We start from the raw sequence: 56,039 nt of genomic DNA, 5'->3' as shown, positions 1-56,039 counted from the left end.
CACCCAGGCGCGCGCCCGCGCCACGCTGTCACCCGAGGTACTGCCGTTCGGAGGAGCCGCTTCATGAACGAGCGCAGCGAGTTCATCAAACGACACAGCGCGATTCGTACCTCATCCGCGCCCGGAGCGAAGCGAGGACGTGGATGAGTGCGCTGATCACCGTCGCCGACCTGCGCGCGCTGTCCGCCGTACCGGTGCTGGCCGACGTCACCTGGAACCTCGCGGGACCGCCCGGCAAGGACGCGTACGACGCCGGCCATCTGCCCGGCGCGCACTTCGTCGACCTCGAGACCGAACTCGCCGGCCCACCCGGCCCCGGCCGCCACCCGTTGCCCGACGCAACCACCGTCACCGCGACGTTCGCCCGCCTCGGCATCACCACCGCCGACACCCCGGTCGTCGTCTACGACGCCGCCAACTCGATGGCCGCCGCCCGCGCCTGGTGGATCTTCCGCTACTTCGGCCTAACCAATGTCCACGTCCTCAACGGCGGCCAAGCCGCCTGGACCACATCCGGCGGCCCCCTCACCGCAGACGCCCCCGCCGCCAACGCGTCCGGTGGGTTTGTGGCGACGCCTGGCCATCTGCCGGTGTTGGATGCTGAGGGTGCTGCCGCAGTGGCAGCGAAGGGTGTACTGCTCGACGCCCGCGCACCGGAGCGGTTCGCGGGTGAGGTCGAACCGATGGACCCGGTCGCCGGCCACATCCCCGGCGCCGTCAACGCCCCCACCACCGCAAACGTCGACGACACCGGCCACTTCCTCAAGCCCGCCGACCTCCGCACCCGCTTCACCAACCTCGGCGCCACCCCCGACACCGAGGTAGCGGTCTACTGCGGCTCCGGCGTCACCGCCGCCCACGAAGCCCTCGCGCTCGAGTCAGCCGGCGTACCAGCCACCGTCTACATCGGCTCCTGGTCCGAGTGGATCACCAACCCAACCCGCCCAGTAGCCACCGGCTCAGACTGATCCGGCACAAGTACGACGCGCTCGCAGGCAGCCGCTCGCCGAGTCGTGAAGATCGGCTGTGGTTTCGCGACCTGGACTCACGACTCGAGGCTGAGCGCGGCAGCCAATCGCCACGACTCGGCGGGTTTGGCCTGGTTGAGGTGGTACGTCGCCGTGCTTGCGCGCGAGGGGTTGCGGGCGGGGGAGTGCAGTTGGACCACCCTTGACTTTGTTGGCGTTGGTGCGGGAGTCTGTGGGAGAAATCGATTTCCCATCAGTCCGCCCCTTGATGCCGGGAGTCACAAGATGATGAAGCGATCCACGTTTTTGCGTGCTGCTGTTGGTGCCGGTGTGGTGGCTGCGGCGCCGAGCTCTCTGGCCGGTCGTGCGTTCGCGAGTAGCCAGGCTGTGTTGACCAACAAGGTGGCCGATCTGACCGGGCCGGGTTTGACCGACCGGTTCCGGATGGCCGCGACAGATCTCGGGATTCCTGCGCGTACGCCGGACGGCCGGCTGCTCTTCATGTTCGGCGACACCTTCGAGCAGCCGACCGTCGGTGGCGGCTGGTGGCGGTCGCCGGTCGCGTTGTGGTCGACGACCACCGACCTCAACAGCGGCGTGAAGTGGTCCGGAGCCGTCGGCGGCGATGCGGCCCAGCAGCTCTGGGACTACCCGCACGACAACCCGACGTTCTCCACCGTGCTGCCCTCGGACGTGATCACGATCGGCGGGTCGATGTACCTGCACGCGATGGTCAACAAGGGCCTCGGAAACGTCGTCTGGACAGAGATCTGGCGCTCCGACAACTCCGGCGCGAGCTGGTACCACACCGGCGCGAAGTTCGACCCGAACATCGACGGCGGCCTGTTCCAGCTCCTCACGTGGGGCCAGGGAAACGACGGCTACGTGTACGTCTACTCGACCGGCTTCCAGCGCAACAAACCGATCATCCTGAAGCGGGTCCGCCAGGAGCAGATCGCCAACCCGGGCGCGTACGAACCCTGGGGTTACCGCGACGGCGTGTGGGCGTGGGGCAACCCCGCGACCCCGATCCTCACGGGGAGCTTCGGCGAAATGAGCCTGCGTCCGCTCGGCGGCAAATGGGTGCTGACCTGGTTCAACGCCGGTGACTACCGCATCGACGGCATCATCATGGACACGCCGACGTCCAACCTCTACACGGCGTACCGCCAGACCCTCATCTACGGCGGCGCGTGGGGATCCGAGGACGGCAATCACGTCGCCCAGCTGTACGGCGGTTACGTCATCCCCGGCTCGACCTTGTCCGACATGCACCTGTCCGTCAGTCAATGGAACACCGACAACGGCTGGCCGTACCGCGTCATGCAGTTCCGCGTCCGCGGCTTCGGCTAGACCTCACGCACCATCGTGTCGGACGTCCCAACAACACCAACCTTCGTGAACCCCAGTGATTCGTAGAGCTTCCGAGCCGGGTTGTCCGGATCCACGCTGAGCGAGATCCGCGCGTACGGCGTCCGCTCGAGCAGCTCGCTCAGCACGGCGCGCGCCACTCCGCGCCGGCGAAACGCGGGGGAGACCCCGAGCGTCAACTCCGGTACGTCGTCCGCGATGTACCCGTACCCGGCGCGATCGGCCGTCAGGAGACGCGCCCAGGTCGCGCCGGCGGGGGAGCCGTCGAGTTCCGCGATCACGCCGTAGTCGGTGTCGCGCTGCCATCCGTCGAGGTAGCGCCACGCGTGGTCGTCGGCGCGGGCCTTCGCCTCGTCGTACCAGTGGGTGCCGTCCCAGTTGCAGGCCTCGAGCAGCATCGCGGTGAGGAACGGCAGGTCGGCGGCAACGGCCGGTCGGAGCAGCATGCGCCCATCCTTCCACGCCGCGAGACCCGTTGCGAAAGCGTTACCGCACAGGATCCCGACAAGGTCTTGAGTTAGTAACACGCTTGGTTTAACTTACTCGGGACCTGGCCGGTGTGTGGCTCAGAGCACATCGGCGGCATCCGGAAACCTGAGGAGTTCCGATGACGAGAGTGAGCAGGTGGGGCCGGTTCGGCACCGCCCTGGGTGTTGCCGGGCTGATGGTCGCGGCCGGCTGTGCGAAGGCGACCGACCCGGCGTCGTCGGCCGGTGGCGCCGGTGGCGACATCGACGAGAAGGCGCCGGTCACGATCACGATCGGCGACCGCCCGACGCCGGACAAGCCGGCTGACATCAAGGCCTTCGACCAGAAGATCAAGGACTTCATGGCGAAGAACCCGAACATCACGGTGAAGTCGACCGAGACCAACTGGCAGGCGCAGACCTTCCAGGCGCAGATCGCCGGCGGCACGCTGCCGACCGTGATGAGCATCAGCTTCACCGAGCCGGCCAACATGATCCCGAACAAGCAGCTGCCGGACATCACCGACGAGCTGAAGCGGGTCGACCTGACCAAGGACCTGAACCCGGACGTGCTGAAGATCGTCCAGGACGCGAACGGCCGGATCTACGGCGTACCGATCGACGTGTTCTCGGTCGGGCTGGCCTACAACCGGGCGCTGTTCAAGCAGGCCGGTCTGGACCCGGACAAGCCGCCGACGAGCTGGGACGAGGTCCGTCAGTACGCCAAGCAGATCGCGGAGAAGACCGGCAAGGCCGGCTACGCGCAGCTCACCACCAACAACACCGGTGGCTGGATGCTGACCACGATGACGTACAGCATGGGCGGCACCATCGAGAGCCAGGACGGCAAGAAGAGCACCTTCAACGACGCGCCGACCAAGAAGGCGCTGCAGCTGCTGAAGGACATGCGCTGGACCGACAACTCGATGGGCAGCAAGTTCCTCTACAACCAGGAGGAGATCCGGCAGGACTTCGCGGCCGGCAAGATCGGCATGGTCATGCAGGCGCCGGACGCCTACGACATGAGCGTGAAGAACTTCGGCATGAAGCCCGCCGACTTCGGTGAGGGCGCCCTGCCGCAGGACGGTGGCCCGCACGGCACGCTGACCGGTGGCGCGCTGAAGATGATCAGCCCGAAGGCGACCAAGAACGAGGTCGTCGCGGCGCTGAAGTGGATCAAGTTCGAGCAGTTCGACAAGTACACCACCGAGGCCTCCGCGGTGGCGGACGCGAAGACCACGATCGCGGACAAGGGCTTCGTCGGCCGGCCGGGGATCAGCCCGCTCAGCGAGCAGACCTACGACCAGTACAACAAGTGGCGTGAGCCGTACGTGAACGTCCCGGTCAAGCAGTTCCAGAGCTACATCGACTCCACCAAGACCCTGAAGCTGCTGCCGGAGCCGTCGAACAAGGGCCAGGAGGTCTACTCGCTGCTCGACCCGGTGGTCCAGCAGGTGCTGACCAAGAAGGACGCGGACGTCGACAAGCTGGTCAGCGACGCCGCCTCGAAGGTCGACGCGCGTCTGGGCCGGTAGCCGATGTTCCAGCTACGTACGTCGAGAACGTCGAGGCAGAGCCGGAGCAGTGCCAGGTCCGTCGTGACCTGGTACCGCTCCGGCGGGCTCAGCAGCGTGATCTTCGCCCTGCCGCTGCTGCTGACGTTCCTGTACTTCTCGTGGGGCCCGATCGTCCGCGGCCTGGTGCTGAGCTTCCAGAAGACGAACCTGGTGCAGGCGCCCGAGTGGGTCGGCTGGTCGAACTTCAGCTACGTGCTGACCGACTCGCAGCTCCCGCAGGCGACCCTCAACACCTTGTACTTCGCGTTCCTGGCACTGATCTTCGGATTCCCGGTACCGCTGTTCCTGGCCGTGTTCGTCAGCGAACTGCGGCGTACCGGCTGGCTGTACAACGTGCTGTCGTACCTGCCGGCCGTCGTACCGCCGGTGGCCGCGATCCTGTTGTGGAAGTTCTTCTACGACCCGGGCGGCTCGGGCGTATTCAACGCGATCCTCGGCTGGTTCGGGATCGGGCCGTTCGCCTGGCTGAACTCGCAGAGTCTTGCGATGCCGGCCATCGTCCTGGAGGCGACCTGGGCGGGTGCCGGTGCCACGTCGATCATCTACCTGGCGGCGCTGACCGGCGTACGCACGGAGTTGTACGAGGCGGCCGAGCTCGACGGGGCGGGGATCTGGAGCCGGGTCTGGCACGTCACGCTGCCGCAGATCCGCGGAATCATCCTGATCATGATGCTGCTGCAGCTGATCGGCACGTTCCAGGTGTTCACCGAGCCGTTCTTGTTCACCGGCGGCGGCCCGAACGACGCCACCCTGTCGATCCTGCTGCTGATCTACCGGTACGCGTTCATCAACGGCGACTTCGGCGCCGCGACCGCATTGAGCGTGCTGCTCGCCGGAGTCCTGTGCGCACTGTCCGTCCTCTACCACTTCGTCACCCGGCGCTGGAGTAACTGATGAGCTACGAGCGCGGAATCATCTCGACCGCCGACCGCCAACGCGGCGTCGTCCGCATCGGCCTGCCGTTGATCCAGGTGCTGATCTTCATCGCCGTCGTGATCGCCGGAGTCGGTCCACTGCTCTGGCTGCTGAAGTCCGGTGTCTCGACGAGCCAGGACATCCTCAGCGGCCCGATGCAGCTGTGGCCGTCGGGCATTCAGCTGAAGAACATCCCGGACGCCTGGAACCGCGTGCAGATCGGCGCGTACCTGGGCAACACCGCGTTCATCGCGATCGGCTCGATGGTCTCGACGCTGTTCGTGTGTACGACGGGTGCGTTCGTGCTGAGCATCCTGCGCCCGAAGTGGGGCCCGATCGTCACCGGCGCCGTCCTGGCGACGCTGTTCCTGCCTGGTGTCATCTCATTGGTCCCGCTGTACATGACGATCCTGAAGATGCCGTTGCTCGGGATCAGTCTGCAGAACACCTTCTGGGCGGTCTGGCTGCCGCAGGCCGCGGGCGCCTTCAACATCCTGGTGATGAAGCGGTACTTCGACTCGATCCCGCGCGAGCTGATCGAGGCGGCCCGGATCGACGGCGCGAGCAACCTGCGGATGTTCACCTCGCTGATCCTGCCGCTGTCGAAGCCGATCGTCGGTGTCGTCGCGCTGCTCACCGTGATCGGTTCCTGGAAGGACTACCTCTGGCCGCTGCTGGTGCTGCCGGATCCGCGGTTGCAGCCGATCTCGGTGGCCCTGCCCCGGGTGGCGAAGACCACAGAGATCTCGCTGCAGATGAGCGCCCTGTTCCTCGCGGTTCTGATACCTGTGGTGCTGTTCTTGTTGTTCCAGAAGCAGTTCCTGCGTGGCGTCGGAATGTCCGGAGGCATCAAAGAGTGAGTGAATTGAACGGCCGGCGGGTGCTGGTGACGGGGGCGGCCGGACGGATCGGACTGGTCACCGTCGAGCACCTGAACGCCCTGGGTGCCAAGGTTACCGCCCTGTCGAACGTCGAGCACCCGGATCTGAAGGCGGACCGGGTACTGATCGGCGACGCCCGGTCCGAGACGGACGTGGCCCGGGCGCTGGAGGGAGCGGAGTACGTCGTGCACCTGGCGGCGCTCGCGCACCCGTCGGCCGGTACGCCGTACGACGTCTACACGATCAACGTGGTGTCGACGTTCAACGTGCTCGCGCAGGCCGGTGCCCTCGGCATCGATCGGGCGGTGATCGCGAGCAGCATCAACGCGACCGGTGTCCCGTTCAACCCGCACGAGATCCGGCCGGCGTACTTCCCGTGGGACGAGAAGGCGCCGAGCGACGTCGGCGACTGGTACTCGCTGTCGAAGCAGAACGACGAGAACACCGCCCGGATGGCCTGGCGCCGGTGGGGGATCGACGTGGCCGCGTTCCGGTTCCCGCATGTGAACTCGCCTGACGTGCTGGAGCAGATGGCGGAGAATGTCCGGGTGCAGCCCGACAGCGGTATGCGGGAGGCGTGGAGCTACCTGGACACCCGCGACTCGGCGTACGCCGTGGAGCTCGGGCTGACCGCTCCGATGTCCGGGGCGCAGACGTTCTTCGTTGCCGCGGGCAGCACGATCGCGCCGTACCGAACCGAGGATCTGCTGGACGCGTACATGCCGGAGGTGCCGCGGCTGCGGAAGTTCGTCGGCCGTGAGGTGCCGCTGGACCTGACCGCGGTCCGGACCGTGCTGGGCTTCCAGGCCCGGCACGAACTCGACCTACCCACCCTCTCCCTGGAGCACTGAATGCCCTCGAACTTCGACCAGCCGTGGCCCGCGCGGGACGACATCCGGATCCGCGAGGTGAAGGCGATCGTCACGGCACCGCAAGGCATCCCGTTGGTGGTCGTGAAGATCGACACCACCGAACCCGGTTTGTACGGGCTCGGGTGCGCAACGTTCACCCAGCGCTGGAAGTCGGTGCAGACGTTCGTCGACGAGCACGTGTCCCGGCTGCTCGTCGGCCGGTACCCGGGTGACATCGGCGACCTGACCCGGCTGTCCTCGTTCTCCGGTTACTGGCGTGGCGGACCGGTCACGAACAACGCGATCTCGGGCGTCGACCAGGCGCTCTGGGACATCGCCGGCAAGCGCGCCGGGATGCCGGTGTACGAGCTGCTCGGCGGCAAGGTCCGCGCCGCGGCCGACACCTACATCCACGCGAGCGGCGAGACGATCGACGACACGATCGAGCACGCGAAGAAGCTGATCGACCAGGGCTGGCGGCACATCCGCCTGCAGATGTCGACCCCGGGCGGCGGCGGGTACGGCGCTCCGCAGGTGCCGACGCTCTACCCGGACGCGCCGTACCGGAACGGCTGGTCGGCCCGCGACTACCTGCGGACCACTCCGGAGCTGTTCGCCGAGGCCCGGCACGCGCTGCCGGACAACATCGAGCTGCTGCACGACGTGCACTCGCGGCTGACGCCGAAGGAAGCCGTGATCCTGGCGCGGGCGCTCGAGCCGTACCGGCTGTTCTTCCTCGAGGACGTGCTGCCGCCGGAGCACTGGGACCGGCTGCCCGAGGTCCGGGCCGCTTCGCCGGTGCCGCTGGCTGTTGGCGAGCTGACCACGTCGATGACCGACGCGGTCCGGCTGATCCGCGAGCACGGCGTGGACTTCATCCGCTCGCACGTGTCGGACATCGGCGGTCTGACGGCCGGCCGAAAGCTGGCCGATCTGGCCGAGCTCTGCGGCGTACGGACGGCCTGGCACGGTCCGGGTGACACGTCGCCGATCGGTGCCGCGGCGAACGTCGCGCTGGACGTGACTTCGGTTGCCTTCGGCATCCAAGAGGGGCACATCTACAACGACGCGACGCACGAGGTGTTCCCGGGCACGCTGCGGATCGAGGACGGCTGGCTGCGGCCGAACGACGCGCCGGGCTGGGGGATCGACATCGATCTCGAGGCGGCGGCCGGTTATCCCGCGCAACTGTCCGGCCACGACGAGTGGGCAGCCGGCGTCCGGCGCCCCGACGGTGCGCTCGAGGCGCCGTGATCCGCAGTCACGCGCAGTACTATCGCGGCTAATCGGGACGGGGAGGTGGAGAGATGAGCGATTCGGTCGACGGCCTGAGCGGGTTCGCGGGGTTGCCGCGTGCGGGGGCCAACCAGTACGACCTGGGCTCGTTCAACGAGGCTGTGATCATCGAGACGATCCGGCTGGCCGGCATCATCAGCCGGACCGAGATCTCCCGCCGGACCGGTCTCACCCAGCAGTCGGTGTCGCGGATCCTGCGCATCCTGCTCCAGCAAGGTCTGCTGGTGGAGGAGGCGCAGGAGCGCGCCGAACGGCTGGGTAAGCCGCGGACGCCCGTACGGCTGCGGTCGAAGGCCGCGCACGCGGTCGGAATCCACATCGATCCCGAACTGCTGACCGTCGCCGTCGTCGACCTGGACGGCGCGATCGTGCGGCGCGAGACGGTGAACCTCGCCGAGGATCTCGAGGCGGGCAAGCTCGTCGACCTGACCGCGGCGACGGTTTCGGCGGCGCTGAGTATCAGCCAGGTCGACCCCGCGTCGATGCTCGGCGTCGGCGTCGCCGTACCGGGGCCGATCGACGCGCACGGGACGTTGCTGGCGTTGCCGTTGCAGCCGGCCTGGCGCGGTCTGAAGATCCGGCAGTTGCTGCAGCAGAAGCTGAACCACCCGGTGCTCGTGGAGAAGGACGGTACGGCGGCCGCGATCGGCGAACGCTGGATCGGTCGGTCGGCGCGGGCCCGCGACTTCGCCTATCTCTACCTCGGTACGGGCGTCGGCAGCGGCCTGATCCTGAACGGGTCGATCTATCGCGGCGGCTCGGCGAACGCGGGCGAGTTCGGCCAGATCGCGGCGCTGCGGATGGGGGAGTGGGACCCGGAGAACGGGCCTCGGCTGGTCCCGGAGTGCAACCCGACGGCGTCGCTGCCGGTGATCGCGGCCGAGTACGGGTACGTCGAGAAGGACCCGAACGCCACGGACGAGGCCCGGCGCTACAAGGCGGTGTGCAAGGCGGTGGCCGCGGGTGACGAGGCGGCGGTGCAAGCCGTCCGGCAGATCGCGCGCGTGATCGGTCAGGGCGCGGTCGGGCTCGTGGACCTGCTCGACATCGACCTGCTGGTGCTCGGCGGGCCGGCGTTCTCGAAGGAGATCTCGGAGATCTTCCTGGCCGAGATCGGGCGTGCGGTGAACGCGCATCCGCTGGCGCGCGAGACCCGCCCGGTGGCGGTCGAGGAGTCGATCCTGCAGACCGACGCGGCCGCGGTCGGAGCAGCGTCGACGATCTTCCACGACGCGTTCACGCCGCGGGTCTCGGGCTCGAGTCAGGCGCGTAGGCTGCCGAAGTGATCGAACCCCGCCCGCTGACGCCGGAAATTCAGCTCCGTATCGCCACCCTCGACGACGCCGCGGCGCTTGCCGACGCGCAGGTCCGCAGCCGCGAGCACCTTCGGCCGTGGGAGCCGGTCCGTGACGAGAAATGGTTCACCACGGCCGGCCAGACCGAGCGGATGACCTACCAACTCGAGCGCTACAAGAACGGCCTGGTCGTGCCGTGGGTGCTGGTCGAGGGCGATCGGATCGTCGGCGCCATCACCTTGAGCGATCTGGTCCCCGGTCCGTTCCGGAGCGCCGCCCTCGGATACTGGCTGGCCGTCGACGTGGTCGGCCGCGGCCTCGCGACACGTGCCGTCGAGACCGTGGCCGAGATCGCCGACACCGACCTGAAGCTGCACCGCATCGAGGCCAGCACGCTCACCGGGAACACTGCGTCTCAGCGGGTCCTCGAGCGCACCGGGTTCAGCCAGATCGGCTTCGCGCCGACGTACCTGCACATCGACGGCTACTGGCAGGACTGCAACCTCTACCAGCGCATCCTCAACGATCGGGAGCCTGGCGCCTAGCTGGGCGGCAGCCCGACACCACGCGACACGTCCACGTCGTCGTACCTGCCCTCCAGTACGTCGATGAACTTCACCGGGCGCTGCAGCGTGGAGGCGATGTAGATCGCCCGGATCGTCGCGAGCGCGTCGATGGCGTCGTGAACGGTGACCGCCGGCGGAGTCCCGTTGGCGATCGCGGTCAGGATGTCGTCGTACTGCGCTCTGTGCCGGCCCGGCTCGCCGGCGTCGACAGGGGCCTCCGTCTTCTCGCCGTCGACGTGCAGCCGGCGGAGGCGGTCGTTCTCGACCTCGGCACCACCCTCGGTGCCGTGGACCGAGACCCGGGTGCGCCCGCCCGGGAACGCCGCGGTGGTCGCGTGCAGCGTGCCGACCGCGCCGTTCTCGAACGTGAGGGTGGCGACGACCGTGTCCTCGACCTCGATCGCGTGGTGGGCCGCGCGGAGCGCCTGTGCCTGGATGTACACCGGGCGGCCCATGAACCACAGCATCAGGTCGACGGTGTGCACGCCCTGGTTCATCAGCGCGCCACCGCCGTCCTGTGCCCAGGTACCACGCCAGCCCGCGGAGGCGTAGTACTCGTCGCTCCGCCACCAGGCGACCGTCGCGACGGACGACGTCAGCTGACCGAACCGGCCGGCGTCGATCGCCTTCTTGACGGTCGCGCTGCCGGCATCGAAGCGGTGCTGGCTGATCACCGACGACAACACACCGTGGTTCGCGGCCCGGGTGGCCGCCGCGCCGAGGCGGCGGGCCCGGACCAGGTCGACATCGAGTGGTTTCTCGATGACGACGTGCCGTTTGTCGCCGAGGGCCTCCTCGGCGAGCGCGGCGTGCGAACCACTGGGCGTGCAGATCGCGACCAGGGATACGTCCCCGCGCAGCGCCGCGGTGAGGTCGTCGTACACCTTCGGCTCCGGCTGGCCGAGCTCGACGAGCTCGGACTTGAGGGCGTCTCGGGCGGCGGCGTCACTGTCGACGAGCGCGGTGACCGTGGCGTCCGGCCGTTCCGCGACGGTCCTGGCGTGGGTGCGGCCGATGATGCCGCACCCGATGATCGCGACCTGCTGGTGTGTGTCAGCCATCTGGCACCTACTTCGGGGTGAAGTTAGCGATCAGAACCTGATCCGCGCTCACCGTGAAGGTGTACGACGGCGCTGTCGACACCACGGTCCCGTTCACGGTCCAGTTCTGGAAAACGCTATCCGACATCGGCGTCGCCGTCGCGGTGACCTGCGCGCCGACCTCGTACTTCCCCGGTTCGGACTCGTTGCCTGCGAGCTGCACGGTGCCGCTGCCGCTCGCCTGCGCGCTGATGCCGCGCTGCACGACGTTGATGACCATCACGTTGTGCAAGGTGGCCGGTCCGCTGAGCGTCGCGCCGTTGTAGCGCGCGAGGTTGGTCGCCTCGACGTCGCCGTTCACGACCTGCACAGTGTGCCCGTCGGTGCCGAGATTGTCGGTGCCGAGGTTGAAGGCGTCGACCTGTCCGGAGTTCACCACCAGACCGTCGTGGAAGCCGTACGCGAACACGTTCAGCAGCGTGAGCCCGCGAGCACCGTCGACCGTGACGATCTTCCCGGTCTTACGCATGTACTTGTCGATGACGAGCTCGAAGATGTTGCCCTCGTTCATCCAGTACGGCTGCTGGTACCCGACCCGGGTGACGGCGTTCCCGTTCGACAACACGCCCTCGACCCGCCCGTTGCGGCCCGCGCCGATGGAGATCGCGTGATCGAAGAACGCTCCGGCGACCTTACGCACCACCACGTCGTCACCGCTGAGGTCGATCCCGTTCCACGCGTTCGGGAAGCCGGCGTTGATCACGTAGTTCCCGCCGGCGGTCCCGCGGATCGCGTACGGGTAGGGCACGACACCGTTGGCGGGGTTGTTCTCCGGGTAGAAGACCCGCAACCCACGTACGCCGGCGTTCTTGCCCAGGGTGATCAGCGCCGTGTCGGTGTTCCGCTCGAACGCCTGCAGCACGGTCCCGCCACTCGCCCCACCCTGATCCCGGTTCGGTACGGCGGACGCACCCCGCAACTCGACCTTCGCCGGCACGCTGAGATGCGTGCCGATCCGGTACCAGCCCGCGGGCAGGTAGACGATCCCGCCACCCTCACGCCCGGCGCGATCCAGCACCTTCTGTACGTCGCGCGTCGCGTCGGCCGCCGGCAGGTACCCGACACCGTGCGGCGCGTCCACGACGTACAACTTCTGCACCGGCTTGGGCAGCGGCTTCTGCTCGTACGTCGGCGCGGTGCCGGACATGTGGTGGATGATCCCGGACTGCGTCCCGCTGACCTCCGTGCCGGTGATCTTCACGTAGCCGCGCGAGTTGTTGACGATGCCGCCGTCGACGTGACCGCCGGCCAGCGTCATGCCCCACCGGTCGTCCATCACGTCGACGAGTACGCCGGTCCCGGTCCGGCGTACGTCGGGCTCGAGGAAGCTGCCGGTGAACTGGGCCCGCTGACCCGCGACGACTCGAATGCCCACGAGGTAGTCCGCGAGCGAGATTCGGTAGAACTGATCCCATTCGAGGTCGCCGAGGACGAGACCGGTGCCGTGCGCGCGGGTCCAGGTGTCGAGGGTCGCGCGGGCCGGCGGGTGGAAGGCGGCCGGGGCGGTCGACCAGTACGCGTTGCTGAAGTCGACGTTCTCCCACGTCCCGACGTCGGCACCGTTGTAGGCACGGGCACCTTCGAACAGCGCCGTACCCCGGATGTTGCGGATCGTCGTCGACTCGTGCACCTGGCCGGAGCTCGGGGCGTTGCCTTGGTCGTTCGGCATCGTGCTGACGCCGATACCGCGGTACGAGTTCAGCATGGTGACGTCGGAGACGGTCGCCATCATGTAGTTCTCGTTGCCGATCCAGGCGCCGCCGGGGATCTCGAACGTGTAGTTGTACGGCACCGGCTTGGTCGCGCTCTGGTTCGGGTAGTACGTCGTGACGCCGAGGACACCCGCACTGCCGCCGATCCGGAACAGGCTCGGCCCGTCGTCGCCGGAGGCGAGGTCGGCGATGATCACGGTGCCGGTGCCGAGCTTCTGGCCGTGGTCGCCGCGGATCGTGCAGAACGCGCGGACCTCGATCGTGTCGGTGACCTTGTACTGACCGGCCGGCAGCCAGATCGTGCCGCCGCCCGCGTCCTGGCAGGCGTAGATCGCCTGCTGGATCGCCTTCGTGGAATCACGTTTGCCGGTCCGGTCGGCGCCGTACTGCGTCGCGTCGAAGTCGGCGACGACGCCGTCCTCGGTCGGGTTGCTCGTCTGCACGAGCTGCGGCTTCGGCGTTACCACCGGCACAGTGCGGAGCTGCAGTTCCTTCACGATGAACGAGTCCGCACCGGTCATGACGACGCGCACGTAGCGCGCGGTGGTGGTCGCGAACCGGGTCCGGCTGATCTGGTTGCCGCCGGGCGATCCGGTCCGGCCGACAATGGTGAACTTGGTGCCGTCGTTCGAGGTCTGGACGGAGTAGTCGGGGGAGTAGTTCTGCGCCCACTCGACCCGTACGTCGTTGACCGGCCGCGGCTTGCCGAGGTCGATCTGCAGCCAGGAGTCCTTGCCACCGGTCCAGGACGTGTCGTGGTTGTTGTCGTTGACGTTCGCGGCACCGGTCCCGCTGCTCGCGGACGCCGTACCGTCGTCGGCGAAGTTCGTGTCGACGACCGATGCTTTGAACGCGTCCAGCTTGGTCTGGAGTGTGGTGAGAGCCTCCTTCACCTGTACGTCGGTGGCGCCAGGGGTGGACGCGATCGCCTGAGCGTTGTCGATCGCGTCCTGCAGAGCGGCCCGGCTCCCGACCGGGTACTGCCCGTCCCGCGTCCCCTCGCGCGCGGCCTTCTCGACGCGGGTCGCCTGACCGATGAGGTCGACGAGCCCTTCGGTGACGTCGAGTGTGCTCGCGACCTTGGCGACCCGGACCGCGGCGACCTTGAGGTCGACGGCGCCGTCGCCGTTGTGGATCCGGAAGTCGCCACCGTTCGAGCGGTTCGTCAGTACGGCGTCCGGTAGCGCGAACGTGTAGGTCTTCCAGGTCTTGGTGTCGCCGTACCGGATCACCTCGGAGTTCTTGAACTTGTCCGGGATGGTCTCGCCCGGCGAGTCGTACTGCAGGCCGAACTGACCGTTGCCCTCGTCGAAGTAGTCGATGCTGACCAGGACCAGGCCGCGGTTGTCGTACAGGTAGGTGTCCGCGACGTTCATGTAGAAGAAGTTCGTGCCGGGAGCGGGCGCGGTGCGATCGGTCTGCCAGTACGGGCGTCCGTCCTGCACTCCCGTGACGAGATGGGAGGCGTCGTCACCGGCGCGCGGGCTGATAGCGCTCTGGATCGGCGTCGCACCGAGCTGGACCGAGGCTCCCGCCGTACTGATGCGCAGGGCTGCGATCGTGATGTCGGTGCTTTGACCGAAGACGCGGACATCGGCGTCGCCGAGGCGGTTGGTGAACGCGATGCCGCTGAGCGCGAAGACGCCGGTCTTCCACTGGCCCGTGTTGGTGAGCTGGACCGCGGGTGCGTCCTGCTGCGGGTCGGCCTTGGCGTCGTACTGCAGGTCGAGGGTGCCGGAGCCGCTGTCGAGATAGGTCACCGTCACCAGGACGTCGTCGGTGCCGATCTCGTCCACGTAGTCATGGTCGACGTCGAACTCGAGGTAGCCGGTACCGGCTGCTCGGTTCGTCTGCCAGTAGGTGCGGCCCTGCTCGGTGCCGGTGCGCAGACCGGCGGGGTCGTCGCCCGCGGCCGGCTGCACGCCGAGGGTGGTTGGTGCCGGGCCGAGATCGGCGCCGACGCCACTGGGATACATGGTCGCGGCGTGCGCCGGTACGGCGATCACGCTCGCGAGGAGCGCTGTCGTGAGGAACGTGGGGAGGACGCGCGAGAGCAGGCGTCTGGACATGCTGAAACCTCCAGGTGGCGGACCGGAAGTACACGCGACTGCAACTGCGCGGATAAGTTAAACCAAGCGTGTTACTTATTCAAGAGCCTGATCCTCGGGAGGAACAGCGCCGGTACGGCGGCGATCACGGTGAACCCGACGGCCCAGCCGAAACTGTGCGCGTACGCCGTCGCCGCGGTGCCGCCGGCGAGTTGGCTCTGCAGGACGACCGCGAGCGTCGCGGCCCCGAACGCGCCGCCGAGCTGCTGCATGATTCGCGTGGCAGCCGATTGGCCACCGCCCAGAAGTCTGCTGCGGTATGCGGCCCCGCTGTTGCAGTGGCCGCCGGCGGGAAACTTACCCCAGGGCTCTGGCCGAGCAGACCGCTTGTCGGTTTGAGACTGCGGGAGCTGGCTCCATGACGGCATCTGGCAGGAACCTGCCAGATGCCGTCAATCAGTAACGGTCTAGGCCAGCTCCCCGATATCGGAGGTGATGGCCGCCCCCATCAGAGGAGCAGGAATGAGATCGCCCAGATCCAGCGCTGCGTCGGCGATGAGTATGCCGCTCGTCAGCACGGCGCTGGCTGCTGGATCGGCAGGTCCAGATGTAGCTGGCGAGGCGGGAGTCGCTGATCCAACGGCTCCGGCCGGTTCGCCGAGCCTGTCTTCGCCGACCTCGCACCGATCGGCTTCCGCCTGGCCAGCACGGGGAAGGTCGCCTCCCTGCGCCTTCCCGGGCCTGCGGCGACGTCCGTTTCTGAATAGACGACACGTCACAACCACCCGGGCCGCCAGCAGTTCTTCGAAGAACATCGAAGAGACCTGTTAGCCGCTCGGATCTATTCGGGGAACCTACTGTGGGAAGATTGACGAGCAACGAGACGCTACTTCCACCACCCAACGTAGTCTCCGCCGCAGTTGTCGAGCTGGCCGCCGCAGACCAGCCAAGGTCGCCGGACCAAGGGCTCGACGTTCTGAAGTCGGTCGGAATCAGCGGAACATTAGGGCCGACCACGGCTCAGTCCTCCATGGTGGTCACGGACACCGCCGGACCTTGGCGAGCCACCACGTCGAGCCTGACGTTCGGACCCAACGCCGCCGTATCAGGCTTTGTGTCAAGCATGTGGTACGACGGCGCCCCCGAGGACGTCACGCTCGGCATCCGTACGGTCCTCGGGACCGTTAACAGGGCCGTAGGTGCCCCTGATCACGATGAACGGCGGAGCGACGGATCCCGCGCCACATGGTGGATCCGTGATCGCTTCGACATCGAGGTCTACTTTTTCGCTCAGACACCCAGTTCGCGTGCCGGGGCCCAGATCGCCGTCCACTGGAAAGCCGTAGATAGCGGCGACAGCCCCGCAGTAGTGCCTCGACTGTAAACATCCAGGTACTTAAATGTCATTTAAGCAACGGCAGTCTGCATTAGCGGTGATTGCTGGCGTCGTGTTGACTGCGGGCGCATTCGTCGTCCAGGCGCCGTCTGCGGTCGCAGAACCAGCCCCCTCCGCCACCAACTCCGCGACGCCCAGAACCTCCGCCACGCCCAGAACCGTGCTGGGCCACTGGTACACCTACTACCCCGACTACTTCTACTACGAATACACCTGCATCGCCCGCGGCGAAGTCATGATCGGCCCCAAGGACCAAGGCGGGGTTCCAGGGATTGTCGATTACGCGTGCTAGAAGCTAGGTGGAGACCTGAACTGGAGCATGGACGTCTACGACACTAACGCGTAGCGCGAGCTGCCGTCCGTCACCGGGCACGTAGTCGCGCGACGTACCAACACCAGAATGCGGCTCGCGGCGACAAGCCGCGAGCCAGCGTCGAGCTCACGACCCAGCTGCGACCCTCCCACCTCCGGGCCGCTCGACCCCTCCGTCTGCTCGACTTGCCTCAGACGCCGCCAAGCCCGCTCGCGCTGACGTCAAACTTCGCGGAGATCGGGCGCCTCAGCGTCCCAAGGTGCCGTCAGCTTTCACGAGCAAACGACCTCAGGATTCGCAGTCAAGCCACACATACTCCAAGGGAATTCGGTCGCAACCCGGATCCGCAGCGCCGATAGGTGTGCGGGACGCATCATCAGTCCATCGGTGCCAGATCGAGCCTGCCTGCGACAGTTGGTGGTGGCGGGGTGAGGTCGAGTTTCCAGTCCCCGAATCGGCGGATCTTGCTGGTGATGTAGGGGGTGATGGTGGCCAGGTCGTCAGGGTCGATCTCGCGGCCGGCGGCGATGAGGTCGTTGGCGGCGGCGGTGATGTCCAGCGTGGTGGAATAGATCGCGCAGTTCGCGAGGAGTTCGTTGAACTTGACGATCTTCTCGTGGTGGTCCGGGTCGTTACCGGCCAGGATGCCGTCGTGGCCGAACGACAGCCATTTGGCGAACCCGTGGAATGCCTCGACCCGGTTGGTGATCGCGGTGATCCCTTCCCGCAGTTCCCGCTCGGACAGGTAGCGCAGCAACACGACTGACCGTACGGCGCGGCCGACTTCGCGTAGAGCCCGGTAGATGCGGTTCTTGCGGGACTCGTTGCCCAGCCTGCGCAGCAGTGTCGCCGAGGAGATCTTTCCCGCCCGGATCGACAGCGCGACCCGCATCAGGTCGTCGAAGTGGGTTTCGATCAGCCGCCAGTCGACCGCGTCGGTCCCGAACAGTGAATCGATGTGCAGGTAGTGGGTGTCGCGGCTCGGCCGGTAGAGGACGAGGTCTTGCCAGTTGCGGATCCGTGGCAGCAGCTCGAAGCCCAGCAGGTGCGCGAGCCCGAAAACCGGCAGCGACTGGCCTTGGGTATCGGCATGGATCTCGGTGGGTTGCACATCGCTCTTGTTGTCCAGCAGCCCCTGCAGGATGTAGACAGCCTCCCAGACTCCACACGGGATGAAGTGGGAGAACAGGGCGATGTAGTTGTCGGCGATGTGCCGGTAGGCGATCCCTCCGTATCCGCCGTACCGGATGTGGGACTCGGCCAGCAGGTTGTCCGACCATGTGTCCATCTGGGTGCCGTCAGCACCCACCCGCGACCCGTCACCCCACAGCAAAGTCAGGTCGAGCTGGGCGTGGGCGTTGATGACATCGGCCTACGCCGCGTTGATCTTCTTGCTGTCGGCGTGCTTGCTCGCGATGGCCAGCTCGTGCACCGACACCCGGCCGTGCATGTGCCGGGCCACCTGGGCTGGGCCCAGGTTCGCGCCGTAGGTGAAGGTGAGCAGAACGTACCGGCCCAGCGCGTTCTTGATCTTCGGGTCCGATCCCGACGCCGGCCCGAAATGCCGTGCCCAGCCGGTCCGGTAGGCGGTGTGAGTCAGCACGTCCAGGATGCCGCGCTCGGGCATCCGTTCCAGCACCGCCTTTTCCAGCTCCAGGGCCGACGGCCGCCGCTCCTTGCCCTTGCGGCGCTTCAGGACCGGGCGGCCATCGGAGATCACCAGGTCGGCGTTCCCCGGATAGCCGGCATCGACTCGCTGTGCGGCCTGTTCCAGCCGGACCCGTAGTTCGGCCACCGCGCTGGCGGCATCGGCGGGCAGTCCCGCCTCGGCGCAGTACGCCGCAACCAGCGGCTCGCACTCCTGCACCGACAACAACTGGTCGCCGAGGTTGGCATACGACTCCGAAACTGGTCGCCGAGGTTGGCATACGACTCCGACCCCGCCATGTCACCACTGCGCAGCTCAGACGCCAGATACGAGAACACGCACGCCTCGAAGTGTCGGCGCACCATCCGGCCCGGCCGCCGGGCATCAAAGATGATCCGGCGCCATTTGTCCGACGCGAACGACAGATCCACCTCGCTGTCGCCGACCCGGGTCGGTAGATGCTCACCGGTCCGGCCCCGGTGAGCACGCAGGAACGCCACCGCGGCCGCCACGGTCGTGTCGGCGCTGGTCGGCTGGAAGTCCAGCACCTCCAGCACCTGGAACAGTGCCGAGCGGCTGCCCCGGTAGAACTTCTCCACAAACGGCAGATAGTTGTTGCCGTGGTGAGCGGTAACCTCCTCGTGCGCCGTTGACAGCGCACCCACCCCGCCGGCCTGCTCCAGGGCATTCAGCACCAGACGGCCCGCCCGTGCGCACACCGCGTCAGCCATCTCAGCCACCGTGCCGGGCTGCTCGTCACCAGACACGGGTACGTCCAAGGCTTCACGGACCACGGCGAGGACCTCGCCGAAAGTCTCCAGCAGCCGCTCGGACTCGGCCCGGTTCGCCGCCTGCAGCACCTCGAGACGCTCCCGGGCGTTCTTGTGGATCGCCGCGAGCCGCTTGCAGAACATGGTGGCGATGTCGTCGCGGGTCCGCACCCTCGCGGTGTGGACCAGGCACGCGATCAACGCCTGGCGCCTGGCCATCCCGTACTTGGCCAGGTCGGCGGCATCGGTCACCCGCGCCTCACCCGCGAAATGGGCCGCCTTCGCCGGCGGAACATCGGCCAGCCACACCTCGGTCGGTCCGATCTCGTCCAGCCACCTCAGATGCTCGACATGGTCCTTGAGCTTGCCGACGGTCGCCGAGCCCGCCACCGTCTTCACCCGGTCGAAATCGCTGCGCCGCCGCACGGGATCCACCACCAGCATCGCGTCCAGCCTTGATGCGTCCGGGCCACTCATCCGCGCAGCGATCGACGCGAACACCACAGCGTTGATCTCCGCCCGGATCTCCGCGGTCATCTCATCCAACGTCGAGTAGCCGGGCAGTTCCAGCCGGGCCCGGATCAGCTCTTCCAGCGCGACGTTGATCAGGTCAGCCGGGTTGTCCTTCGTTGCCGTCGCTGCCCGGATCGCTGCTTCGGCCACCGACCGGGCCCGTTCAGGCTCAGCCACGATTCCCAGCCGGACTCGGATCAGGCCCTTGTGATGGCGCAGCGTCCGATCGGAATCATGGCCCGGTTCCACCTCAGGCTTGAGCTCCAGTACCTCGCGGACGTGCTCGACCACCGCGATCGGGACCTCGAACAGATCCGGGAAATACCCCAACCGGCCGAACGCCTTCAACAGCACCACCAGCGCGAGGAAGTGCTGATCAGACAGGGTCATGTCCCGCGCCCACCCGACATCATCGAGCGTCGGAGTGAAGGTCTCACGCAACTCGCGGGCCGACACAGCCCGCTTGAACTGCGGATACGCAGTCCGCTCGATCGACGTCACCAGCACCCCACCCGACCAACCAAAACCGACAGCCCCGTGCCAAGGCGCGACTCTAGCGAAATCCCACGCCCTCTACAGAAACGAGCGGGACCTCAGGAGCAGGAAGCGCCTATTGCCGGTTCCCCGCGTACTCCGGTCGGCCCCCTGCGATACCCGCCAGCACGATCGGCCGCGGGCCGTGGCGGTCGGTGAGGCCGCCGGCGGTGCGCGCGGGCAGGCTGCCGATTCCTTGCGGGACCAGGAGCAGGCCCGCTGCGGTGACCGTCTCGCCGCGTGCCTGTTGGTAGAAGAGTGGGAGGAGCAGCATCGCGCCGTACAGGCCGAAGCCGGTGAGGAACAGGAGTGCGGTCGACGCTGCGAACGACCTGGTGCGGAAGAGGGTCAGGTCGATCAGGGGGTTGGCTGTGCGTCGCAGTACGAAGGCTGTTAGGAGGATGACGCCGGCGGCGAGCGGGATGAGGACGGCTGCGTGGGCGAAGCCGTGGTCGCCGGCTTGGCTGAGTCCGTAGATGATCGCGGCCAGGGCGGGGGAGATGAGGAGGAGGCCCGTGAGGTCGAGGGCGGCCGCGGTCGGTTTGGGGTCCGGCTGGAGCGTCCGGACCGCGAGGACGATCGCGGCGAGGCAGATCGGGACGTTGACGTAGAAGATCCAGCGCCAGTCGAGATGGCCGACGAGGACGCCGCCGATCACTGGTCCGAGGATCGGGCCGATCAGTGCCGGCAACGTGACGACGGCCATCAGTCGGCCGATCCGTTCGCGACCGGCGGCGCAGAGCAGCAGCGTTTGCAGGATCGGCAGCATCAGTCCGCCGCCGATGCCCTGGAGTACCCGGAAGGCGATCAGCGAGCCGATGTTCCAGGCCACGCCGCACAGCATCGAGCCGGCGAGGAACAGTGCGAGCGCGACGATCCACATCCGCTTGGCGCCGAACCGCTTCGCCGACCAGCCGGTGATCGGCACCGCCATCGCGAGCGCGAGCAGGTACGCCGTACTGACCCATTGGACCGTGGCGACCGGGGCGTGCAGTTCGGCGCCGAGGGTGTGGATCGCGACGGTGACGATCGTGCTGTCGAGCACTGGGGCGAGAGCGCCGAGCACGAGGACGCCGGCGAGCTTGAGGACCGACCTGTCGAGTCGGTCGGTGGGCGATGTGGTGGTCATCCGGGCTCCTTAGAGACGTTGCGTCTCTTGCGGCTCCCAGGGTAGGCTCGGACCGTTAAGAGACGCAAGGTCTCTTTTGTTCGGCAATGGAGTAGGAGGGGCGATGGAGCAGGCGCAGCGTCGGCGGGGTGCCGAGCTCGAGGCGGTGCTGCTCGACGCGGCCTGGGACGAGTTGATGGCGTCCGGGTACGCGCGGCTGACGATGGAGGCGGTCGCGGCGCGGGCGCACACCGGGAAGCAGGTGCTGTACCGGCGCTGGCGGAACCGGGCGGAGCTGGTGATCGCCGCGATGCGGCACCGGGCCGGCTCGATCGTTGCCGATGTTCCGGATACGGGGAGCGTGCGGGACGACGTACTCGCGCTGTTGCAGCGGATGGCGGACCGGTTCGCGACCGTCGGGCCGGACGTCGTCCACGGACTACTCGCCGAGGCACCCGACCTGGATCCGGGGGTCTACACCCGGATGACCGGCGTGATGGCGACGATTGTGAAGCACGCCGCCGAGCGCGGTGAGATCCCGACCGCGGACATCCCCGATCGGGTCCTCACCGCACCCACCAACCTGCTGCGTCACGAGATGCTGCTCACCCGCGAGCCGGTGGCGACGTCGACGCTGATCTCGCTGGTCGACGACGTGTTCCTGCCGTTGGTCACTGGAAAGCCTGGACGTTCCGGCTGACCCAGTCGGCGAACGTACGGGCCGGTCGGCCGAGTACGTCGGCGATGTCGTCGCGGACCCGCTGCTCCTCGGCGGTGGGTGTACCGAGAACGCCGAGGGTGGCGTCGACGACCGGCTCGGGCATGAAGTTGAGCATCCCGGCCTTCGCCTCGTCGTGGCTGAGCTCCACCAGGCGCACCGGCTCGCCGATGGCCTTCTCGATGGTCTGCGCCTGGTCGCGAGGTGAGATCGGAGTCGGTCCGGTCAGGGTGTAGATGGCGGCTGTGTGGCTCGGGTTTCGGAGTACCGCCGCCGCGACGTCCGCGATGTCTTGTGGGTCGACGGCGGGGAGCGCGACATCGACGAACGGTGCGGCCATCGTCCGCTCGGTACGGATCGAGTCGGCCCATTGGTACGCGTTGCTGGCGAAGTTGCCCGGCCGGAGGATCGTCCAATCCAATCCGGACTCCGTCACCGCGTCCTCGAGATTCTTCGGATGCCGGCCGGTGCCGACCCCTTGCGACGACAACAGCACGACACGCGGTACGCCGGCGGCGCGGACGACATCGATCACGTCGCCGAGGTTGCCGCTCGCAAGGAAGTCGGCGGCAGTCAGGAGAAAGACGGCCTTAGCGCCGTCGAGCGCGGGCTTGAGAGATTCAGGTTGGCTGAGGTCCGCCGGGAAGGTATCGCTGTTCCGCGAGACAGCCCGAACTTCCTCGCCAGCGGCAGTCAGGTTCTGGACAAGCGGTCGGCCTACGTTGCCGGTTGCACCGGTAATAACGATCATGCCGAGGACGCTACTTGCCATGAGATAGTAGGTACCTAGAGGAAAGTACTGCCAGGAGGCCCCTCCCGTGACCCACACCACAAACCCCGCCGACACCACAGACGCTGTCGATGCCACGGTTCCTGTCGGTACGACGGACCCTGCCGGTACGACGGACCCTGTCGGTACGACGGACCCTGTCGGTACGACGGACCCTGCCGGTACGACGGACCCTGCCGGAACCACAGACCCTGCCGACGCGACGGACGCTGTCGAGGCCACAGATCCCGTGCAGGCTTGCCCGATCGCACCCGTGGTCGATCTCGTCTTCAGCCGCTGGACCACACCGATCCTCTGGACCCTGAACGAGTACGGCCGTCAGCGCTTCATCGAACTCCAGCGCACGATCGGAGTCATCACCCCAAAGGTCCTCACCCAACGCCTACGCCAACTGGAACGCGACGGCCTGGTCCACCGCACCTACCACGCCGAAGTCCCACCCCGCGTCGAATACGAAATCACCCCCCTCGGCCGCAGCCTCGCCCCCCTCTTCCACTCCCTGGCCGAATGGTCCCCCAACCTCACCAAGGTAGAAGCCGCCCGCCACCACTTCGACACCACCCAACCCGCCCACCGCCGCCCCTAACCCCGCCACCCGCCAGCAGGACCCCGCAACCCGCATCAACCCGCGACCCGCGTACCGCAGCAACCGGCGACCTCCCGCAACCCGCACCACCGCAGCAACTCGCGATCCCCCCGCGATCCCCGGTACCCCCCCCCGGCGACCCTCTGCCCGCAGGGAACCGCACTACCCCGGCGACCTGCCAGTACCCCGGCAATCCGCGGTCGCCCCGCGATCCGCAGCAACCCGCGGTCGCCCGCGATCCGCAGCACCCCGGGACCCGCGGTACCGCCGACCCAACTCCCGCCCCGATGGCACCACCCAGCCCCGCGGCATACCGCGGTACCCCGCGCGATCCGCAGCAGCACCCCGGGACCCGAAGTACCGCCAACCGAGCTCCCGCCCAATGGCACCACCCCAGCCCCGCGGCAAACCGCGGTACCCCGGCGCGTGCCGCGGCACCTCGCGATCCGCAGTACCGCCAACCCGCTTCCCGCCATCGGCACCACCCGAGCTCCCCGACACCTCCTGCCGAACCACGGGCTCTCACCCATCCAGCCCAGGCGCGACGCACAACGGCCGCCCTGTACCGCCGGCGACACGATGCACCGCGGCTAGGCGATGCAGCGCGGCCACTCCACGGCCGCGCCTACGCGGTGCACCGCGCCACGGGCGTACGGGCGCCGCGGGGACGGGCGCGGCGGGGACTGGAGCCGGGAGTGGGAACAGGAACTGGTGGCCATGGACAAGTAATACCTAGTGCTCAGTCCCCAGTGCCTGAACCAACCCACCGTGCACGCTCCGCCGAGCCCATCGGGATGGCGTACCGGTCGCGCATCCGAGCCACGCGGTTGTGCACCGAGCCGCTCGGTGAGGCTCGAACGGCACGGCGGGGTACCGAACTGCACGCCACCGATGCACCGACCGCACCGCGGGCCACCTAATGGCACGGCGGGTCCGAACCGCATGCCACGCAGGCGGGGATAACCGTTGGCGTTGGGGGTTGTCTGCTGGTGTGAGAGGGAAGAACCCCCACTTCGAGGGGTTATCCCTTCTTCTGCCTGATGTGGTTGCGTGAGGGTCTGCGTGATGTGGTTGCGTGAGTGAACGTGAGCGCTTAACCGGCTGACGCGCCCCGGGTCGGCTGCTCGGCGAGCTGAGTCAGCGCCTCGAGTCAGCGCCTCGAGTTGGCGCCTCGAGTTGGCGCCTCGAGTCGGCGGGGCGAGTCGGCGGGGCGAGTCGGCGGGGCGACAGGTAGTGCACCGCGATACGGCGTACGCCGAGGACCGGTTCACGCTCAACTGCACTACCCCAGGGCCCGACACCTCCTGTCGAGATGCAGATCCGCGACGGTCTCATGCACCCAGTCCGTCGCCGCGGCCGCTCCACGCGCTGCGCCACGGGCGCACGGCCCGGGCGGGGGCGGAGCCGGGAGTGGGAACAGGAACTGGTGGCCATGGACAGGTAATACCTAGTGCTCAGTCCCCAGAACCTGAGCCAACCCACCAGACACGCTCCGCCGAGCCTCATAGGGATGGCGTGCCCAGCGCATCCGAGCCGCGTGGCCCGCGGGCGTGGCTCGCCGGGCCGGCGAGGGCGGCGCGGGTGGGTCAGGCTACGCCGGCTAGGGCTCGGGTTTGGTGGGGTTGGAGGGTGTTGAGGAGGGTGAAGAAGTGGGGGGTGGCTTCGGGGAGGGGGAGGAGGCCGGCCTCGTGGTGGTGCCAGCCGTAGTGGAGTTCGCCGTCGATGGTGTGTTCTTCGAGGGGTACGGCGTACCTGCTGAGGGTCACGCGGGACGGGCCGGTTTGGGGGTGGTGGTCGCCGCAGCCACACTCGGCGGGGATGGTGATGGTGGTGAGCGCGTCGGGGGCGTAGCTGCGCAGGCGCAGGGTCGTACCGCGGGCGGTGAACTGGACGATCGTTGCGTCAGGCAACTGGACTAGCAGTTCGACCGGGACGGCGTGCGAGCCGGGGAGCAGGCGGAGACCACGAGATGCGAGCAGGTCGGCGAGAGCCGGGAGATTCATGCGATGTTCCTGTGAGTGCTGTGTCGGCGGGCGGGCCACGGAAAGGGGCAGGGCCTCGTGCGCCGGACTCGGCGCGCGTCAGCGACAACAGCAACAACACAGCATCTGCATGCCGATGATGATGGCAGCACCCGGGGGCCACCGCCAAACACGGTCCGCGATGTGGGACGACTGTCCATGGTGCGTCAGTGAGTATCGGACCCTCAGCCTGTACTGGACCCTCCGCCTGCAGGAGGGTCCAAGATGCTGACGTGCATCATTGCGAGACGACAGCGCTGGGCGTGCTGCTACGGCACCAGGGGATCGACCTGTCGGAGCCGATGATCTTCGGCCTCGGCTCCGGGCTCTCCTTCATCTACTGGGACAGCAAGCACTTCGACTTCCCGTTCCTCGGCGGACGGGTGAAGCCCTTCGAACTGACGAGGAACCTGGCCCGCACCCTCGACTTGGAACTCCTGGTCCGCGAGACCGCCTCACCGAAGAAGGCCTGGCAGAACGTGACGACCACGCTCGATGCCGGCCACCCGATCGGCCTGCAACTCGACAGCTACTACCTGGAGTACTTCACCGCGAAGGTCCACTTCGGCGGCCACGTCGTCGCCCTGACCGGGTACGACGACCTCAACGCGCACCTGATCGACACCGATCAGCAGGGCGGAGCGGTCACCACCAGCCTCACCAGTCTCGCCGAGGCCAGAGCGGCGCGTGGCCCGATGACCGCCAAGCAGCGTTCCTTCACCCTGACCGCTCCCCGGAAACAGCCGCCGCTCGAGGACCGCATCATTCCCGCCATCACCACCTGCGCGGACGCGTTCCTCAAACCGCCCATCGCCAACCTCGGTCACCGCGGCATCGAAAAGACCGCCAAGCTGGTACGCACGTGGCTCCAGCGGACCGACCATCCGCAAAGGGACCTGCCACAAGCCGCACTCCTGATGGAGAAGGCAGGCACCGGCGGAGCCTTGTTCCGCAACCTGTATCGCGACTTCCTCGGCGAATGCACCCACTTGCTCGACAGCGACCATCTGCGCACCGGCCACAAGCTGTACGCCGAAGCCGCCACTCTGTGGACCGAAGTCGCAGCCCTGATCGCCGCCGCCGGAGAGTCAGGCGATCCGCAGTACCTGGAGCAAGCGAGCACCAACCTGACCGACCTCGCCCGGATCGAGCGCGACGCGATGCAAGCGCTCAGCCGCCTGAGGGCCTAAGTCTGAGGGCCTAAGCCAGCAGCTCGGCCATCCGTTGTTCGGCTTCGTCCACCAGTATCGGAAGCTCGGTGTGGTCCAGGGTGTACTGGTACCAGTGGAGCGCGGCCTGCCTGTCGCCCACCCAGTACGCGAGCTCGCCGAGATGCGCGGCGGCCATCGCGGCACGGTCGTAGCTGGCCTCGACGTACCGTCCGAACCAGCGCTTCCCCTCCGGAAGATCCCGCAGCTCCTTGGCCAGCAGACCGAGGTTGTAGATCGTCTGTTCCTGCTCGACGCTCTCCCGATCGGCGATCGTCAGATAGCGCTCGCGGGCTGCCGCGAAGTCGCCGGCCTTCTGATGGGTCTGCGCGAGCGCGAAGATCGCCTCGGGCCGGTCGCTGCGCGCGGCGTCGGTCAGGGTCGCCAGCGAGTCCTCGATCGCGCCGGCTTCACGCTGCAGGACTCCGAGGAGGATCTTCGCCTGCGTCGGTACGTCGGTCAGCGGGCCATCCTCGGCGCCCAGGAGCACGGCGTACCCCTGTTGTCCCGCAGTGGAAGACGCAATCGCCTGTCGACAGGCCTCGGCCGCTGCGGCTTGTCGTGGGACTCGACCAAGAGCCCGGCCATCGCCAGCCAGGCAGCACCCACGAAGTCCGGATGGCCGATCGCGATGACCTGCCGCAAGGCGCGCTGCGCATCCTCGAGACGTTCAGACAAGTAGTGCAGCAGGTAGAGCCCGAGTGCGACGCGCGATCGGTCCGCGGCGTCGAAGGTTGTCAGGAAGGGCGTCAGCACAGGGGCGCCCGAGCGGACCTCGGGGTCGTCCGGCCAGATCAGGTCGTCGGTGAGTTGGGTGCCGAGGTCGCGGGTGAAGTCGACCTCGTCGAGGACGGCGGCCACTTCCGTATCGGCCTTGCTCCATGCGGCGATGGCGTTGATGTGCGGACCGAAGCGGTACGAGATCAAGCCGGCGAGCAGCGCGGCGCGGCCAGTCGCGACAGGCTCGGTGGCGTACGCCGTCGAGGCGCGGAAGGGTTCCCAGGCCTCGGCGAAGTCACCCAGTGCCAGGTGCGCCCAACCGAAGAGCAGGGTGGATCGTTGACCGTTCTCCTGCGTCTCGCGGAACTGGTCGTAGCAGGCGCGCACCGCATCACGGGCGCGAGGTTCACGGCGTACGGCGAGGATGGTGGCGGCGAGGACGTCCTGGTCGAGACCCACGGTCCCGGGAACTTACCCGAGCGGCAGCTCAGTCGGCTTTCTTGCCGAACATGATCTCGTCCCAGCTCGGAACGCTCGCCCGCTTGCCACGGCGCGCCGGCTTCTTCTTCGGCTCGGCCGGGGTCTCGTCGGCGGCCGGCTGCTCGACCGCTGCGGGCTCTTCGACCGGCGCCTGCTCGCGGGTGGGCTCTGCGCGGCGCGCGTCGGCCGTGCGTTCCGAACTCGTGTCCGGCGAAGCCGCGCGCTCCTCGGCGGGCTGAGTCTCGGTGCGGTGCGGCTGCGTCGGATGGGGTTGTGTCGGACGCGGCTGGGCGGTCCGCGGAGATTGGGTCGACGGCGCCGACTGGGTTCGGGCCGCCGGCTGCTGGCGCGCCTCGGGGGCGAGCTCCTCGGTGTCGGCGGGGGAGGCGAAGGCCGGGGGATCGGCCGGACGCTCGACCGCGCGAACGGCAGGGCGTGGCGCCGGCGGCTGGTCGACAGGTACGTCGATCAGCGTCGGCTCCTCGTCCGGGTTCGGCACCGAGTGCACGCGCCGCGGACCACGCTCGGCATCCCGCGAACGAGCAACCTCCCGCGGGAACTCCCGAGCCTCCCGAGCACCTTCCCGCGGCAACTCGCGGGACTCACGCGCGCCGTCACGAGAGAACTCCCGGCCCGCACCTTCACGCGGGAACTCGCGAGCCTCCCGCGCACCATCGTCGCGCGCACTCTCCCGACCACCCTCGCGGGAGTCCAGCCCGTACTCGCGCCCGTCCCGGGAAACCGGGTGGTTTCGCCGGCGCAGACCAACCGTGTCCTCGAAACCGGCCTCGTAGCTGTCCGACCCATGGTCCGGGGCGATCAGCGGATCGATGTCCACGACCGCGGCCAGCCGCCGCTCACCAGGCTGCGGCTGGGCCGGCGCCGCCACGACCTGCGCCTGCTCGCCGACGAGCCACCGCGCCTCGTCGTCGTCCGGTACCGCGTAGCGCCCGGGAGCGTCGTACGCGAACATGGCGATCTTCTCGTCCTTCTGCTCCGCCTCGTCCTCGGACTCGACGAAGTACGACACCCGGACCGCCCAGCGGCCGTCCTCGCGCCGCCACGCGTCCCAGTCGGCCGAGGCCGGGTCGACCTGACGCAGCCGCAGCCGGTCGGTGACCCAGGCGCCGAGGTTCCGGGTCGGGGCGTCGCCGCTGCCACGACGACGAACGGACGCACGCTGCGCGAGGTTGGCGATGTGGTCCCGCTCGGCGAGGACCGGGCCGGCGAACGCCATCACGCGTTCCATCGGCATCTGGGCGACGGCTGCGACCGCCTCGGGACTTTCGCCGGCGCGAATACGAGCCTGGATGTCTCGTGGGCGCAGCGCGCTCTCCATTTGAATCTCCAGCTGGCCGAGTCGGGCACGGTCGCCGCGGAGGGCCGCACGCAACCGGTCGTCGACCGGAACGGCGAACTCCTCACCCGTCTCTGCCATCGCCAGGATGAGTTGCGTCCCATCCTGACTCAGACCGACGAGCCTCGCCTCGCGCATTGACCTTGTTCTCCTGTGCGGTTCTCGACAGTCTCTCCCGGGACGTGCTGCCTGACCAAGACCGGCGCGCCGTGCCGCGCGGTCATTGTGGAGGTTACGTCACGAAAACACATTTTGCCTGGTCACCAGGGTCCTCCTGGTCACACCAGCCACATTAGTCACAACACGGTGTGACTGCTACCAGTTCGTCAGTCTGCGTAGCCGGAACGCACCGCGAGTGCCCGTTTCAGGTCGTCGGCGAGGTCTCCGATCGACCTGCGGATACCGGCCGCGACCGACTCGTCGGCGACCAGGTCGGCGGACCGGTCGGCGACGCGCTGCTCGACGGCGTACCGCGGGTAGGCGAGCTTGGCGCTGGTCGCGACGACCCACCCCGAGCGGAACTTGTCGGTGCCCGCGATCTCGGCGAAGTACCGGTCGACGTACGGCGCCGTGAGCTCCACCTGACCCGGATGCCAGAAGCCCACGCAGGCGGCGTACAGCTCGTAGTTCGCGATGTCGGCGTCGGTCATGATCCGCGCCCACGCCCGCTCCTTGGCCTCGGGCGTTGCCATCGCCGCACGGCAGCGGGTCGCGTGCACGATGCCTTCCGAGGACGCGTCCCGCTCGAGCTCGGCGTCGATCTCCGGGTCGCCGATCGCGCCGATCCACGCGAGCTGCAGCAGCACCGTCCAGCGCAGGTCGGCGTCCATCAGCAGTCCCTCGGGTACGCCGTCGCCCGCCAGCCAGCCCCGAAGTACGTCGGCGTCCTGGCTGAACCGCGCGTACGAGCGGGCCACCGCGAGCTGGAAGCTGGTCCCCGCCGGCGCCGACCGCAGCCGCTCCTCGAGGACGTCGGCCAGCCGGCCCCGGTACGGCTCGTACGGGAGATAGACACCGAGCAGGCTCAGGGTCGCCCACCCCGACATCGAGGAGACCGCGATGTCGCTCGTCTCGGTCGCCAGCAGCGCGAGCAGCAGCTCGAACCCGAGCTTCGGGTCCATCTCGACGTCGGCGACGGCGTCCCGGATGCTGTTCAGTACGGCGGCCCGCGTCACCCCGTCGGTGATCTTCGGCAGTACGGCAGCGAGGTTCTTGAGACTCTCGTCGTCGAGCCGGATCTTCGCCCAGCTGTCGTCACCGGCGTCCGGTACGACGACCGCGAGCGACGGATCGAGGTCGACCTCCACCTCGTCGGCGTCGACGAGGACCTCGACCGTAGTACTGCGGCCGTCGGCGTCGAATCCGGCGACGGTCAGCTTGTGCGGTCGTGAAGCCGGGTACTCGGCCGGCGCCTTGCGGTGCAGCTTGATGCCGGTCTCGGTGCGCGTCACGCTGAGCGTGTCCACACCGGGCGTCCGCAGCCAGGCCTGAGCCCAGTCGTCGATGCCGACCGCACCGGCTTCGGTCCACTTCGCGAGCAGGTCGGCGAACGTCGCGTTGCCGAACTGGTTGGCGGCGATGTGCGCGTTCACGCCGGCGAGGAAGACGTCGTCACCGAGGTACGCCGCCAGCTGCTTGAGGACTGCCGCGCCCTTCGCGTACGAGATGCCGTCGAAGTCGTCCAGCGAGGCGAGCGCGTCCTTGACCGCGTCGGCGGCGACCGGGTGCGTCGAGGACCGCTGGTCGGCCTGCAGGCCCCACCACTTGCGGACGTAGGCGAAGTCGATCCAGTTGTCGGTGTACCGGGTCGCGTCGGTCGCCACCCGGTGCGCCATGTACTCGGCGAACGACTCGTTCAGCCAGAGGTCGTTCCACCACTTCATCGTCACCGTGTCGCCGAACCACTGGTGCGCCATCTCGTGCACGATGGTCCGCGCCCGCTGGCTGCGCTCGCCGTCGGTCGCCACCGACCGGAACACCATCTGGTCGCGGAAGGTCACGCAGCCCGGGTTCTCCATCGCGCCGGCGTTGAACTCCGGGACGAACGCCTGGTGGTACTCGCCGAACGGGTACCGCAGACCGAACATCCGGTGGTACTCGTCGAAGGACTGCTTGGTCACCTCGAAGATGTCCGCGGCCTCCCGGTCCAGCGCGTCCTTCAGCGACTGCCGCGACACCACGCTCAGGTTGATGCCGTCGTGGGAGTCGGTGACCTGGTGGTACGGCCCGGCCACCACGGTGACGAAGTACGTCGATAGCGGCTTGGTCTCGGCGAGCTCCCAGCGACCGGGGGAGACCTGCGTCGAGGCGCCGTTGCCGAGCACCAGCCAGTCCTCGGGCGCAGTGACCTTGAACCGGTACGGCGCCTTGAGGTCCGGCTGGTCGAAGCACGCGAAGATCCGCGGCGCGGCGTCCAGGAACGACATCGCGTAGGTGTAGGCGAGACCGTCCGCGGCGTCGACCGAGCGGTGCAGTCCCTCGCCGTCGTGGGAGTACGCCATCGTGGCGACGACGACCAGTTCGTTCTGCGGCTGCAGGTCGGTGAGCTCGAGCCGTCCGTCGTTCAGTCCGGCCACGTCGACCGCCGTACCGTTCAGCGTGACGGAGATCAGTTCGTCCGGTTTCACGTCGAGCCAGGTCGACGGTTCGGAGGCGGTGAAGCGGATCGTGGTGGTGGATCCGAACGTGCGCTCGCCTTGGGTGAGGTCGAGGTCGACGTCGTACGACTGGACGGAGAGGGCGGCGGCCCGAGTACGGGCGCCGTCGACGGTGAGACTCGGCATGAGGGCCACTGTATGCGCTGACTAGGCTGAGCACATGACGGATATGGAGTACCGGCAGCTGGGCGACTCGGGGCTGACTGTGAGTGTCGTCGGACTGGGGTGCAACAACTTCGGCCGGCGCCTGGACGCGGACCGGACGGACGCGGTGGTGAACGCCGCGGTGGACGCCGGAATCACTCTGTTCGACACGGCGGACATCTACCGCGGCGAGCACGGGTTCAGCGAGGAGCTGCTCGGCAAGGCGCTCGGGTCGCGCCGCGACGAGGTCGTCATCGCGACCAAGTTCGGCGGCGACATGGGCGGCGTGAACGGCCCCGACTGGGGTGTCCGCGGCTCCCGCCGGTACATCCGCAAGGCGGTCGAGTCGAGCCTGCAGCGGCTCGGCACCGACTGGATCGACCTCTATCAGCTGCACTTCCCGGACCCGGTGACCCCGATCGGCGAAACCCTGGCGGCGCTGTCCGAGCTCGTTGCCGAGGGCAAGGTCCGGTACGTCGGCAGCTCCCAGTTCGCGGCCTGGCAGCTCGTCGACGCCGACTGGACCGCGCGGACCGACGGCCTGGAGCGGTTCATCAGCGCGCAGAACCGGTACTCGTTGCTCGATCGCGAGGTCGAGGACGAACTGGTGCCCGCCTGCGAGCACCTCGGCCTGGGCATCCTGCCGTTCTTCCCGCTCTCCTCGGGCCTGCTCACCGGTAAGTACAAGCGTGGCGAGGCCGCCCCGGACGGCACCCGCCTGGCGGCCCGGCCGGAGGCGCTGGCCAACGCCGACTTCGACAAGATCGAGGCCCTCGACACGTTCGCGGCCGAACGCGACCTGACCCTGATCGACGTCGCCATCGGCGGCCTCGCGGCACAGCCCGCGGTCGCGTCCGTGATCGCCGGCGCGACCAGCCCCGAGCAGATCGCCCAGAACGTCGCCGCCGGCACCTGGCAGCCGACAGTCGCCGACCTGGCCACCCTGGACGAACTCACGTGACGCTGATCCTGCTGCCGCCGTCCGAAGGCAAGACCGGACGGCTGCGTGGTCGCGCCGTCGACTTCTCCACCCTGTCGTTCCCCGAACTGAACCCGGTCCGCGAGCAGGTGCTCGAGACGCTGGCGAAGGTCTCCGCGTCGGCCGACGCGTTCGGCGTACTGGATGTCGGGGCCTCGCTCCAGCACGAGGTCGAGCGCAACACCCGCTGGCGCACCGAGCCGTCCGTACCGGTCTCCGAGCTGTACTCCGGTGTCCTGTACGACGCCCTCGGCTACTCGACGCTGTCCGCGGGCAGCAAGCGCCGCGCCGCGAACCGGCTGCTCGTCGTCTCCGCGGCCTGGGGCGCGCTCCGCCCGGCCGACCGCGTCCCGCCGTACCGGCTCTCGATGGGTACGACGCTGCCCGGGCACGGACCGCTGGCCTCGGTATGGCGCGAGCCGTTGAGCACCGCACTGGCCGGCGTCGACGGCGTGATCGTGGACTGCCGTTCGTCGACGTACGTCGCGGCGTGGCGCCCGAGCGGCGCGCAGGCGGACAAGTGGGTGTCGGTGAATGTGGTCCGCGAGCGGGCCGGAGTGCGGTCGGTGGTCTCGCACAACGCCAAGCACACGCGCGGCCTGGTCGCTCGGCATTTGCTTGAGTCAGGCAAGGATCCGGGAACGGCGAAATCCCTGCACAAGTTGGTGAGTGAGCGGTGGAACGCCGAACTGGACCGCGCGGCGGCCGGGTGGACCCTGACCGTCGTGGAACACGACTGACGTTCATCCGACTGTAACTGGTGAGCGGTTTTCTACAGTGCGTGATCGGGGAAGGCTGAGGGGCAGCAACGTCAGGGGGGATTCCGCCCTACCTCGGAGGCCTGACCGATGCCCCGCAAGATCACACGTTTTACACCCCTTGCCACCACAGTGGCAGCGGCTGCGACTGCCTTGGCCCTCGGCGCCGGACCGGCGCTGGCCGCCCCGCCGACCCCGCCGTCGGCGAGCACCGCAGCCACCGAACTGGCGAGCCTGACCGTGAAGACCGAAGGCACGACGACCGGCTACAGCCGGGACAAGTTCCCGCACTGGATCAACCAGTCGGGCAGCTGCGACACCCGCGAAGAGGTCCTGAAGCGCGACGGGACCGGCGTCAAGGTCGACAGCAGTTGCCAGCCGACCAGCGGCAGCTGGACGAGCGTGTACGACAACAAGACCTTCACCGACTCGTCGGACCTGGACATCGACCACATCGTGCCGCTGGCCGAGGCGTGGAAGTCCGGCGCCAACACCTGGACGCAGGCCAAGCGCCAGGAGTTCGCGAACAACCTGACGATCTCGCAGCTGATCGCGGTGTCGGCGTCCAGCAACCGCTCGAAGAGCGACAGGGATCCGTCGGAGTGGCAGCCGCCGAACGCCGCGGTGCACTGCATGTACGCGCGCTACTGGATCTGGGTGAAGTACACCTACAAGCTGTCGCTGCAGTCGGCGGAGAAGACGGCACTGCAGGACATGCTCGGCACCTGCTAGTCGGCGTACCGGGTCGCCATCGCGGCGGCCCGCTGGTGCAGGGCGGTGCGTAGCGACTGCGGGGCAACGGCTTCCGCACTCGTACCGAGCTGCCACAGCGCCCACTCGGCGTGCCAGGCGTCCTGGAACGTCACCTCGAGCCGCAGCCAGCCGTCCGTGTCAGGTTCTTCGGCACGGACGGCGACTGCCGCATTCAGCAGGTCCTCCCGACGCCTGGGGTGCACACGAACCTGGACGGTCAGATGGCCGTCGGCAAGGAACTGTCCGCGGCGTTCCGCCCAGATCCGGTCGAGGTCGACCTTGCCGGGTCGCTCGGCCGGCTCGGGCAGCTCCTCGGCGGCCAGGATTCGGGAGACCCGGTACGTGCGGTTCTCGCCGGCTCTCGTAGCGAGCAGGTAGATCTGGTCCCGCACGGTCACGAGGCCGATCGGGTCAACCGTTCGCCAGCGGGGTTCCTGGCCGGTGGCCGCGTAGTGGATGCGCAGTTTGTGTCCGGCCAGCACCGCCCGCCGTACGTCGATCGGCGTCTGCTCGGTGACTAGGCGGCGGGAGAGTAGGTCGGTCTCGGGTTCGACCAGGATCCGTTGGGCTGCTTCGTCGGCGGTCGCTCGGTGGTTCTCCGGGAGCGCGTCGACGACCTTGCGCATTGCGGCGGCGAGCGCGGATCCGCGTGCGGAACCGGCGATCAGCAGGGCGACGGCCTCGTCGTTGTTCAGCCCGTAGAGCTCGGTACGGAATCCCGGGAGCAGGGCGAATCCGCCGTGCCGGCCGCGTTCGGCGTACACCGGGACGCCGGCTGCCGACAGGGCCTCGATGTCGCGGAGGACGGTCCGCGTCGAGACCTCGAGTTCCTCGGCGAGGGTGTCCGCGGCCAGCCGGCCGCGCTGGCGGAGCAACAGGACCAGGGACACGAGCCGGTCGGCGCGCATCCCCGGAGGCTAACAAATACCTGACCAAGGATGTCGTGATTTCTTGGCAGGCTCCTCGGCACCTAACCCACAGGACAGGAATGGAGCTGATGTGGCCATCGAACGAACCGCGGTCAACCCGGTGAGCTGGTCGATCCCGATGGGATTCAACCAAGGCGAGCTCGTCTCCGGGCACACCCGGACCTTGTACTGCTCCGGACAGACCGCGATGGACAGCGAGGGCAAGCCCCAGCACGACGGGGACCTGCCGGCGCAACTCGCGCTGAGCCTCGACAACCTCGAGGCGGTGTTGAGGGACGCCGGGATGTCCCTCGCGAACCTGACCCGGCTGAACGTCTACACCACTGACGTCGACCTGCTGTTCCCGCACTACGGAGTACTGGCCGCACGGCTCGGGGCTGCCGGAGTGGCGCCGGCGACCACGATGCTCGGGGTCACCCGGTTGGCGATCCCAGGTCAGCTCGTCGAGCTCGAAGGGACCGCGGTGGCCTAGTCGCGCTCGTCCTCGAGGAGATGACGGCGCTGGGCGTGGATGCCGGCCTGGAAACGGGTCCGGGCGCCCAGCGTCTCCATCAGTTCGGCGACCCGCCGACCGACCGTCCGGCTGCTCAGTGCGAGCTGCCGGGCGATCGCGTCGTCCTTGAAGCCCGCGGCGAGCAATGTCATCAGCCGGGCGTCTGTCGGATCAGTCTTCGCTGACGGGACAACAGGAACCGCCTGATCCCACAGCAGCCAGAACATCTCGATGAGCGCATCGAGCAGCGCACACGGGTGTACGACGAGCGCGCTGTCGACCAGCTGGTCCACGGCCAGCGGAAGCAGCGCCATCTTCCGGTCGAACACGGCCAGCTTCATCGGCACCTGCGGATGCACCCGCGAGGTCTCGCCGGCGTCGGCCGCGCTGTACGCCTCGTCGACGCCGCCCGGGATGTCGAATGAGTCCGGCGAGTAGATGCCGTGCACAACGACCCCGTCGCCGAGCAGACCGCGCACCTTGCTGTCCGACTCGTCGGCCTGCGCGGCGTACGGCGGCCGGTCGAGCACCAGGAGCTGATGGTTCGTGCCGTTCAGCAGCTGGGCGAACCGGGCGGCGATGGCTTCCTGACCGACGATCACCTCGACCAGGTTCTCCGGCCGGTGCTGCTCCTGCGCACGCAGTTCCGACAGCAGCACGCGGGCCTCCGCGCGCACCCGGTCGAGCTCGGCCCGGCGTACGGCGACCAGCGCGTCGACCGCGACATCGGGACGGGTCGGGAGCAGTCGCACCGGGTCGTCGGAGGTGCTGGTGAGCAGACCGAGTTTCTCGAGCCGGCCGACGGTCGCGACGACGTCCTGCTCGTCCCGGCCGAGGTGCGTGGCGAGCTCGCGGATGTCGCAGCCGGGGATCGCGAGCAGCGCCCGGTACGCCTCCTCATCGGGCGGCTCCACCCCCACCGACTCCAGCATCCGATCAGGCTATCTCGTACACCGGACGGGTTCGACCTGTTTGGCGACTTCGCGCCATGTCCGGCATACGTCAGCGTTCAACCAGGTGCGGAGTGCGGTTCGGTGGGGTATGTCTGACGGTGCTGGGCGCGCGCGGACCGGACAGGGGACGCCCGGTCAAGCCTCAACGCGCGCGCCCGCCCTTCTCCTGACCCGCAGATAGCTGCGCCAGACGAACCGCTGCGCCATCAGGGTCAGCACCCCGGCCACGGTCATACCGGCCAGGTTGATCCCGAGTTGTGCCGCTGAGCCGCCGATCTGGTGCGGTGCCCAGAGCGCCAACGACAGCGCCAGGTCGCCCGCTGCCGGAACGGTAGTGACCGAGATGAAGACCCCGACCAACGCGTTGCCCCGTCCCGCTGTCTGGGACAGCACCCCGGCGCAGCCGGCGAGGACGGCGACGACGACGGACCACTTGTCCGGACGCCAGATGAACCCGGTCAGCGGTCGCGCGGCCGTCAGGTCGCCGGCGTCGACCCACCCCAACGCACGGGCCAGCAGCGCTGCGAGCGCGGTCAACAGGATCGCGAGCAGAAAGCCCTTGACCAGCAGCGACAGCGATCGCCGCGTCAGACCTGCCTTGCGCAGGAACAGGCCGACTGCCAGGGCAGCCACCACACCGAACTCCGGTCCGACCACCATGGCGCCGACCACCAGGATCGCGGAGTCGGTGATCACCGCGACCGAGGCGATCATCGTCGCCAGCGTGAGGAACGCGTAGTACACCCAGGACCCGCCGGCCTCGTTGTAGGCCTGGTCGACCACGGCGTCCCAGATGACCGCGTCGTCCGGCGCGCCCGGAGCGGCCTTCTCCGCGGCCTGGGCGTTCCGCGACGGGGCGGCGTCGACGATGGCGACGGCGACCGCGCCGTCGTCGTACAGCCCTTCGGACTTGAGCCAGCTGAGGATGTCCGACGTCGCCTCGCGGGTCACGTCGCATTCGATCACGTCCCCGGCGGGCCGATGGGCCGCGCCGGGCAGGCGGACGATGCTGGTGACCCGAGGGTCGGCGACCAGGGTGTCGAGGACATGCTCGCTGCCCACCGGCGGGACGATCAGACGGAGATGCATCACGGGCGACATGCTGCCAGCACCGAGGTCGGACGGTGCGATGCGACTCCCAACGCGCGTCAGAGCTTCTCAGCTGCCTCTCAGATGCGACGATGGTGTGACGCACCGACGTGAGGGAGCCACGATGAGTGAATCTGCTGCTGCCGCGCCGGACACCGGCGAGCGCCCCGAGCTGAAGCGGGTGATGGGGCCCGGACTGCTGCTGCTGTTCGTGGTCGGCGACATCCTCGGGACCGGCGTCTACGCGCTCACCGGGAAGGTCGCGGGGGAGGTCGGCGGGGCGGTCTGGCTGCCGTTCCTGTGTGCGTTCGTGGTCGCGATGCTGACCGCGACCAGTTACCTCGAGCTGGTCACGAAGTACCCGAAGGCCGGTGGTGCGGCGGTCTACACGCACAAGGCGTTCGGGATCCACTTCCTCACCTTCCTGCTGACGTTCGCGGTGATGTGCTCCGGTCTGACCTCGGCGTCCAGCGCGTCCAAGGCCTTCGCGGCGAACTTCTTCTCCGCGGCGCACATCGACCCCGACCGCGGCGCGCTGCTGATGATCACCGCGCTCGGCTTCATGACCCTGATCGCGCTGGTGAACCTGCGCGGCGTCGGCGAGAGCGTGAAGGCGAACGTCGTCCTCACCTGTGTCGAGCTGAGCGGTCTGCTGATCGTGATCGGGATCGGGGCCTGGGCACTGATCGGCGGCGACGGCGACACCTCGCGGCTGACCGAGTTCCACGTGCCGGAGGGCGAGTCGGCGTTCGGTGCGGTCACGGCCGCGACCGCGCTGGCGTTCTTCGCGATGGTCGGCTTCGAGGACTCGGTGAACATGGCCGAGGAGACCAAGGACCCGGTGCGGATCTTCCCGAAGATGATGCTGATCGGCCTGAGCATCACCGGCGTCATCTACGTGGCGGTCGCGATCTCCGCGGTCGCGCTGGTCTCGCCCGACGACCTGAACCAAGGCGCGACGCCACTGCTGAAGGTCGTCCAGGCCGGTGCGCCCGGGTTCCCGCTCGAGGTGTTCGCGTGGATCACGATGTTCGCGGTCGCCAACTCGGCGCTGATCAACATGCTGATGGCCAGCCGGCTGCTCTACGGGATGTCGCACGAGAAGGTGCTGCCCGGTCCGCTCGGCCGCGTGCTGCACAAGCGCCGGACGCCGTACATCGCGATCCTGTTCACCACGCTGCTCGCGTTCTTCCTGATCGGGTACGCCGACCTCGCGGCCCTCGGTGGTACGACGGCGTTCCTGCTGCTCTGTGTCTTCGCGATCGTGAACGTCGCGGTGCTGGTGCTGCGCCGGGACCCGGTCGAGCACAAGCACTTCCACGCCCCGACTGCGCTGCCGATCCTCGGTGTGGTGCTGTGCGTGTACCTGGCCAGCCCGTTGTCCGGGCGGGACTCGGCCGACTACAAGATCGCCGGCTGGCTGATGCTCGTCGGGGTGGGGCTGTGGGCGATCACGTGGCTGCTGAACAAGTACGTGTTCAAGCGGAGCGCCGACTTCGATCCGACGCACCTCGATCAGCAGGGCCCGGTGAACTGACCGGCCAGAACGCCGCGAACAGGACGGTCGCGAGGGCCAGCGCTCCGATGCCGACCGCGATCCAGCCGAGCGACGGGTAGCCCGCGCCGGCCTCGATCGCGACACCACCGATCCACGGCCCGACCGTGATGCCGACGTTGAACGCGGAGAAGTTGGTCGCGGTGGCCAGCGTGGACCGCTCGCCGGCCAGGCTGAACACGCGCGCGTTCAGCGCCGGGTTGGCCCCGAACCCACAGCCGCCGAGCAGCACGATCACACTGATCGCCACCACCGGGATGTTCGCGGTGAGCGCCAGGACGGCCGACAGGACGATCAGCCCGGCGATGCTGACGAACAGCGTGCGGAACGGCAGCGCGTCGGCGTACCGGCCGCCGAGCGTGATCCCGATGAAGGACCCGAGCCCGTAGAGCGCGAGTACGCCTGGCACCGCACCGACGGGCAGTCCGGTCGTCTGGATCAGCAGCGGAGCGAGGTAGCTGAACACCACCAGGATCGCCGCGGTCACCAGCGCGGTGGTGCCGAACGCGAGCCAGAGCCGCGCGTTGACCAGCGAGCGCAACTCGCGGACGAGGTCGGGAGTGGTCGACGGATCCGGCCGCGCGCCGGGCACGGTCGCGAGCACACCACCCATGGCGAGCAGGCACAGCGCCGCCACGGTCCAGAACGCCGACTGCCACCCCAGGTGCTGCCCGAGCACGGTGCCGAGCGGGAGCCCGACGATCGTCGCGATCGTCAGTCCGCCCGTGACGATGCTCATCGCCCGCGCGCGGCGGTCCGACCGGACCAGTCCCACCACCGTCACGGCCGCGACCGACCAGAACCCGGCGTACACGAAGGCCCCGACGATCCGGGTCGCCAGCAGTACGCCGTAGCTCGTGGTGAGGGCGCCCGCGACATGGGTCAGCGCGAAGATCGCGAGGAAGACGAGCAACGCCGTACGCCGGGACCAGGTGAGCGTGGCGACCGCGAGGACCGGTGCGCCGACCAGCATGCCGACCGCGAACGCCGAGATCAGCAGCCCGGCCTGGGGGATCGTGACGTGCAGGTCCGCGGCCAGCTCCGGGAGCAGTCCGGCGAGCATCAGCTCGGAAGTGCCCTGGGCGAAGATGCTCAGCCCCAGAACGTACACAGCGATCGGCATCGTTCCCCCTCACTCGACGAGTGCCACGCGCAGTATCTCAGAGATTACTTTCCGCTGTCGCCGCGCCTGTCACCGACTGAGACTTGGGGGAGTGCGGCATGGTGGAGATATGAGTTCGGGGATTCCGGCGAAGCGGTCGGGGCGGAGCGTGGACACCGCCAAGATCGGCAGTGGCCTGACGCTGCTCGTCGCCCTGGTCGGCCTGATGTGGCTGATCGAGATCATCGACACCGTGACCCACGGGGCCCTCGACCAGTACGGGATCATCTCGCGCGAGCCGCGCGGCCTGATCGGCATCCTGACCGCGCCGTTCCTGCACCTCGGGTTCGGCCACCTGATCTCGAACACGTTGCCGCTGGTGACGCTCGGCGCGCTGATCGCGGTGAGCGGCGCCTCCCGGCTGTTCGCGGTGACCGCGATCGTCGTGGTGATCGGCGGCTTCGGGACCTGGCTGATCTCACCGCCGAACACGATCACGATCGGCGCGAGCGGCCTGGTCTTCGGGTACGCGTCGTACCTGATCCTGCGCGGCCTGTTCAACCGGCGGCTCGGGCAGGTGCTGCTCGGCGTCGTGGTGGTGATGGTGTGGGGCAGCGCCCTGCTCGGCGGGCTGCTGCCGCAGGACGGGATCTCGTGGCAGGGTCACCTGTTCGGCGGCATCGCCGGCATCCTCGCCGCCTGGGTGCTGGCCGACGACCGGCAGCACCGCGTCAAGCAAACGCAGTAGGTCACATCAGCGTGCTCGGGTCGGTGTTCGCGCCGCAGACGACCACGACGACCCGCTCACCCGCCGCCGGCCGATAAGCCCCTGACAGCAACGCCGCGTACGCCGTCGCGCCGCCGTGCTCGGTCGCGAGGTGATGGTCGCGCCACAGCTCGGTGCGGGCGGCAACGATCGCCTCGTCGTCGACCAGCACCGACCGGACGCCGTACTGCTGAGCGGCCGCGAAGGCGAGTTCGCCGATCCGGCGGGCGCCCAGCGAGTCGGACGCCACGCCGCTCACCGCGGCGTCGGTGGGCACGCCGGCTTCGAGCGCGTGGTGCAGGGTCGGCGCGAGGGCCGGCTCCACGCTGACGACCTGGGCGTTGTCCCCGATCGCGGTCGCGATACCGGCGATCAGACCGCCGCCGCCGACTGCGACCAGCACGGTGTCGAACATCCCGGCCTGGTCGAGCAGCTCGAGACCGACGGTGCCCTGGCCCGCGACGATCTCCGGCTGGTCGTAGGCGTGCACGAGCAGCGCGTCGGTCTCGTCCCGCGCCGCGAGCGCTGCCTGGTACGCCTCGGCGTACTCGTTGCCGACCTGGACGATGGTCGCGTCCAGTGTGCGGAGCTTGTCGAGCTTCGCGGCGGGCGTGGTGACCGGGACGAAGATCCGCGCCGGTACGCCGAGTTCGCGGGCCGCGTAGGCCGCGGCGAGCCCGTGGTTGCCGCCTGACGCCGCGACAATGCCCTGCGCGGTCAGCTCCCCGCGTTCCTTCGCGCAGAGCAGCCGGTTGAAGGCGCCGCGCGGCTTGAACGATCCGGTGTGCTGGAGCAGTTCCAGCTTGAACGTAACTCCCGGCGCCACCTGGATCACCGGGGTACGTCGTACCCGCCCGGCGATCCGCGTCGCGGCCTGCCGCACGTCATCGAGGCTTACCGTCATGTCCCAACCCTGCCACGATGGGGAGCAAGCCGACGGACGGGAGGCCATGTGATGGCTGGAACGGGTGCGTACGACGACAGCTACCGGCGGAGCCTGGACGACCCGCACGGGTTCTGGCTGGAGGCGGCCGAGGGGATCTCCTGGAGCCGACCGCCGGCGCAGGCGCTGGACGCGACCGACGCCCCGATCTTCCACTGGTTCCCGGACGGCGTGCTGAACACGTCGTACAACGCTCTTGACCGGCACGTCGAGGCGGGCGACGGCGACCGGACCGCGCTGATCTACGACTCACCGGTCACCGGGACGGGCCGGAGCTACACCTACACGCAGCTCCGGGACGAGGTGGCGACCTTCGCCGGCGCGCTCGCGTCGCTCGGCGTCGGCAAGGGCGATCGGGTGATCGTCTACCTGCCGATGATCCCGGAAGCGGTCGTCGCGATGCTTGCCTGCGCCCGGCTCGGCGCGATCCACTCGGTGGTGTTCGGCGGCTTCGCGCCGCGCGAGCTCGCGGCCCGGATCGACGACGCGGAGCCGAAGGTGATCGTCGCCGCGTCCTGCGGGATCGAGCCGGCGCGGATCGTCGAGTACAAGCCGATCATCGACGAGGCGCTGACGATCGCGCGGCATCAGCCCGAGCACACGATCGTCCTGCAACGCGAGCAGGCCACGGCGCAGCTCGGCGAGCGCGACCTCGACTGGACCGCCTTGGTGGCGGACGCCGCGCCGGTCGAGCCGGTGCAGGTTGCCGCGACCGATCCGCTCTACATCCTCTACACCTCGGGTACGACGGGGAAGCCGAAGGGCGTCGTCCGCGACAACGGCGGCCACGCGGTCGCGCTCGCGTGGACCATGCGCAACGTGTACGACATCGGCCCGGGCGACGTGTGGTGGACAGCCTCGGACGTCGGCTGGGTCGTCGGCCACTCGTACATCGTCTACGCGCCGCTCCTGGTCGGCGCGACGACCGTGCTCTACGAGGGCAAGCCAGTCGGTACGCCGGACGCCGGAGCGTTCTGGCGGGTGATCTCCCAGCACGGCGTGAAGGCGTTGTTCACCGCGCCGACGGCGTTCCGGGCGATCAAGAAGGTCGATCCGGAGGCCGGCGAGCTGGCGAAGTACCCGATGGACAGCTTCCGGACGCTGTTCCTGGCGGGGGAGCGGCTCGACCCGGAGACGTACCACTGGGCGCACGAGCATCTCGGCGTACCGGTGGTGGACCACTGGTGGCAGACCGAGACCGGCTGGCCGATCGCGGCGAATCCACGCGGGCTGGAGCCGCTGCCGACCAAGCCGGGCTCTGCGACCGTGCCGATGCCGGGGTGGAACGTGCAGATCCTGGACGTGCACGGCAAGGAGCTGCAGCCGCACGAGGAGGGCGCGATCGCGATCAAGCTGCCGCTGCCGCCCGGCGCGCTGCCGACGTTGTGGGCCGACGACCAGCGCTACATCGACAGCTACCTGAAGGAGTACGACGGCTACTACCTGACCGGGGACGGCGGGTTCATCGACGACGACGGCTACATCTTCGTGATGGGCCGCACCGACGACGTGATCAACGTGGCCGGGCACCGGTTGTCGACCGGTTCGATCGAGGCCGTCGTCGCGTCGAACCCGGCGGTCGCAGAGTGTGCGGTGATCGGCGTTCACGACTCGTTGAAGGGGCAGCTGCCGCGCGCGTTCGTCGTACTGAAGGCCGGTGCGACGGTGTCCGAGGAGACGCTCCGGGAGGAACTGGTGGCCGCTGTACGGCGGGACATCGGGCCGGTCGCGGCCTTCCGGGACGTGTCGGTGGTGGATGCGTTGCCGAAGACACGCTCGGGGAAGATCCTGCGCCGGACGATGCGCGGGATCGCCGACGGCCGAGACGAACCCGTTCCGTCGACGATCGAGGACTCCGCCGTACTGGACGCCCTACGCCCGGTCCTGCGCGGCGCTCAGGAAGGCTAGCGCCGCGGGGCTCGCCAGCGAGCGGAACTCGTGGAAGTAGGCGTGCCGGGCGCCCGCGATCACTTCGGCGCGGGCGCCCGGGATGCGCTCGGCGAGCAACTGGGCGTTCGCGACCGGGCTGAAGATGTCGTCACCACCGTGCAGGACGAGTGTCGGCGCGGTGATGCTCGGCAGCCCGTCCCACGCGTCGTGTCGATTGCTCGCGACCAGATGCCGACCCTTCGCGTACGCCGGCATGCTCGCGTCACCGAGGACGTAGTACGGGCCGAGGTTCTGGGCGAGCCAGGCGGGTGTGTACATGAGCTCGAGGAGAACCCGGTCGGTCTTGGCCGGGTCCGCGAGCGCTCTGCGGATCTCCTGGCTGCGTTCGTACCCGTGCGCCGCGCCCGGTGAGGTGCAGCCAAGGATCAGCGCACCAAGCCGCTCCGGATGGTTGATCGCCAGCCACTGCGCGACCCGCCCGCCCATCGACGTGCCGTAGACGTGCGCGCGGTCCAGCCCGAGTTCGTCGAGGACCGCGACGACGTCGTCCGCGAAGCCGGCGGTGGTGTAGACCTCGTCCGGTCTGCCGCTGTCCCCGGTACCTCGCCAGTCGAGCGTGATCGTTCGGTACGCCGTGGTGAAGTCCGGACGAATCGGGTCCCACCAGGTGTGGTTGTTCGACTGACCGGCGAGCAGCAGGAGTGGTTGCCCTTCGCCCCGAACTTGGTAGGCGATCCTGGTCCCGTCCGCCGCTGTCGCATGTGGCACGGGGAGCAGTCTGCCTGATTGGGCGCGGAGTTATGGTGCAGGTATGCGAGTCGTGATTGCTGGTGGACACGGACAGATCGCGTTGCGGCTGACCAAGCTGCTGAGCGCCGACGGGCACGAGGTGGTCGGGCTGGTGCGCAACCCGGACCACGAGGCCGACGTCGCGGCCGCCGGCGGGCAGGCCGCCGTTCTGGACCTGGAGCAGGTGGACGCCGACGCGGTGGCCGCGGTTCTCGCCGGTGCGGACGTCGCGATCTTCGCGGCCGGTGCCGGCCCGGGCAGCGGGAAGGCGCGGAAGGACACGGTCGACCGTGGCGCGGCCGCGCTGTTCGCCGAGGCCGCCGAGCAGACCGGCGTACGGCGGCACATCCAGGTCGGCTCGATGGGGGCGGACCGGGCCGACTCGCTCACCGACGACGAGACGTTCACGATCTACCTGAAGGCCAAGTGGGCCGCCGAGGAGGACCTGCGGGCCCGCGACCTGGACTGGACCGTCCTGCGGCCCGGCAGCCTCACCGACGACCCCGGGACCGGCACGGTGTACCTCGCCGACAAGACCGGCAACGGGCGGATCACCCGCGACGACGTCGCCCTGGTGCTGGCCGGCCTCTGCGACACCCCGGCCGCGATCGGCCGGACCCTCGAACTCGTCGCCGGTGACACTCCGGTGACCGAAGCTCTCAACAACCTCTGAGACATCCCCCTTAAGTTGCCACAAGCAACAGAATGTGACGGATAGCGAATCATGGCTGACACCCTCCGCCAAGTGACCTTCGAGCGCCTGGCCAACAGCAGCTACGAGGTACGGAACGCCCGTGGCGGCAGCATCCGGATCGGTTCCGGCGGCGCGGACACCGACTTCACCCCGGTCGAACTGCTGCTGGCCGCGATCGGCACCTGCTCGGCGATCGACGTCGACATCGTCGTCAGTCGCCGCGCCGAGCCGTCCGAGTTCAGCGCCGTGGTGCGTGGCGACAAGGTCCGGGACGCCGAGGAAGGCAACCGGATGGAGAACCTCGCGGTCGAGTTCACCGTGCGCTTCCCGGAGGGTGAGGACGGCGACAAGGCCCGCGAGGCGCTACCGCGCGCGGTGAAGATGTCCCACGACCGCCTCTGCACGGTCAGCCGGACGGTCGAGCTAGGCACCCCAGTCACCACCACCGTCAACGACGACTGACCCCTTAGGGGTGCAGGAACTCGCTCGCTGGGCGGAGGCGGGTGGTGAGGAGGGCTTGGGTTTCTCGGGTGTCCAGGCGGATATCCGATGCGGTGCCCGGTGTAGACGGAAGCGAGTCTGGGTCCAGGCCGTCGCGGGTCGCGATCAGCCGGCCCAACTCGTGGCGACTGAGCGCCTCTGGACCCGCCACGTGGACGGGACCATTGACGTCGCTCGTGAGAAGTTCGAGCAGCGCGGAAGACAGGTCCGTGACGTGGATCGGGCAGCGGATGTTCCCGGTGTAGAACGCTCCCGGCTCGCCGCGCGCCAAGCGACGTACCCGCTGCTCCTCCTCCGACGCACCGTCCGACCCGATGATGAGCGAGGTCCGCGCGATCACCGCGCCGGGGCGCAGCGCACGGATCGCCGTCTCGGCGGCTGCCTTCGCGGCCCCGTACGGCGTAATCGGGCACGGCAACTCCTTCTCGGCGTACGGCGTCGCCCGCGGACCGAACACCACGTCCGTCGACACGAACACGAGTCGCGCACCGCCCGCCTCGAGCGCGACGTTCACCGCGCCCATCGCCGTCGTCGCCCAGTCGTCCTGCCGATAAGCAGCGTGGATGATCCCGTCCGGACGTTCCGAGCGCAGCACCTCGCGCACCGCGTCCCGCCGCCGGATGTCCAACTGCACCCCACCCGCGACAACCTCCGAGTGGTACGTCGGAACGATGTCGTGTCCGCCCTGCCGCAGCAGTTCACGTCCGAGCAGTCCGGCCGCTCCAGTAACCAGTAGCCTCACCCGAGAACCCTATGGCGTTCCAGCCGCCACCCCGCGGTGCGCGTGGCGCGCTTCACCTCCGCCACCGTCCGTACCTTCCGCGGCGACATCCACGACTGCGACGGCTTGTGAAACATCCACCCGGCCCCGATCGTCAACGCCGCATGCTCCACCAGACCCTCCAGGTTCCGCCACACAAAGACAGTCCCCGGTACGTCGTCCCGCCCGCCGCGCTCAGTGTGCTCAGCGAGCCACGCCTCGAACGGCTCCCGCACCATCCACACCGACTCGGCCCCCTCGACGCCACACCCGGCCATCACCGTCCCGAAACAGTTCGGCCCACTCCCGTCCGCGAACGTGCCCGCCAGCTCTCGCACCCGCGGAAACCCGGCCGGCCATTCGACCACCTCCGCGTGCCGACTCGGCCCCATGTCGACGCTCACGATCTGCGGAAGGATCAGCTCCGGCTGCCGCAGCAACGACTTCCACCACACGAACCGATGCCCGTCTGCCTGCTGCCGAACCTCCGGGCCCACAACACCGGACCACCGTCGCACCGTCGGCACCGATCCGCGCCCATGGTTCACCTGCGCCCTGACCAGCCCTGCCCGCGTCGCCTTCGGCAGGCCCATGAAGTCGGTCTCGTTCAGCCAGACGGTCCGCGCGGCTGAGCCGTCGATCGCGTAGATCCAGTAGGTGTCGCGGTCCTCGCGCGTCGGCTCGCGCTCGTCGTCGGTCGGCAGCTTCCAGGCGGCAGCCTGCTTCTTCGTGACGAAGAACGGCTGCTCGTCCGGTGCCAGCCAATGCACCCAGTTCTCGAGCAGGTCAGGGGAGACGTCGATGCCCAGGACGGTCAGCATCGGGCAACGCTCTCATCTCAGGCCTGATCGGTCACCGGCTTTTGCGGACCGCGGTACCGCTGCGTCTGCGAGTAGACGAGGTTGGTCGTCGTACTGCCGAAGTCGGTGAGTTCGTTGACGAGCTCCTCCAGGTGCGGCATCGACGCGGCGGCGACCTTCAGCGTGTAGCAGTCGTCGCCGGTCGTCCGCAGGCACTCGAGGATCTCGCGCCGTTCGGCGAGCAGCCGGTGCAGCGGCTCGTGCTTGTTGCCCGGGTACTTCAGCCGGACGACAGCCAGCACCGGGTAGCCGACCTTGGTCAGGTCGATCTCGGCGCGGTACCCGGTGATCACCCCGATCGACTCCAGGCGCCGCACCCGCTCGGTGGTGGCCGATGCGCTCAGGTTGACCCGCTTGCCGAGCTGCGTGAGCGACAGCCGGGCGTCGTCCTGGAGCTCGCTCAGGATGGCCCAGTCGGTCGCATCGAGAGTCTCGGTCATATTGCCAATCTACCGGTGATTCCCCGGCGCAAGGCGGCGTACGCCGGGAGGAATCTCTTCAACGGCCGGTGTTCGCCTGGATAGCCTGAAGCCATGGAACTTGGGGTGAACGTGCCGAACTTCGGCCCGGGGACGAACCCGGCGCGGCTGCGGGACTGGGCGCGCGTCGTGGAGGGACTCGGGTACGACCTGCTGATGGTGTCGGACCATGTGGTGATCACACCGGACGTCGCGGAGCAGTACCCGGCGCCGTTCTACGAGCCGTTCACGACGCTCAGCTGGCTGGCCGGCATCACCGAGCGGGTCCGGCTCGGAACCACGGTGCTGATCGCGCCGTACCGGCATCCGTTGCTGGTGGCACGGATGGCGGCGAACCTCGATCAGCTCAGCGGCGGCCGGCTGGTCCTCGGCGTCGGTGCCGGCTGGGCGCGGCAGGAGTTCGAGGCGCTCGGTCAGGATCACGCGCGGCGCGGGCGGCAGACGGACGAGGTACTCGCCGCCCTGCGGTCCGCCTGGGCAGACACCGCGGACTACGGCGACGTGACGATCCCGATCTGGGTCGGCGGAAGCAGCGCGGCGGCACTGCGCCGGACGGTCCGGTACGGCGATGCGTGGCACCCGCTGCGGCAGACTGTCACCCAGATGAGCGACGGGCTCGACCGGTTGCGGACGCTCGCGACCGAGCAGGACCGGCCGGTACCGGGGTTCGCGCCACGGATCCTGCTCCGGCTGACCGACGAACCGCTGCCCGAACAGGATCGCGCAGCGGGCGAGGGGTCGGTCGACCAGGTGATCGGGGATCTCGACGTACTGCGGAAGCTCGGGGCGCGGAGCGTCGTACTCGATCCGTTCGTGGGCGACCCCAGTGAGACCGAACGACCCGAGGTGGCTTGGCAGGCGCTGGCGACGATCGCCGCGCATCGAGGACTGGAGACGACGTGACACCTGAGGCTGAAGGATTCCTCCGCCGCGCGATCGCGCTGGCTGCCGAGGCTCGCGCCGGCGGCAACCCGCCGTTCGGCTCACTGCTGGTGGGGCCGGACGGGACAGTGTTGATCGAGGACCACAACACGACGGTGACCGAAGGCAACATCAGCTTCCACCCGGAGCTGAAGCTCGCCGTGTGGGCCGCTCAGCAACTGTCGCCCGAGGTCGCGGCCGCCACGACCATGTACACGAGCTGCCAGCCGTGCGAGATGTGCACGGGCGCGCTGGCGAGGTCGGGGCTCGGCAAAATCGTCTTCGCCCTGTCCGGCGAGCAGCTCGACGGCCTCAAGACCGGCGGTCACTTCGCCGCCGTACCGCTGGAAGGACCGGCCCTGTACGACGAGGCTCGGGTGCCGGTGGACGGGTACTACAACTGATGAGCGGGGTCCCTGCGAAGGGACCCCGCGCTCGTCAGCGAACCGGCGTCAGGCAGAGCGTGTACTTCGTGGAGCCCTGCTGGTACACGTACGACGCTTCCGCGTCGTCACCGCACTGGCTGTCGTCGGTGGAGTCGTCGATCTTGTCGACGATCTTGTACTCGGCGTCCGACGACGTGCAGTCGACGACCTTCACGTCCGGGTCCGACGAGGTGCCGTTGTTCACGACACACGCGCCGATCTGCGCCTTGGCCTCGGTCGAGTTCAGGTTCCCGATGATGAGCAGCGCGATGAACGCGAACGGCAGCAGCAGCATCAGGATCGCCGGGCGCTTGAACAGCGGCTTGCCCGGATCCATCGGCCGGCCCGGACCTTGCTGCGGCTCGGGGAGGCGCTTGAACTTCTGCATCGGGCCGATGTTCATCAGCATCGTGATCGGGTTGATGATCGACGACCCGATACCCCACCAGCCCTGCCACAGGCTCTTCGACGTCATGTCCCGGACCGACGCCATCCCACAGGTGCGGCAGAACGGGCCCTGCAGCTTCAGGAACCGCATGATGATGATCAGACCCTGGTGGCCGCGGACGGTCGCCTCGACGGCCGGGTAGCCACCACAGAACCGGCAGACCATCTGGCCCTGCGGCGCGAACGCCTGCTGACCGTGCGGCTGACCCTGCTGGCCATGATCCTGCTGGCCCGGGAACGTCGCCCCGTGCTGGTACTGGCCCTGGGCCTGCTGACCCGCGTACTGCGGAGCCTGCTGGTACTGGTCCTGCGGACCGGGACCCTGCTGGTAGGACTGCTGACCCGGCTGCTGACCGTACTGCTGGTCGTACTGCTGGCCGGGGTGCTGCTCACCGTAGGGCTGCTGGTACGGCTGACCGCCGTACTGCTGGTCCTGTTGCTGGCCGGGCTGCTGCGAGTACTGCGGGAACTGCTGCTCGTTGGGCGGACCGTAGCCGGCCGGCTGACCGTTGTACGGGTTCTGCGGCGGCTGGGGAGGGGATGTGGTCACGGATATTTCCTGAGGCTTGGTCGGGACGCTGAACCATCGCACCTTACTCACCCCGGTGGTCCATTCAGCCGTAGCGGTCTGTCAATTCCCGGCCAAGACGCGCCAGCTCCGCCTGTACCGACGGCGGATCGACCACCTCGATCGACCCACCCCACCCGGCCAGGTGCTGCGCGATCATCAGCGGCGTCGGCGCGGTCACCTCGAGCCGGACCCGGTCGCCCTCGGTCGCGACGACCTCGCAGTTGCGGCCGAGCCGGTCCTGCATCACCCAGACGAATCGTTGCTCCATCAGCACTGTTGCCGTCAGCCCCGATCGCCGCTCCTCCATCTCCTCGACGATCTCGGCCCACGCCGATGACAGATCGAAGCCGTCCGGTCGCTCGAAGGAATCACCGGTCTTTTCGGCCTCGACGACCCGGTCGACCCGGAACGTGCGCCGCCCGCTCGTGGTCCAGGCGATCAGGTACCAGACGTCGTCCTTGTCCACGAGCCCGAGCGGATCGACGACGCGTTCCGACGTACCGCGTCCGCGGCCCGAGTAGACCAATCGGACCCGTTCCCGGCGTACGACGGCGTCCTGCAGGCGACGTACCAGCTCGGGCCGTTCCTTCACGTGCTCGCCCCAGCGGGCCGGATCGATCACCACCGCTTCGGCCGCGGCCTCGGCGTCCTCGCGGAACGTGCCAGGCAGCGCGCGGACGAGCTTGCGCAGCGCGGCTTTCGCCTCGGGCGCGATGGCCGCGGCGGGACCGACGAGCAGGAACAGCGCCTGAGCCTCCGTCGCTGTCAGGCCTGTGAGATCGGTGCGTGCGCCGCCGATGAGTTGCCAGCCACCGTTGCGGCCGGGCTGTGGATAGACCGGGATGCCGGCTGTGGACAACGCCTCGAGATCGCGGCGCGCGGTGGCGACCGAGATCTCCAGCTCCGCCGCGACCTCGGCCGCGGTCACCCGCCCGCGGGCCTGCATCAGCAACAGCACCGCTACCAGTCGATCAGCCCGCATACCTCGATCGTTCCAGACAAAGCGCTCACGGCGTGCGCACTTATTTCTGCGCTACCCTCGGTTCCGGACGGGACCCTTCCGGAATGGTGAACCATGGCGTACGACGTGAGCCCGACCGCGCGGACCCTGATGGTCCTGGAGTTGATCCAGAACAATCCCGGGATCACCGCGGACAAACTGGGCGACAAACTCGGCGTCTCCGAACGCGCCGCCCGCCGGTACGTCGCGATCCTGCGCGAGGCCGACATCCCGATCGAGTCCGTCCGCGGACCGTACGGCGGCTACCGGGTCGGGCGCGGGTTGCGGTTGCCACCGCTGATGTTCAGCACGACGGAGGCGCTCGGGCTGGTGATGGCTGTCCTCGAGGGACCGCGTGGCGCGGCTGATCCGGTAGAGAACGCGCTCGGGAAGATCATCCGAGTGCTGCCGGAGCCGATCGCACGGTCCACGAACGCGATCCGGCGGGTCAGCGCGCGTGGTCCCGATCCGGGCGCGCGGACACCCGATCCGGAGATCACCGCGTCGCTTGTCTCGTACAGCACCGCCTACCGGCGCGTCACGATCCACTACCGCCGGCACCAACACGAGTTTCCGATGGACGTCGACCCGTGGGCGGTCGTCGTACGGCGCGGTCGCTGGTACTTGCTGTGTTGGTCGCACACGAAGGACTCGCAACGGGTGCTCCGCGTCGACAGGGTCACGAAGGTCGAACCGCAGGAGACCGAGTTCACCCCACCCGCGGACCTCGAGCCGCTGGCGGCTGTCGAGGAGCACCTCGCGATGGGCTGGAAGTACCCGATCGAGGTCGAGATCGACGCACCCCACACCGACGTGGCCTGCTGGATCGCCCGCAGCATGGGCCGGCTCGAAGCGATCGACGACACCCACACCCGCCTGATCGCCAGCACCGACGAACCCGACTGGTACGCCGCCCAACTCACCGCCATCCACGCCACCTACCGAATCCTCGCCAGCCCCGAACTCCAACAAGCCTCCCGAGCCCTGGCCGAACGCCTCCTCGCCGCCAGCAACCTGACGTGACTCTCACGTGGGGTAGCGGCGATCGCGTCGCCCTGCTCGTCCACGGGATGCTCGGCGCCGCCACGCAGTACCACCAGCTCGGCCCCGAGCTCGCAGCGCGCGGTTATCGCGTGCTCGCCGTCGACCTCCCGGGCCACGGCGAGGCGCCGGCGCTCCCGAACGCCACGATGGACGACTTCGTCAACAGCGTCCTCGGAACCACTGACGTGGACCTCGCCATCGGTCACTCGCTCGGCGCGATCGTCCTCTGGAACGCGCTCCCGCAGTTGCGCCCGAAACGAGCCGTGTACGTCGACGTACCCCTCACGGCCGGCGGCGCGCCACCTGCCGAACTCCGTCAGCACTACGAGGCGGCTCGCGGCACCAGGACCGAAGCGCAGCTCCGTGCAACACGCCCCGATTGGTCGGCGGAGGACTGCCGGGTCGAAGCGGACGCTGCGGCGCGGTTCGACATCGACACGGCGGTCGCGCTGGAACGCTCATACGTCGGCGAGGACGCGGTGGCGCCGACGATTCCGTCGCTGGTGATCCGGGCCGACCCGAGTCGGTACGTCTCGGACGGGCGTGCTCGGGAGTTGGCAGAGATGGGATTCTGTGTGCGCTCGGTCGCGGGTGCTGGGCACTGTGTTTGGTACGGGCGTATGGACGACTTCATGGGGGTGTTGGGCGAGTGGCTGGACTGAGCGACGTCGAGTTTGCGGGGGAGATCTGGTACTGGCGGGGGCCGGCGCCGTGGTACTTCATCACGGTGCCCGAGGAGGAGTGTGCGTACTTCGAGGCCGAGTCGAGCTTCGTCACGTACGGGTGGGGGATGATCCCGGTGACGGCCGAGATCGGCGGGAGTGTGTGGGAGACCTCGATGTTCCCGAAGGACGGCCGATACCTCCTGCCGGTGAAGGCCGCCGTACGGCGGGCCGAGGAGCTCGACGACGGTGATGTACCGACCGTTCGTCTGCGGTTGCGCGCGTGAACCGAGAGCTGGTCTGACGGAAACTGTCGGCGGGCGGGTCTAGCGTTCCGGGTACCTGTTGGGGGACCGAAGGAGCTGAGATGTCCACGCTGTCCGATCGACCGAACGCGGCCCTGTTGGTGGTCGACGTCCAAACCGGTGTCGTCGCGGAGGCCCACGAGCGCGACAAGGTCGTCGCGAACATCGGCACCCTGGTCGGCAAGGCGCGCGCCGGGGGAGTGCCCGTGGTCTGGGTCCAGCACTCGTCAGAGAACCTTGTGAAGGACAGCGCCGAGTGGCAGTTCGTCCCGGAGCTCTCGAGAGACGAGTCAGAGACGCTCGTGCACAAGACATACCCCGACTCCTTCGAAGACACCGATCTCGAAGACGTCCTTGCGACCGGCGGCATCGGCCACCTGATCGTGAGCGGCGCGCAGACCGACGAGTGCATCCGCTCCACCATCCACGGCGCCCTGGTCCGCGGGTACGACGTCACGCTGGTCGGTGACGCCCACACCACCGAAGACCTCAGCGAGTGGGGCGCTCCGACGCCCGACAAGGTCATCGCGCACACCAACCTCTACTGGGAGAACCACCGCGCCCCCGGCCGCACCGCCAGCGTCCAGACCACCGACGAGGTCACCTTCTGACCACGTCCAACACCTGAGTCAAAGCCCGGACCCGCAGTACGTCGACCCCGTCGTGCACCCCGCTGCGGTCCACGAGCACGGCCTCGATCCCGACCGCCAACGCACCCCGAACGTCGTTCTCCAGCGAGTCCCCGACCATCACGACCTCGTCCGCCTCGAGGCCGAGCCGCTGAAGCGCATGCCGGAACGCTCGTGGATCCGGCTTGCCCATCGGGAGCGTGTCGCCGGTGATCACATCGTCGATCTCGCCCGCCAACCCCAAGCGGTCGAGCTTGAACCGCTGGTGATCTCCGTCCCCGTTCGTGAGCACGACCACGCCCAACCCGGCCGCACGCGCGGCCCGCAACCCCGGCACCGCGTCCGCGAAGACCGTCCAGCCTGCCTCGTAGCGGCGTACGTAACCGGCGAACATCTTGTCGGCGTCTGCATCGCTCACGTCCACACCGAGGAACTCCCGTACCCGGAGTCGGCGCTGCTCGGGGAAGGTGAGCTCGCGGCGCTGATATCGCCGGTAGTGCTTGTCGGACACCACAGCCCAGTCCGCGGCGACAGTTGGTCCGACGACGGCGTACTCCGCGGCCCACTCGACGACCGCGGCGGCTGCTGCTGACTGCTGGTCGACGAGTGTCCCGTCGAGGTCGAACAGGATGGTGTTCAGCACGCCAGCCACGTTTCGAGGGTCAGGAGGATCGCTCGGAGGTCGGGGCCGGTATGGTTGACGTGGGCCTGGGCGCGGGCCTTCTCGGTGGCGTTGACCCCGACCGCCAGGCCGACCTCGGCGAACAGCGGAAGATCCGAGCGACTGTCACCCACTGCGGCGCAGTGAGACAACGGCAGCCCGCGCGCCCCTGCGAACTCCCGGGCGAAATCGCGCTTGCGGTACTCGTCGCTGCCAGTCAGCGAGATCCCGGTGTAAACACCGTCGCGGACTTCGAGCGTCGGCCCCGACGCCTCCACGAACCCGAAGCGGTCGCACAGGAACGCACCGACCGGCCGCCACGCCAGCGTCGCGAGCGCCGGTACGACGTCATGCTCGGCACACCACTCGACGACCTCCGCGATCCCGTCCACGAGCGGAAGGTCCTCGAGCCACTCGCGGATCTGCGTCTCAGTCGCCCCGGCCCACCCGCGCGCGTCGAGCTCCTCGACGTACCGCGCCGAGACCAGACCCGCCTCCCTCGCCGCCTCGGCCTCGGCGACTACCTGCCGGCTGCCGAGATACCCAGCCAGGTGAATCGCCGACGAGGTCCCCGGCACCAACGTCCCATCCACATCAAAGAACGCAACAGTCCGCACCCCCGCGATCCTAGGCGCCCAGAAGCCTCGCCCGGCGGGCTCGTCGAACTGGTGTGGAACGACAACCCCGCCGGACGTGTAACGGCTGCCGCGGTTGCTGCCCGACGACGTGCTACCCCCGACCGCCGGCCGCGGCAACCGGTGCACACAGGCCGGTTGCCGTGGCCCCCGCAACCGCGCGACTGGAAGAACCTCACCGTCGAGTCCCAACACGACGACCAGTACTTGATGCCCACGCTCTACCGCACCGGCCTCCGCCTGCGCCGCGGCCTCGTCGGCGACGGCACACTCATATCGGCCGCCTCCCGAGCGACGCGACCGCGTGGATCCGCTGACCTGACGCATCAGCTGAGGACCGTTGTCAAAACAAAAGATGTGCAAGGTGCACACCCAAACAACAAGCTGGGCGGGTACCCCCCCGGCGCCGGGGGGTGTTTAGCACGCACTACCTAGA

The 56,039-nt window shown here is 68.5% G+C and carries 54 protein-coding genes and 1 pseudogene (1 of these 55 only partly in view); 29 read left to right on the top strand and 26 right to left on the bottom strand.

The window, feature by feature from the left end; all coding sequences use genetic code 11:
- The 3 genes from ACWGID_RS29055 to ACWGID_RS29045 all read left to right on the top strand — a co-directional run.
- A protein-coding gene (locus ACWGID_RS29055) for a thymidine kinase (protein WP_452201828.1) crosses the window boundary here: on the top strand, positions 1-67 show its final stretch. It extends 587 nt beyond the left edge of the window; the window shows 67 of its 654 coding nt (coding positions 588-654); the start codon falls outside the window, past its left edge; the stop codon is at positions 65-67.
- 76 nt (positions 68-143) lie between these two features.
- Positions 144-968: a sulfurtransferase gene (locus ACWGID_RS29050; protein WP_452201826.1), complete on the top strand. Its 825-nt coding sequence runs from the start codon at positions 144-146 to the stop codon at positions 966-968.
- A gap of 285 nt (positions 969-1,253) precedes the next feature.
- Positions 1,254-2,321, top strand: a complete 1,068-nt coding sequence (locus tag ACWGID_RS29045) for a DUF4185 domain-containing protein (RefSeq protein WP_452201824.1) — start codon at positions 1,254-1,256, stop codon at positions 2,319-2,321.
- On the opposite strand, the gene ACWGID_RS29040 is transcribed toward ACWGID_RS29045, so the two are convergent.
- Entirely contained in the window at positions 2,318-2,785 is a 468-nt protein-coding gene (locus ACWGID_RS29040; RefSeq protein WP_452201823.1) for an N-acetyltransferase family protein, read from the bottom strand. The two genes, ACWGID_RS29045 and ACWGID_RS29040, sit on opposite strands and share 4 nt — an antisense overlap.
- A gap of 161 nt (positions 2,786-2,946) precedes the next feature.
- On the opposite strand from ACWGID_RS29040, the gene ACWGID_RS29035 reads away from it, so the two are divergent.
- The 7 genes from ACWGID_RS29035 to ACWGID_RS29005 all read left to right on the top strand — a co-directional run bounded on the left by ACWGID_RS29035 (position 2,947) and on the right by ACWGID_RS29005 (position 10,166).
- Positions 2,947-4,341, top strand: a complete 1,395-nt coding sequence (locus ACWGID_RS29035) for an ABC transporter substrate-binding protein (RefSeq protein ID WP_452201821.1) — start codon at positions 2,947-2,949, stop codon at positions 4,339-4,341.
- Positions 4,342-4,404: 63 nt separating this feature from the next.
- Positions 4,405-5,277: a carbohydrate ABC transporter permease gene (locus ACWGID_RS29030; RefSeq protein WP_452201820.1), complete on the top strand. Its 873-nt coding sequence runs from the start codon at positions 4,405-4,407 to the stop codon at positions 5,275-5,277.
- Positions 5,277-6,158, top strand: a complete 882-nt coding sequence (locus ACWGID_RS29025; RefSeq protein ID WP_452201818.1) for a carbohydrate ABC transporter permease — start codon at positions 5,277-5,279, stop codon at positions 6,156-6,158. Before ACWGID_RS29030 ends, ACWGID_RS29025 begins: the two co-directional genes overlap by 1 nt.
- Positions 6,155-7,030: an NAD-dependent epimerase/dehydratase family protein gene (locus ACWGID_RS29020; RefSeq protein ID WP_452201816.1), complete on the top strand. Its 876-nt coding sequence runs from the start codon at positions 6,155-6,157 to the stop codon at positions 7,028-7,030. Before ACWGID_RS29025 ends, ACWGID_RS29020 begins: the two co-directional genes overlap by 4 nt.
- The gene (locus ACWGID_RS29015; RefSeq protein ID WP_452201814.1) at positions 7,031-8,284 is read left to right on the top strand and encodes an enolase C-terminal domain-like protein; all 1,254 of its coding nucleotides are present in this window, start codon (positions 7,031-7,033) and stop codon (positions 8,282-8,284) included.
- Positions 8,285-8,337: 53 nt separating this feature from the next.
- Positions 8,338-9,612, top strand: a complete 1,275-nt coding sequence (locus ACWGID_RS29010; RefSeq protein ID WP_452201813.1) for an ROK family transcriptional regulator — start codon at positions 8,338-8,340, stop codon at positions 9,610-9,612.
- On the top strand, positions 9,609-10,166 hold the full coding sequence (locus ACWGID_RS29005) for a GNAT family N-acetyltransferase (protein ID WP_452201811.1): 558 nt from the start codon (positions 9,609-9,611) through the stop codon (positions 10,164-10,166). The genes ACWGID_RS29010 and ACWGID_RS29005 overlap by 4 nt, the downstream gene beginning before the upstream one ends.
- Here the strand turns inward: ACWGID_RS29005 and ACWGID_RS29000 are convergent.
- The 3 genes from ACWGID_RS29000 to ACWGID_RS28990 all read right to left on the bottom strand — a co-directional run bounded on the left by ACWGID_RS29000 (position 10,163) and on the right by ACWGID_RS28990 (position 15,319).
- Positions 10,163-11,248 (bottom strand): Gfo/Idh/MocA family protein, encoded by a 1,086-nt coding sequence (locus ACWGID_RS29000; RefSeq protein WP_452201809.1) that lies wholly within the window; start codon positions 11,246-11,248, stop codon positions 10,163-10,165. The two genes, ACWGID_RS29005 and ACWGID_RS29000, sit on opposite strands and share 4 nt — an antisense overlap.
- Before the next feature lie 7 nt (positions 11,249-11,255).
- Entirely contained in the window at positions 11,256-15,068 is a 3,813-nt protein-coding gene (locus ACWGID_RS28995) for a discoidin domain-containing protein (RefSeq protein ID WP_452201808.1), read from the bottom strand.
- A gap of 71 nt (positions 15,069-15,139) precedes the next feature.
- Positions 15,140-15,319, bottom strand: coding sequence for a hypothetical protein (locus tag ACWGID_RS28990; RefSeq protein WP_452201806.1), 180 nt, complete (start codon positions 15,317-15,319; stop codon positions 15,140-15,142).
- 1,128 nt (positions 15,320-16,447) lie between these two features.
- On the opposite strand from ACWGID_RS28990, the gene ACWGID_RS28985 reads away from it, so the two are divergent.
- Entirely contained in the window at positions 16,448-16,735 is a 288-nt protein-coding gene (locus tag ACWGID_RS28985; protein ID WP_452201804.1) for a hypothetical protein, read from the top strand.
- Between the two features lie 397 nt (positions 16,736-17,132).
- Here ACWGID_RS28985 and ACWGID_RS28980 read toward each other — a convergent pair.
- The 3 genes and pseudogenes from ACWGID_RS28980 to ACWGID_RS28970 all read right to left on the bottom strand — a co-directional run bounded on the left by ACWGID_RS28980 (position 17,133) and on the right by ACWGID_RS28970 (position 21,350).
- Positions 17,133-18,383, bottom strand: a pseudogene (locus tag ACWGID_RS28980) (transposase).
- Between the two features lie 89 nt (positions 18,384-18,472).
- Positions 18,473-20,188, bottom strand: coding sequence for a DUF4158 domain-containing protein (locus ACWGID_RS28975; protein ID WP_452201802.1), 1,716 nt, complete (start codon positions 20,186-20,188; stop codon positions 18,473-18,475).
- 109 nt (positions 20,189-20,297) lie between these two features.
- Positions 20,298-21,350 (bottom strand): DHA2 family efflux MFS transporter permease subunit, encoded by a 1,053-nt coding sequence (locus ACWGID_RS28970; RefSeq protein WP_452201800.1) that lies wholly within the window; start codon positions 21,348-21,350, stop codon positions 20,298-20,300.
- Between the two features lie 103 nt (positions 21,351-21,453).
- On the opposite strand from ACWGID_RS28970, the gene ACWGID_RS28965 reads away from it, so the two are divergent.
- Complete coding sequence (locus ACWGID_RS28965; protein WP_452201798.1) at positions 21,454-22,029, top strand: TetR/AcrR family transcriptional regulator; 576 nt, start codon at positions 21,454-21,456, stop codon at positions 22,027-22,029.
- Here the strand turns inward: ACWGID_RS28965 and ACWGID_RS28960 are convergent.
- Entirely contained in the window at positions 22,001-22,819 is an 819-nt protein-coding gene (locus ACWGID_RS28960) for an NAD(P)H-binding protein (RefSeq protein WP_452201796.1), read from the bottom strand. The genes ACWGID_RS28965 and ACWGID_RS28960 overlap by 29 nt on opposite strands.
- A 46-nt stretch (positions 22,820-22,865) precedes the next feature.
- On the opposite strand from ACWGID_RS28960, the gene ACWGID_RS28955 reads away from it, so the two are divergent.
- Positions 22,866-23,423 carry a winged helix-turn-helix transcriptional regulator gene (locus tag ACWGID_RS28955; protein ID WP_452201794.1) on the top strand — a complete coding sequence of 186 codons (558 nt, stop codon included), beginning with the start codon at positions 22,866-22,868 and terminating at the stop codon, positions 23,421-23,423.
- Positions 23,424-25,009: 1,586 nt separating this feature from the next.
- On the opposite strand, the gene ACWGID_RS28950 is transcribed toward ACWGID_RS28955, so the two are convergent.
- Entirely contained in the window at positions 25,010-25,426 is a 417-nt protein-coding gene (locus ACWGID_RS28950) for a hypothetical protein (RefSeq protein ID WP_452201792.1), read from the bottom strand.
- A gap of 251 nt (positions 25,427-25,677) precedes the next feature.
- On the opposite strand from ACWGID_RS28950, the gene ACWGID_RS28945 reads away from it, so the two are divergent.
- The gene (locus tag ACWGID_RS28945) at positions 25,678-26,634 is read left to right on the top strand and encodes a BtrH N-terminal domain-containing protein (RefSeq protein WP_452201790.1); all 957 of its coding nucleotides are present in this window, start codon (positions 25,678-25,680) and stop codon (positions 26,632-26,634) included.
- 10 nt (positions 26,635-26,644) lie between these two features.
- Here the strand turns inward: ACWGID_RS28945 and ACWGID_RS28940 are convergent, their stop codons facing one another.
- The 4 genes from ACWGID_RS28940 to pepN form a co-directional block, all read right to left on the bottom strand.
- Positions 26,645-27,142: a tetratricopeptide repeat protein gene (locus ACWGID_RS28940; RefSeq protein ID WP_452201788.1), complete on the bottom strand. Its 498-nt coding sequence runs from the start codon at positions 27,140-27,142 to the stop codon at positions 26,645-26,647.
- Positions 27,112-27,831, bottom strand: a complete 720-nt coding sequence (locus ACWGID_RS28935) for a hypothetical protein (RefSeq protein WP_452201786.1) — start codon at positions 27,829-27,831, stop codon at positions 27,112-27,114. Before ACWGID_RS28935 ends, ACWGID_RS28940 begins: the two co-directional genes overlap by 31 nt.
- Positions 27,832-27,859: 28 nt before the next feature.
- Positions 27,860-29,347 (bottom strand): septation protein SepH, encoded by a 1,488-nt coding sequence (gene sepH / locus ACWGID_RS28930; protein WP_452201784.1) that lies wholly within the window; start codon positions 29,345-29,347, stop codon positions 27,860-27,862.
- Between the two features lie 188 nt (positions 29,348-29,535).
- Entirely contained in the window at positions 29,536-31,992 is a 2,457-nt protein-coding gene (gene pepN / locus ACWGID_RS28925) for an aminopeptidase N (RefSeq protein ID WP_452201782.1), read from the bottom strand.
- A gap of 34 nt (positions 31,993-32,026) precedes the next feature.
- Between pepN and ACWGID_RS28920 the strand changes: the two genes are divergently transcribed.
- The 3 genes from ACWGID_RS28920 (at position 32,027) to ACWGID_RS28910 (ending at position 34,479) form a co-directional block, all read left to right on the top strand.
- Positions 32,027-32,971, top strand: a complete 945-nt coding sequence (locus ACWGID_RS28920; protein WP_452201780.1) for an aldo/keto reductase — start codon at positions 32,027-32,029, stop codon at positions 32,969-32,971.
- Positions 32,968-33,729, top strand: a complete 762-nt coding sequence (locus tag ACWGID_RS28915; RefSeq protein ID WP_452201778.1) for a YaaA family protein — start codon at positions 32,968-32,970, stop codon at positions 33,727-33,729. Before ACWGID_RS28920 ends, ACWGID_RS28915 begins: the two co-directional genes overlap by 4 nt.
- Positions 33,730-33,837: 108 nt before the next feature.
- Positions 33,838-34,479 carry an HNH endonuclease family protein gene (locus tag ACWGID_RS28910; RefSeq protein WP_452201776.1) on the top strand — a complete coding sequence of 214 codons (642 nt, stop codon included), beginning with the start codon at positions 33,838-33,840 and terminating at the stop codon, positions 34,477-34,479.
- Here ACWGID_RS28910 and ACWGID_RS28905 read toward each other — a convergent pair.
- The gene (locus ACWGID_RS28905) at positions 34,476-35,408 is read right to left on the bottom strand and encodes a helix-turn-helix transcriptional regulator (RefSeq protein WP_452201774.1); all 933 of its coding nucleotides are present in this window, start codon (positions 35,406-35,408) and stop codon (positions 34,476-34,478) included. The two genes, ACWGID_RS28910 and ACWGID_RS28905, sit on opposite strands and share 4 nt — an antisense overlap.
- Before the next feature lie 97 nt (positions 35,409-35,505).
- Between ACWGID_RS28905 and ACWGID_RS28900 the strand changes: the two genes are divergently transcribed.
- Positions 35,506-35,901, top strand: a complete 396-nt coding sequence (locus tag ACWGID_RS28900; protein ID WP_452201891.1) for a RidA family protein — start codon at positions 35,506-35,508, stop codon at positions 35,899-35,901.
- Here the strand turns inward: ACWGID_RS28900 and ACWGID_RS28895 are convergent.
- On the bottom strand, positions 35,898-36,854 hold the full coding sequence (locus ACWGID_RS28895) for a transcriptional regulator TrmB (RefSeq protein ID WP_452201772.1): 957 nt from the start codon (positions 36,852-36,854) through the stop codon (positions 35,898-35,900). The two genes, ACWGID_RS28900 and ACWGID_RS28895, sit on opposite strands and share 4 nt — an antisense overlap.
- Before the next feature lie 156 nt (positions 36,855-37,010).
- Positions 37,011-37,964 (bottom strand): DUF389 domain-containing protein, encoded by a 954-nt coding sequence (locus ACWGID_RS28890; RefSeq protein ID WP_452201890.1) that lies wholly within the window; start codon positions 37,962-37,964, stop codon positions 37,011-37,013.
- A gap of 124 nt (positions 37,965-38,088) precedes the next feature.
- Between ACWGID_RS28890 and ACWGID_RS28885 the strand changes: the two genes are divergently transcribed.
- The gene (locus ACWGID_RS28885) at positions 38,089-39,501 is read left to right on the top strand and encodes an APC family permease (protein ID WP_452201770.1); all 1,413 of its coding nucleotides are present in this window, start codon (positions 38,089-38,091) and stop codon (positions 39,499-39,501) included.
- Here the strand turns inward: ACWGID_RS28885 and ACWGID_RS28880 are convergent.
- Positions 39,443-40,642, bottom strand: coding sequence for a Cmx/CmrA family chloramphenicol efflux MFS transporter (locus ACWGID_RS28880; RefSeq protein WP_452201768.1), 1,200 nt, complete (start codon positions 40,640-40,642; stop codon positions 39,443-39,445). The genes ACWGID_RS28885 and ACWGID_RS28880 overlap by 59 nt on opposite strands.
- 109 nt (positions 40,643-40,751) lie before the next feature.
- Here ACWGID_RS28880 and ACWGID_RS28875 point away from each other — a divergent pair, with 109 nt between their 5' ends.
- Entirely contained in the window at positions 40,752-41,369 is a 618-nt protein-coding gene (locus ACWGID_RS28875; protein ID WP_452201766.1) for a rhomboid family intramembrane serine protease, read from the top strand.
- A 1-nt stretch (position 41,370) separates the two neighbouring features.
- Here ACWGID_RS28875 and ACWGID_RS28870 read toward each other — a convergent pair whose 3' ends face one another.
- On the bottom strand, positions 41,371-42,291 hold the full coding sequence (locus ACWGID_RS28870; RefSeq protein ID WP_452201764.1) for a threonine/serine dehydratase: 921 nt from the start codon (positions 42,289-42,291) through the stop codon (positions 41,371-41,373).
- Positions 42,292-42,342: 51 nt separating this feature from the next.
- On the opposite strand from ACWGID_RS28870, the gene ACWGID_RS28865 reads away from it, so the two are divergent.
- Entirely contained in the window at positions 42,343-44,238 is a 1,896-nt protein-coding gene (locus ACWGID_RS28865) for a propionyl-CoA synthetase (protein WP_452201763.1), read from the top strand.
- Here the strand turns inward: ACWGID_RS28865 and ACWGID_RS28860 are convergent.
- Positions 44,203-44,988, bottom strand: coding sequence for an alpha/beta fold hydrolase (locus tag ACWGID_RS28860; protein WP_452201761.1), 786 nt, complete (start codon positions 44,986-44,988; stop codon positions 44,203-44,205). The genes ACWGID_RS28865 and ACWGID_RS28860 overlap by 36 nt on opposite strands.
- A gap of 43 nt (positions 44,989-45,031) precedes the next feature.
- On the opposite strand from ACWGID_RS28860, the gene ACWGID_RS28855 reads away from it, so the two are divergent.
- Both ACWGID_RS28855 and ACWGID_RS28850 read left to right on the top strand, forming a co-directional pair.
- Positions 45,032-45,682 carry an NAD(P)H-binding protein gene (locus tag ACWGID_RS28855; RefSeq protein ID WP_452201759.1) on the top strand — a complete coding sequence of 217 codons (651 nt, stop codon included), beginning with the start codon at positions 45,032-45,034 and terminating at the stop codon, positions 45,680-45,682.
- 72 nt (positions 45,683-45,754) lie between these two features.
- Positions 45,755-46,165, top strand: coding sequence for an OsmC family protein (locus ACWGID_RS28850; RefSeq protein ID WP_452201757.1), 411 nt, complete (start codon positions 45,755-45,757; stop codon positions 46,163-46,165).
- A 4-nt stretch (positions 46,166-46,169) separates the two neighbouring features.
- Here the strand turns inward: ACWGID_RS28850 and ACWGID_RS28845 are convergent, their stop codons facing one another.
- Genes ACWGID_RS28845 through ACWGID_RS28835 form a run of 3 tightly spaced genes read right to left on the bottom strand, consistent with a single transcriptional unit; the run spans position 46,170 to position 48,264 of the window.
- Positions 46,170-46,946 carry an SDR family oxidoreductase gene (locus ACWGID_RS28845; RefSeq protein WP_452201755.1) on the bottom strand — a complete coding sequence of 259 codons (777 nt, stop codon included), beginning with the start codon at positions 46,944-46,946 and terminating at the stop codon, positions 46,170-46,172.
- A complete protein-coding gene (locus tag ACWGID_RS28840; RefSeq protein ID WP_452201753.1) occupies positions 46,943-47,785 on the bottom strand; it encodes a hypothetical protein in 843 nt (280 codons plus the stop codon). The genes ACWGID_RS28845 and ACWGID_RS28840 overlap by 4 nt, the downstream gene beginning before the upstream one ends.
- Positions 47,786-47,802: 17 nt before the next feature.
- A complete protein-coding gene (locus ACWGID_RS28835; protein ID WP_452201751.1) occupies positions 47,803-48,264 on the bottom strand; it encodes an Lrp/AsnC family transcriptional regulator in 462 nt (153 codons plus the stop codon).
- A 93-nt stretch (positions 48,265-48,357) separates the two neighbouring features.
- Between ACWGID_RS28835 and ACWGID_RS28830 the strand changes: the two genes are divergently transcribed.
- Positions 48,358-49,206: an LLM class flavin-dependent oxidoreductase gene (locus tag ACWGID_RS28830; RefSeq protein WP_452201749.1), complete on the top strand. Its 849-nt coding sequence runs from the start codon at positions 48,358-48,360 to the stop codon at positions 49,204-49,206.
- Complete coding sequence (locus tag ACWGID_RS28825) at positions 49,203-49,628, top strand: nucleoside deaminase (protein ID WP_452201747.1); 426 nt, start codon at positions 49,203-49,205, stop codon at positions 49,626-49,628. Before ACWGID_RS28830 ends, ACWGID_RS28825 begins: the two co-directional genes overlap by 4 nt.
- A 34-nt stretch (positions 49,629-49,662) precedes the next feature.
- Here the strand turns inward: ACWGID_RS28825 and ACWGID_RS28820 are convergent, their stop codons facing one another.
- Complete coding sequence (locus ACWGID_RS28820) at positions 49,663-50,646, bottom strand: LppU/SCO3897 family protein (protein WP_452201746.1); 984 nt, start codon at positions 50,644-50,646, stop codon at positions 49,663-49,665.
- 64 nt (positions 50,647-50,710) lie between these two features.
- Positions 50,711-51,649, bottom strand: a complete 939-nt coding sequence (locus ACWGID_RS28815) for a helix-turn-helix transcriptional regulator (RefSeq protein ID WP_452201744.1) — start codon at positions 51,647-51,649, stop codon at positions 50,711-50,713.
- A gap of 93 nt (positions 51,650-51,742) precedes the next feature.
- Between ACWGID_RS28815 and ACWGID_RS28810 the strand changes: the two genes are divergently transcribed.
- The 4 genes from ACWGID_RS28810 (at position 51,743) to ACWGID_RS28795 (ending at position 54,289) form a co-directional block, all read left to right on the top strand.
- On the top strand, positions 51,743-52,690 hold the full coding sequence (locus tag ACWGID_RS28810) for a helix-turn-helix transcriptional regulator (protein ID WP_452201742.1): 948 nt from the start codon (positions 51,743-51,745) through the stop codon (positions 52,688-52,690).
- Positions 52,687-53,373, top strand: coding sequence for an alpha/beta fold hydrolase (locus ACWGID_RS28805; RefSeq protein ID WP_452201740.1), 687 nt, complete (start codon positions 52,687-52,689; stop codon positions 53,371-53,373). The genes ACWGID_RS28810 and ACWGID_RS28805 overlap by 4 nt, the downstream gene beginning before the upstream one ends.
- Entirely contained in the window at positions 53,361-53,660 is a 300-nt protein-coding gene (locus ACWGID_RS28800) for a DUF1905 domain-containing protein (protein ID WP_452201738.1), read from the top strand. The genes ACWGID_RS28805 and ACWGID_RS28800 overlap by 13 nt, the downstream gene beginning before the upstream one ends.
- A gap of 80 nt (positions 53,661-53,740) precedes the next feature.
- Positions 53,741-54,289: an isochorismatase family protein gene (locus ACWGID_RS28795; protein ID WP_452201736.1), complete on the top strand. Its 549-nt coding sequence runs from the start codon at positions 53,741-53,743 to the stop codon at positions 54,287-54,289.
- On the opposite strand, the gene ACWGID_RS28790 is transcribed toward ACWGID_RS28795, so the two are convergent.
- Both ACWGID_RS28790 and ACWGID_RS28785 read right to left on the bottom strand, forming a co-directional pair.
- On the bottom strand, positions 54,279-54,959 hold the full coding sequence (locus tag ACWGID_RS28790; RefSeq protein ID WP_452201734.1) for an HAD family hydrolase: 681 nt from the start codon (positions 54,957-54,959) through the stop codon (positions 54,279-54,281). The two genes, ACWGID_RS28795 and ACWGID_RS28790, sit on opposite strands and share 11 nt — an antisense overlap.
- Entirely contained in the window at positions 54,944-55,585 is a 642-nt protein-coding gene (locus tag ACWGID_RS28785; RefSeq protein WP_452201733.1) for an HAD family hydrolase, read from the bottom strand. The genes ACWGID_RS28790 and ACWGID_RS28785 overlap by 16 nt, the downstream gene beginning before the upstream one ends.
- Between the last annotated feature and the right edge of the window lie 454 nt (positions 55,586-56,039).

The sequence above is a fragment of the Kribbella sp. NPDC054772 genome, assembly GCF_053611945.1.
This window is presented reverse-complemented; position numbering and strand designations above follow the sequence as displayed.

What these genes read in the sequence shown, in the direction of transcription:
- ACWGID_RS29050 (WP_452201826.1), top strand. Translation starts at nt 144, where the DNA reads ATGAGTGCGCTGATCACCGTCGCCGACCTGCGCGCGCTGTCCGCCGTA.
- ACWGID_RS29045 (WP_452201824.1), top strand. Translation starts at nt 1,254, where the DNA reads ATGATGAAGCGATCCACGTTTTTGCGTGCTGCTGTTGGTGCCGGTGTG.
- ACWGID_RS29040 (WP_452201823.1), bottom strand. Translation starts at nt 2,785, where the DNA reads ATGCTGCTCCGACCGGCCGTTGCCGCCGACCTGCCGTTCCTCACCGCG.
- ACWGID_RS29035 (WP_452201821.1), top strand. Translation starts at nt 2,947, where the DNA reads ATGACGAGAGTGAGCAGGTGGGGCCGGTTCGGCACCGCCCTGGGTGTT.
- ACWGID_RS29025 (WP_452201818.1), top strand. Translation starts at nt 5,277, where the DNA reads ATGAGCTACGAGCGCGGAATCATCTCGACCGCCGACCGCCAACGCGGC.
- ACWGID_RS29015 (WP_452201814.1), top strand. Translation starts at nt 7,031, where the DNA reads ATGCCCTCGAACTTCGACCAGCCGTGGCCCGCGCGGGACGACATCCGG.
- ACWGID_RS29010 (WP_452201813.1), top strand. Translation starts at nt 8,338, where the DNA reads ATGAGCGATTCGGTCGACGGCCTGAGCGGGTTCGCGGGGTTGCCGCGT.
- ACWGID_RS29000 (WP_452201809.1), bottom strand. Translation starts at nt 11,248, where the DNA reads ATGGCTGACACACACCAGCAGGTCGCGATCATCGGGTGCGGCATCATC.
- ACWGID_RS28995 (WP_452201808.1), bottom strand. Translation starts at nt 15,068, where the DNA reads ATGTCCAGACGCCTGCTCTCGCGCGTCCTCCCCACGTTCCTCACGACA.
- ACWGID_RS28990 (WP_452201806.1), bottom strand. Translation starts at nt 15,319, where the DNA reads ATGCAGCAGCTCGGCGGCGCGTTCGGGGCCGCGACGCTCGCGGTCGTC.
- ACWGID_RS28985 (WP_452201804.1), top strand. Translation starts at nt 16,448, where the DNA reads ATGTCATTTAAGCAACGGCAGTCTGCATTAGCGGTGATTGCTGGCGTC.
- ACWGID_RS28970 (WP_452201800.1), bottom strand. Translation starts at nt 21,350, where the DNA reads ATGACCACCACATCGCCCACCGACCGACTCGACAGGTCGGTCCTCAAG.
- ACWGID_RS28965 (WP_452201798.1), top strand. Translation starts at nt 21,454, where the DNA reads ATGGAGCAGGCGCAGCGTCGGCGGGGTGCCGAGCTCGAGGCGGTGCTG.
- ACWGID_RS28960 (WP_452201796.1), bottom strand. Translation starts at nt 22,819, where the DNA reads ATGGCAAGTAGCGTCCTCGGCATGATCGTTATTACCGGTGCAACCGGC.
- ACWGID_RS28950 (WP_452201792.1), bottom strand. Translation starts at nt 25,426, where the DNA reads ATGAATCTCCCGGCTCTCGCCGACCTGCTCGCATCTCGTGGTCTCCGC.
- sepH (WP_452201784.1), bottom strand. Translation starts at nt 29,347, where the DNA reads ATGCGCGAGGCGAGGCTCGTCGGTCTGAGTCAGGATGGGACGCAACTC.
- pepN (WP_452201782.1), bottom strand. Translation starts at nt 31,992, where the DNA reads ATGCCGAGTCTCACCGTCGACGGCGCCCGTACTCGGGCCGCCGCCCTC.
- ACWGID_RS28920 (WP_452201780.1), top strand. Translation starts at nt 32,027, where the DNA reads ATGACGGATATGGAGTACCGGCAGCTGGGCGACTCGGGGCTGACTGTG.
- ACWGID_RS28910 (WP_452201776.1), top strand. Translation starts at nt 33,838, where the DNA reads ATGCCCCGCAAGATCACACGTTTTACACCCCTTGCCACCACAGTGGCA.
- ACWGID_RS28905 (WP_452201774.1), bottom strand. Translation starts at nt 35,408, where the DNA reads ATGCGCGCCGACCGGCTCGTGTCCCTGGTCCTGTTGCTCCGCCAGCGC.
- ACWGID_RS28895 (WP_452201772.1), bottom strand. Translation starts at nt 36,854, where the DNA reads ATGCTGGAGTCGGTGGGGGTGGAGCCGCCCGATGAGGAGGCGTACCGG.
- ACWGID_RS28890 (WP_452201890.1), bottom strand. Translation starts at nt 37,964, where the DNA reads ATGCATCTCCGTCTGATCGTCCCGCCGGTGGGCAGCGAGCATGTCCTC.
- ACWGID_RS28885 (WP_452201770.1), top strand. Translation starts at nt 38,089, where the DNA reads ATGAGTGAATCTGCTGCTGCCGCGCCGGACACCGGCGAGCGCCCCGAG.
- ACWGID_RS28880 (WP_452201768.1), bottom strand. Translation starts at nt 40,642, where the DNA reads ATGCCGATCGCTGTGTACGTTCTGGGGCTGAGCATCTTCGCCCAGGGC.
- ACWGID_RS28875 (WP_452201766.1), top strand. Translation starts at nt 40,752, where the DNA reads ATGAGTTCGGGGATTCCGGCGAAGCGGTCGGGGCGGAGCGTGGACACC.
- ACWGID_RS28870 (WP_452201764.1), bottom strand. Translation starts at nt 42,291, where the DNA reads ATGACGGTAAGCCTCGATGACGTGCGGCAGGCCGCGACGCGGATCGCC.
- ACWGID_RS28865 (WP_452201763.1), top strand. Translation starts at nt 42,343, where the DNA reads ATGGCTGGAACGGGTGCGTACGACGACAGCTACCGGCGGAGCCTGGAC.
- ACWGID_RS28855 (WP_452201759.1), top strand. Translation starts at nt 45,032, where the DNA reads ATGCGAGTCGTGATTGCTGGTGGACACGGACAGATCGCGTTGCGGCTG.
- ACWGID_RS28840 (WP_452201753.1), bottom strand. Translation starts at nt 47,785, where the DNA reads ATGCTGACCGTCCTGGGCATCGACGTCTCCCCTGACCTGCTCGAGAAC.
- ACWGID_RS28835 (WP_452201751.1), bottom strand. Translation starts at nt 48,264, where the DNA reads ATGACCGAGACTCTCGATGCGACCGACTGGGCCATCCTGAGCGAGCTC.
- ACWGID_RS28830 (WP_452201749.1), top strand. Translation starts at nt 48,358, where the DNA reads ATGGAACTTGGGGTGAACGTGCCGAACTTCGGCCCGGGGACGAACCCG.
- ACWGID_RS28815 (WP_452201744.1), bottom strand. Translation starts at nt 51,649, where the DNA reads ATGCGGGCTGATCGACTGGTAGCGGTGCTGTTGCTGATGCAGGCCCGC.
- ACWGID_RS28810 (WP_452201742.1), top strand. Translation starts at nt 51,743, where the DNA reads ATGGCGTACGACGTGAGCCCGACCGCGCGGACCCTGATGGTCCTGGAG.
- ACWGID_RS28795 (WP_452201736.1), top strand. Translation starts at nt 53,741, where the DNA reads ATGTCCACGCTGTCCGATCGACCGAACGCGGCCCTGTTGGTGGTCGAC.